53 protein-coding genes (2 of these 53 running past the window's edge) are annotated in these 56184 nt (G+C 72.8%); 29 read left to right on the top strand and 24 right to left on the bottom strand.

Annotated elements, in window-relative coordinates; all coding sequences use genetic code 11:
- The 5 genes in view from cobN to cobI are tightly spaced (each overlapping or abutting the next) and all read left to right on the top strand, a layout consistent with a single transcriptional unit that may run on beyond the window.
- Positions 1-679: the end of a cobaltochelatase subunit CobN gene (gene cobN, locus C4J65_RS06105; RefSeq protein WP_115741461.1), read on the top strand. Its footprint begins 2990 nt before the window's first position; only the last 679 of its 3669 coding nucleotides appear in the window; its start codon lies off the left edge, out of view; its stop codon occupies positions 677-679.
- Positions 676-2685, top strand: a complete 2010-nt coding sequence (locus C4J65_RS06110) for a putative cobaltochelatase (RefSeq protein ID WP_115741462.1) — start codon at positions 676-678, stop codon at positions 2683-2685. Before cobN ends, C4J65_RS06110 begins: the two co-directional genes overlap by 4 nt.
- Positions 2685-3284: a cob(I)yrinic acid a,c-diamide adenosyltransferase gene (gene cobO, locus C4J65_RS06115; protein ID WP_115741463.1), complete on the top strand. Its 600-nt coding sequence runs from the start codon at positions 2685-2687 to the stop codon at positions 3282-3284. The genes C4J65_RS06110 and cobO overlap by 1 nt, the downstream gene beginning before the upstream one ends.
- Complete coding sequence (locus C4J65_RS06120; RefSeq protein WP_162833049.1) at positions 3278-4759, top strand: cobyrinate a,c-diamide synthase; 1482 nt, start codon at positions 3278-3280, stop codon at positions 4757-4759. Before cobO ends, C4J65_RS06120 begins: the two co-directional genes overlap by 7 nt.
- A complete protein-coding gene (gene cobI / locus C4J65_RS06125) occupies positions 4756-5505 on the top strand; it encodes a precorrin-2 C(20)-methyltransferase (protein ID WP_115746319.1) in 750 nt (249 codons plus the stop codon). Before C4J65_RS06120 ends, cobI begins: the two co-directional genes overlap by 4 nt.
- Before the next feature lie 20 nt (positions 5506-5525).
- Here the strand turns inward: cobI and C4J65_RS06130 are convergent, their stop codons facing one another.
- Complete coding sequence (locus C4J65_RS06130; protein WP_115741464.1) at positions 5526-6254, bottom strand: ZIP family metal transporter; 729 nt, start codon at positions 6252-6254, stop codon at positions 5526-5528.
- A gap of 110 nt (positions 6255-6364) precedes the next feature.
- On the opposite strand from C4J65_RS06130, the gene cobM reads away from it, so the two are divergent.
- The 5 genes from cobM to cobC are packed head-to-tail and all read left to right on the top strand — an operon-like array spanning position 6365 to position 12149.
- Entirely contained in the window at positions 6365-7177 is an 813-nt protein-coding gene (gene cobM / locus C4J65_RS06135; protein WP_115741465.1) for a precorrin-4 C(11)-methyltransferase, read from the top strand.
- Positions 7174-8415: a precorrin-6y C5,15-methyltransferase (decarboxylating) subunit CbiE gene (cbiE, locus tag C4J65_RS06140; RefSeq protein WP_162833050.1), complete on the top strand. Its 1242-nt coding sequence runs from the start codon at positions 7174-7176 to the stop codon at positions 8413-8415. Before cobM ends, cbiE begins: the two co-directional genes overlap by 4 nt.
- Positions 8412-10163 (top strand): precorrin-3B C(17)-methyltransferase, encoded by a 1752-nt coding sequence (gene cobJ / locus C4J65_RS06145; protein ID WP_115741466.1) that lies wholly within the window; start codon positions 8412-8414, stop codon positions 10161-10163. Before cbiE ends, cobJ begins: the two co-directional genes overlap by 4 nt.
- Positions 10160-11077, top strand: coding sequence for a sirohydrochlorin chelatase (locus tag C4J65_RS06150; RefSeq protein ID WP_115741467.1), 918 nt, complete (start codon positions 10160-10162; stop codon positions 11075-11077). Before cobJ ends, C4J65_RS06150 begins: the two co-directional genes overlap by 4 nt.
- Positions 11049-12149, top strand: coding sequence for an Rv2231c family pyridoxal phosphate-dependent protein CobC (gene cobC / locus C4J65_RS06155; protein WP_162833051.1), 1101 nt, complete (start codon positions 11049-11051; stop codon positions 12147-12149). Before C4J65_RS06150 ends, cobC begins: the two co-directional genes overlap by 29 nt.
- 221 nt (positions 12150-12370) lie before the next feature.
- Here cobC and C4J65_RS06160 read toward each other — a convergent pair whose 3' ends face one another.
- The 3 genes from C4J65_RS06160 to C4J65_RS06170 form a co-directional block, all read right to left on the bottom strand.
- Positions 12371-13327, bottom strand: a complete 957-nt coding sequence (locus C4J65_RS06160; protein ID WP_162833052.1) for an SCO1860 family LAETG-anchored protein — start codon at positions 13325-13327, stop codon at positions 12371-12373.
- Positions 13328-13524: 197 nt separating this feature from the next.
- Complete coding sequence (locus C4J65_RS06165) at positions 13525-14616, bottom strand: amidohydrolase family protein (protein ID WP_115741470.1); 1092 nt, start codon at positions 14614-14616, stop codon at positions 13525-13527.
- Between the two features lie 43 nt (positions 14617-14659).
- On the bottom strand, positions 14660-15142 hold the full coding sequence (locus tag C4J65_RS06170) for a hypothetical protein (RefSeq protein ID WP_115741471.1): 483 nt from the start codon (positions 15140-15142) through the stop codon (positions 14660-14662).
- A 177-nt stretch (positions 15143-15319) separates the two neighbouring features.
- Here C4J65_RS06170 and C4J65_RS06175 point away from each other — a divergent pair, with 177 nt between their 5' ends.
- The 5 genes from C4J65_RS06175 (at position 15320) to thpD (ending at position 20108) form a co-directional block, all read left to right on the top strand.
- Positions 15320-16447: an aminotransferase class V-fold PLP-dependent enzyme gene (locus C4J65_RS06175; RefSeq protein ID WP_115741472.1), complete on the top strand. Its 1128-nt coding sequence runs from the start codon at positions 15320-15322 to the stop codon at positions 16445-16447.
- A 329-nt stretch (positions 16448-16776) separates the two neighbouring features.
- The gene (gene ectA / locus C4J65_RS06180; RefSeq protein ID WP_115741473.1) at positions 16777-17289 is read left to right on the top strand and encodes a diaminobutyrate acetyltransferase; all 513 of its coding nucleotides are present in this window, start codon (positions 16777-16779) and stop codon (positions 17287-17289) included.
- Positions 17290-17418: 129 nt separating this feature from the next.
- Positions 17419-18690: a diaminobutyrate--2-oxoglutarate transaminase gene (gene ectB, locus C4J65_RS06185; RefSeq protein WP_115741474.1), complete on the top strand. Its 1272-nt coding sequence runs from the start codon at positions 17419-17421 to the stop codon at positions 18688-18690.
- 116 nt (positions 18691-18806) lie between these two features.
- Positions 18807-19205, top strand: a complete 399-nt coding sequence (locus C4J65_RS06190; protein WP_003976954.1) for an ectoine synthase — start codon at positions 18807-18809, stop codon at positions 19203-19205.
- A 6-nt stretch (positions 19206-19211) separates the two neighbouring features.
- Complete coding sequence (gene thpD / locus C4J65_RS06195) at positions 19212-20108, top strand: ectoine hydroxylase (RefSeq protein WP_162833053.1); 897 nt, start codon at positions 19212-19214, stop codon at positions 20106-20108.
- 80 nt (positions 20109-20188) lie between these two features.
- Here thpD and C4J65_RS06200 read toward each other — a convergent pair whose 3' ends face one another.
- The 4 genes from C4J65_RS06200 to C4J65_RS06215 form a co-directional block, all read right to left on the bottom strand.
- Positions 20189-21283 (bottom strand): aminotransferase class V-fold PLP-dependent enzyme, encoded by a 1095-nt coding sequence (locus tag C4J65_RS06200; protein WP_115741475.1) that lies wholly within the window; start codon positions 21281-21283, stop codon positions 20189-20191.
- Between the two features lie 71 nt (positions 21284-21354).
- Positions 21355-22068, bottom strand: coding sequence for a DsbA family oxidoreductase (locus C4J65_RS06205; RefSeq protein WP_115741476.1), 714 nt, complete (start codon positions 22066-22068; stop codon positions 21355-21357).
- Between the two features lie 86 nt (positions 22069-22154).
- Entirely contained in the window at positions 22155-22763 is a 609-nt protein-coding gene (locus tag C4J65_RS06210; RefSeq protein ID WP_115741477.1) for a DUF1349 domain-containing protein, read from the bottom strand.
- A gap of 103 nt (positions 22764-22866) precedes the next feature.
- Complete coding sequence (locus C4J65_RS06215) at positions 22867-24396, bottom strand: aldehyde dehydrogenase (NADP(+)) (RefSeq protein ID WP_115741478.1); 1530 nt, start codon at positions 24394-24396, stop codon at positions 22867-22869.
- A gap of 122 nt (positions 24397-24518) precedes the next feature.
- Between C4J65_RS06215 and C4J65_RS06220 the strand changes: the two genes are divergently transcribed.
- The 5 genes from C4J65_RS06220 to C4J65_RS06245 all read left to right on the top strand — a co-directional run bounded on the left by C4J65_RS06220 (position 24519) and on the right by C4J65_RS06245 (position 29068).
- Entirely contained in the window at positions 24519-25292 is a 774-nt protein-coding gene (locus C4J65_RS06220) for an IclR family transcriptional regulator (RefSeq protein ID WP_115741479.1), read from the top strand.
- Positions 25293-25295: 3 nt separating this feature from the next.
- Complete coding sequence (locus C4J65_RS06225; protein ID WP_115741480.1) at positions 25296-25766, top strand: GNAT family N-acetyltransferase; 471 nt, start codon at positions 25296-25298, stop codon at positions 25764-25766.
- A gap of 524 nt (positions 25767-26290) precedes the next feature.
- Positions 26291-27745 carry a penicillin-binding transpeptidase domain-containing protein gene (locus tag C4J65_RS06235; protein WP_115741481.1) on the top strand — a complete coding sequence of 485 codons (1455 nt, stop codon included), beginning with the start codon at positions 26291-26293 and terminating at the stop codon, positions 27743-27745.
- Positions 27746-27821: 76 nt separating this feature from the next.
- Positions 27822-28397, top strand: a complete 576-nt coding sequence (locus C4J65_RS06240; protein ID WP_115741482.1) for a SigE family RNA polymerase sigma factor — start codon at positions 27822-27824, stop codon at positions 28395-28397.
- Complete coding sequence (locus C4J65_RS06245) at positions 28394-29068, top strand: hypothetical protein (protein WP_115741483.1); 675 nt, start codon at positions 28394-28396, stop codon at positions 29066-29068. The genes C4J65_RS06240 and C4J65_RS06245 overlap by 4 nt, the downstream gene beginning before the upstream one ends.
- A gap of 12 nt (positions 29069-29080) precedes the next feature.
- Here C4J65_RS06245 and C4J65_RS06250 read toward each other — a convergent pair whose 3' ends face one another.
- From C4J65_RS06250 to C4J65_RS06315, 14 genes are all read right to left on the bottom strand, one after another.
- Entirely contained in the window at positions 29081-29878 is a 798-nt protein-coding gene (locus C4J65_RS06250) for an HAD family acid phosphatase (RefSeq protein WP_115741484.1), read from the bottom strand.
- Positions 29879-30003: 125 nt separating this feature from the next.
- Complete coding sequence (locus C4J65_RS06255) at positions 30004-31155, bottom strand: pectinesterase family protein (RefSeq protein WP_115741485.1); 1152 nt, start codon at positions 31153-31155, stop codon at positions 30004-30006.
- Between the two features lie 70 nt (positions 31156-31225).
- The gene (locus C4J65_RS06260) at positions 31226-32560 is read right to left on the bottom strand and encodes a polysaccharide lyase family 1 protein (protein WP_115741486.1); all 1335 of its coding nucleotides are present in this window, start codon (positions 32558-32560) and stop codon (positions 31226-31228) included.
- Positions 32561-32624: 64 nt separating this feature from the next.
- Positions 32625-33428 carry a rhamnogalacturonan acetylesterase gene (locus C4J65_RS06265; RefSeq protein WP_115741487.1) on the bottom strand — a complete coding sequence of 268 codons (804 nt, stop codon included), beginning with the start codon at positions 33426-33428 and terminating at the stop codon, positions 32625-32627.
- A gap of 164 nt (positions 33429-33592) precedes the next feature.
- Complete coding sequence (locus tag C4J65_RS06270; protein WP_162833055.1) at positions 33593-34963, bottom strand: sugar ABC transporter substrate-binding protein; 1371 nt, start codon at positions 34961-34963, stop codon at positions 33593-33595.
- A gap of 64 nt (positions 34964-35027) precedes the next feature.
- Positions 35028-36602, bottom strand: coding sequence for a glycoside hydrolase 43 family protein (locus C4J65_RS06275; RefSeq protein WP_115741489.1), 1575 nt, complete (start codon positions 36600-36602; stop codon positions 35028-35030).
- The gene (locus C4J65_RS06280) at positions 36599-37444 is read right to left on the bottom strand and encodes a PmoA family protein (protein WP_115741490.1); all 846 of its coding nucleotides are present in this window, start codon (positions 37442-37444) and stop codon (positions 36599-36601) included. The genes C4J65_RS06275 and C4J65_RS06280 overlap by 4 nt, the downstream gene beginning before the upstream one ends.
- Positions 37441-38598 carry a Gfo/Idh/MocA family oxidoreductase gene (locus C4J65_RS06285; protein WP_115741491.1) on the bottom strand — a complete coding sequence of 386 codons (1158 nt, stop codon included), beginning with the start codon at positions 38596-38598 and terminating at the stop codon, positions 37441-37443. Before C4J65_RS06285 ends, C4J65_RS06280 begins: the two co-directional genes overlap by 4 nt.
- Positions 38595-39491, bottom strand: coding sequence for a carbohydrate ABC transporter permease (locus tag C4J65_RS06290; protein ID WP_115741492.1), 897 nt, complete (start codon positions 39489-39491; stop codon positions 38595-38597). Before C4J65_RS06290 ends, C4J65_RS06285 begins: the two co-directional genes overlap by 4 nt.
- Positions 39488-40423, bottom strand: a complete 936-nt coding sequence (locus tag C4J65_RS06295; RefSeq protein ID WP_115741493.1) for a sugar ABC transporter permease — start codon at positions 40421-40423, stop codon at positions 39488-39490. Before C4J65_RS06295 ends, C4J65_RS06290 begins: the two co-directional genes overlap by 4 nt.
- 115 nt (positions 40424-40538) lie before the next feature.
- The gene (araD, locus tag C4J65_RS06300; protein WP_115741494.1) at positions 40539-42269 is read right to left on the bottom strand and encodes an L-arabinonate dehydratase; all 1731 of its coding nucleotides are present in this window, start codon (positions 42267-42269) and stop codon (positions 40539-40541) included.
- Positions 42266-43174: a dihydrodipicolinate synthase family protein gene (locus C4J65_RS06305; protein WP_115741495.1), complete on the bottom strand. Its 909-nt coding sequence runs from the start codon at positions 43172-43174 to the stop codon at positions 42266-42268. The genes araD and C4J65_RS06305 overlap by 4 nt, the downstream gene beginning before the upstream one ends.
- Complete coding sequence (locus C4J65_RS06310) at positions 43171-43839, bottom strand: GntR family transcriptional regulator (protein ID WP_115741496.1); 669 nt, start codon at positions 43837-43839, stop codon at positions 43171-43173. The genes C4J65_RS06305 and C4J65_RS06310 overlap by 4 nt, the downstream gene beginning before the upstream one ends.
- A 168-nt stretch (positions 43840-44007) precedes the next feature.
- On the bottom strand, positions 44008-44607 hold the full coding sequence (locus C4J65_RS06315) for a TIGR03086 family metal-binding protein (protein ID WP_115741497.1): 600 nt from the start codon (positions 44605-44607) through the stop codon (positions 44008-44010).
- A gap of 143 nt (positions 44608-44750) precedes the next feature.
- Between C4J65_RS06315 and C4J65_RS06320 the strand changes: the two genes are divergently transcribed.
- On the top strand, positions 44751-46001 hold the full coding sequence (locus C4J65_RS06320) for an MFS transporter (RefSeq protein WP_115741498.1): 1251 nt from the start codon (positions 44751-44753) through the stop codon (positions 45999-46001).
- A 69-nt stretch (positions 46002-46070) separates the two neighbouring features.
- On the opposite strand, the gene C4J65_RS06325 is transcribed toward C4J65_RS06320, so the two are convergent.
- Together C4J65_RS06325 and C4J65_RS06330 are read right to left on the bottom strand one after the other, a co-directional pair.
- Positions 46071-47240: a hypothetical protein gene (locus C4J65_RS06325; RefSeq protein WP_115741499.1), complete on the bottom strand. Its 1170-nt coding sequence runs from the start codon at positions 47238-47240 to the stop codon at positions 46071-46073.
- The gene (locus C4J65_RS06330; RefSeq protein WP_115741500.1) at positions 47237-48187 is read right to left on the bottom strand and encodes a 5-dehydro-4-deoxyglucarate dehydratase; all 951 of its coding nucleotides are present in this window, start codon (positions 48185-48187) and stop codon (positions 47237-47239) included. Before C4J65_RS06330 ends, C4J65_RS06325 begins: the two co-directional genes overlap by 4 nt.
- Before the next feature lie 245 nt (positions 48188-48432).
- Between C4J65_RS06330 and C4J65_RS06335 the strand changes: the two genes are divergently transcribed.
- From C4J65_RS06335 to C4J65_RS06370, 8 genes are all read left to right on the top strand, one after another.
- Positions 48433-49242, top strand: a complete 810-nt coding sequence (locus tag C4J65_RS06335) for an NAD(P)-dependent oxidoreductase (protein WP_115741501.1) — start codon at positions 48433-48435, stop codon at positions 49240-49242.
- A 283-nt stretch (positions 49243-49525) separates the two neighbouring features.
- Positions 49526-50302 (top strand): DeoR/GlpR family DNA-binding transcription regulator, encoded by a 777-nt coding sequence (locus tag C4J65_RS06340; RefSeq protein ID WP_115746322.1) that lies wholly within the window; start codon positions 49526-49528, stop codon positions 50300-50302.
- 99 nt (positions 50303-50401) lie between these two features.
- Positions 50402-51772: a sugar ABC transporter substrate-binding protein gene (locus tag C4J65_RS06345; protein WP_115741502.1), complete on the top strand. Its 1371-nt coding sequence runs from the start codon at positions 50402-50404 to the stop codon at positions 51770-51772.
- A complete protein-coding gene (locus tag C4J65_RS06350; RefSeq protein WP_115741503.1) occupies positions 51769-52713 on the top strand; it encodes a sugar ABC transporter permease in 945 nt (314 codons plus the stop codon). The genes C4J65_RS06345 and C4J65_RS06350 overlap by 4 nt, the downstream gene beginning before the upstream one ends.
- Positions 52710-53588 (top strand): carbohydrate ABC transporter permease, encoded by an 879-nt coding sequence (locus C4J65_RS06355; protein WP_109031984.1) that lies wholly within the window; start codon positions 52710-52712, stop codon positions 53586-53588. The genes C4J65_RS06350 and C4J65_RS06355 overlap by 4 nt, the downstream gene beginning before the upstream one ends.
- Entirely contained in the window at positions 53585-54574 is a 990-nt protein-coding gene (locus C4J65_RS06360) for a zinc-dependent alcohol dehydrogenase family protein (RefSeq protein WP_115741504.1), read from the top strand. Before C4J65_RS06355 ends, C4J65_RS06360 begins: the two co-directional genes overlap by 4 nt.
- A 156-nt stretch (positions 54575-54730) precedes the next feature.
- Positions 54731-54952, top strand: coding sequence for a hypothetical protein (locus tag C4J65_RS06365; protein WP_115741505.1), 222 nt, complete (start codon positions 54731-54733; stop codon positions 54950-54952).
- A gap of 86 nt (positions 54953-55038) precedes the next feature.
- Positions 55039-56184 carry the 5' portion of a TerD family protein gene (locus C4J65_RS06370; protein ID WP_115741506.1) on the top strand. The gene runs 54 nt beyond the window's last position, so the window shows 1146 of its 1200 coding nt (coding positions 1-1146); it begins with the start codon at positions 55039-55041; the stop codon falls past the right edge of the window.

Raw genomic sequence — 56184 nt, forward strand, 5'->3', positions numbered from 1 at the left:
GCCGCTGATCGACGCCCGCAACTGGCGCAGCGACGCGGACCTCGCCGAGGTGTACGCGGTGTGGGGCGGCTACGCCTACGGGCGCGGGCTGGACGGGCGGGCGGCGCGCGGCGACATGGAGACGGCGTTCCGGCGGATCGCGGTGGCGGCGAAGAACGTGGACACGCGTGAGCACGATCTCGTCGACGCCGACGACTACTTCCAGTACCACGGCGGCATGGTCGCGATGGTCCGGCACCTGACGGGCGCGAGCCCGGAGGCGTACGTCGGTGACTCCGCGACCCCGGACCAGGTGAAGACGCGGACGCTGGGCGAGGAGACCCACCGCGTCTTCCGCGCCCGCGTGGTCAACCCGCGGTGGATGGCGGCGATGCGGCGGCACGGCTACAAGGGCGCCTTCGAGATGGCGGCGACCGTGGACTACCTCTTCGGGTACGACGCCACGGCCGGGGTCGTGGACGACTGGATGTACGAGCGGCTCAGCGCCGAGTACGTCTTCGACGCGGAGAACCGGGACTTCATGAAGAAGTCCAACCCCTGGGCGCTGCGCGGCATCACGGAGCGGCTGCTGGAGGCCGCGGACCGGGGGCTGTGGGCGGAGCCGGACGCGGAGACGCTGGAGCGGCTGCGTGCCACGTATCTGGAGCTCGAGGGCGATCTGGAAGGTGACGACAAGTGAGTACCCCGTTCCCGTTCACGGCCGTGGTCGGCCAGGACGACCTGCGGCTGGCGCTGCTGCTGAACGCCGTCTCCCCGGCCGTCGGCGGTGTGCTGGTCCGCGGCGAGAAGGGCACCGCGAAGTCCACGGCGGTGCGGGCGCTGTCGGCGCTGATGCCGGAGGTGGACGTCGTCTCCGGGTGCCGCTTCTCCTGCGATCCCGACTCCCCCGACCCGGCCTGCCCGGACGGCCCGCACGAGCCGGGTGCGTTCGCCTCGCGCCCGGCGCGCATGGTCGAGCTGCCCGTCGGTGCCTCCGAGGACCGGCTGGTGGGCGCCCTGGACATCGAGCGGGCGCTGGCGGAGGGCGTGAAGGCCTTCGAGCCGGGCCTGTTGGCCGACGCGCACCGCGGGATCCTGTACGTCGACGAGGTCAATCTCCTCCACGACCACTTGGTCGACCTCCTGTTGGATGCCGCCGCGATGGGCGCCTCCTACGTCGAGCGCGAGGGCGTGTCTGTGCGGCACGCCGCCCGGTTCCTGCTGGTCGGGACCATGAACCCGGAAGAGGGCGAACTGCGGCCGCAGTTGCTGGACCGCTTCGGCCTCACCGTCGAGGTCGCCGCCTCGCGCGAGCCCGACCAGCGGGTGGAGGTCGTGCGGCGCCGCCTGGCGTACGACGACGACCCGGCCGGTTTCGCCGCGCGCTGGGCCGACGAGGAGGCCGCCGTACGGGCGCGGATCGTGGGCGCGCGGGAACTGCTGCCGTCGGTGCGGCTGGGCGACGGGGCGCTGCGGCAGATCGCGGCGACCTGCGCGGCCTTCGAGGTGGACGGTATGCGGGCCGACATCGTGATGGCGCGTACGGCGACCGCGCTGGCGGCCTGGGCCGGGCGGACGGAGGTGCTGGCGGAGGACGTGCGGCAGGCGGCGCTGCTCGCGCTGCCGCACCGGCGGCGGCGCAACCCGTTCGACGCGCCGGGGCTCGACGAGGACAAGCTGGACGAGACGCTGGAGGAGTTCGGCGGGCAGGACGGGGACGGGGGCGGGGACGACGATCCCGGTCCGGGGCCCGGCGGCGGTCCCGGTGGACAGCCCGATCCCGATGACGCGCCGCAGGGCGACGGCGACACCGCCGCGCGGCCTGAGGCCGGGGAGGGCGGCGAGCCGCAGCCTTCCGGTGGTGCCGGTGAGCAGTCCCCCGCGCGGGCCGCCGAGCCGTTCCGGACCAAGGTGCTGAGCGTGCCGGGGCTGGGTGAGGGTGCCGCCGGGCGGCGTTCGCGGGCGCGGACCGAGCACGGGCGGACCACGGGCGCCCGGCGGCCGCAGGGCGCCCTGACCAAGCTGCACCTGGCCGCCACCGTGCAGGCCGCCGCCCCGCACCAGCGGGCGCGGGGCCGCAGCGGGCGGGGGCTCGTGGTGCGCCGGGACGATCTGCGGCAGGCGACGCGTGAGGGGCGCGAGGGCAACCTCGTGCTGTTCGTCGTGGACGCCTCCGGGTCGATGGCCGCGCGGCAGCGGATGAGCGCCGTCAAGGGTGCCGTGCTGTCGCTGCTGCTGGACGCGTACCAGCGGCGGGACAAGGTGGGGCTGGTGACCTTCCGGGGTTCGGCGGCCGACGTGGCACTGCCGCCGACGTCGTCGGTGGACGCGGCGGCGGTGCGGCTGGAGTCGCTGCCGACGGGCGGGCGTACGCCGTTGGCCGCCGGGCTGCTGCGTGCCCACGAGGTGCTGCGGGTGGAGCGGCTGCGGGACCCGGCGCGGCGGCCACTGATGGTCGTCGTGACGGACGGTCGGGCCACGGGCGGTCCTGAGCCGGTCGCGCTGGCCTCGCGTGCCGCGCGGCTGTTCGCCGCCGAGGGCGCCGCGTCCGTGGTCGTGGACTGCGAGTCGGGGCCGGTACGGCTCGGGCTGGCCGGGCGGCTCGCGGGTGAACTGGGCGGTACGGCGGTGACGCTGGACGAGCTGCGGGCCGACTCGATCGCCGGTCTGGTGAGGGACGTTCAGGGCAGCAGGAGGGCCGCGTAATGCCGCAGGGCAGGCCGAGTGTCGTACCGGAGGACGGACTGACGACCCGACAGCGGCGCAACCGTCCGCTGGTCGTGGTGCACACGGGGATCGGGAAGGGCAAGTCCACCGCCGCCTTCGGGCTGGCGTTGCGGGCCTGGAACCAGGGGTGGCCGATCGGGGTGTTCCAGTTCGTCAAGTCGGCGAAGTGGAAGGTCGGCGAGGAGAACGCCCTGCGGGTGCTGGGCGCCAGCGGCGAGGGCGGAACCGTCGACTGGCACAAGATGGGCGAGGGCTGGTCCTGGGTCCAGCGCGACGCCCAGCTGGACAACGAGGAGAAGGCCCGGGAGGGCTGGGAGCAGGTCAAGCGGGACCTGGCCGCCGAGACGTACAAGCTGTACGTGCTGGACGAGTTCGCCTATCCGATGCACTGGGGGTGGGTCGACACCGACGAGGTGGTGTCGGTGCTGCGCGAGCGGCCGGGGACCCAGCATGTCGTGATCACCGGGCGGAACGCGCCCGCGAAGCTGGTGGAGGTCGCCGATCTCGTCACCGACATGTCCAAGGTCAAGCATCCGATGGACGCGGGGCAGAAGGGGCAGAGGGGCATCGAGTGGTGACCTTCTCCGACTCCTACTCCTATTCCGACTCCGACTCCGCCGTTCCCCGGCTGGTCGTCGCCGCGCCCTCGTCCGGGAGCGGCAAGACCACCGTCGCCACGGGGCTGATGGCCGCGCTCGCCGGGCGCGGGCTCGCCGTGTCGCCGCACAAGGTCGGGCCCGACTACATCGACCCCGGCTACCACGCGCTCGCCACCGGGCGGGTGGGCCGCAACCTCGACGCGTACCTGTGCGGGCCGGAGCTGGTCGGGCCGCTGTTCCTGCACGGGGCGCGCGGGTGCGACATCGCCGTGGTCGAGGGGGTCATGGGGCTGTACGACGGGGCCGCCGGGGAGGGCGAGCTGGCGACCACCGCGCAGGTCGCGAAGGTGTTGCGGGCGCCGGTGGTGCTGGTCGTGGACGCGTCCTCGCAGGCGCGGTCGGTGGCGGCGCTGGTGCACGGGTTCGTGTCCTGGGACCCGGAGGTGCGGATCGGGGGCGTGATCCTGAACAAGGTCGCGTCGGACCGGCACGAGGTGGTGCTGCGGGAGGCGGTGGACTCCGTCGGGGTGCCGGTGCTTGGGGTGTTGCGGCGGGCGCCGCGGGTCGACGTGCCGTCCCGGCATCTGGGGCTGGTTCCTGTCGCCGAGCGGCGTGCGCAGGCGGTGGAGGCGGTTGCGGCGATGGCCGCGCAGGTTGCCGACGGGTGTGATCTGGAGGCGTTGGTCGGGCTGGCGCGTAGTGCCGGTGCGTTGTCCTCACCGGCTTGGGAAGCCGGTGAGGCCCTGGCTTCCTCGTCCCCGCCGCCGCTTCCCGTCCCATCCCTGGGGGCTGCGCCCCCGGACCGCCACGATCGGCCCGGACGGCCTCGTCCGCAAGCGCCGGACCGGCCGAGAGGGCGCGTCGCCGTCGCCGGCGGGGCCGCCTTCACCTTCTCCTACGCCGAGCACACCGAGCTGCTCGCCGCCGCCGGGGCGGAAGTCGTCACGTTCGATCCGCTGCGGGACGAGGAACTGCCGGAGGGCACTCAGGGGCTCGTCATCGGCGGCGGGTTCCCCGAGGTCTACGCCTCCGAGCTGTCCGCCAACGAGCCGCTGCGGAAGTCCGTCGCCGAGCTGGCGCTCAGCGGCGCTCCGGTCGCCGCCGAGTGTGCGGGGCTGCTGTATCTGTGCCGGGAGCTGGACGGGGCGCCGATGTGCGGCGTGCTGGACGCCGCCGCGCGGATGTCCGAGCGGCTGACGCTGGGTTACCGGGACGCCGTGGCCGTGTCCGACAGTGCGCTGGCCGGGGCGGGGACGCGGATGCGGGGCCACGAGTTCCACCGGACGGTGGTGGAGCCGGGGGCCGGGGCGGCGCCGGCCTGGGGGATACGGGCGCCCGAGCGGCGCGTCGAGGGATTCGTGGAGCGCGGTGTGCACGCGAGCTATCTGCACACGCACTGGGCGGCCGAGCCCGGTGTCGCCCGTCGGTTCGTGGAGAGGTGCCGGACGTCATGAGCAGCAGGCTGATCGGGGTGGGGGTCGGGCCCGGGGACCCCGAGCTGGTGACCGTGAAGGGCGTCAACGCCCTGCGGGCCGCCGATGTCGTGGTGGTGCCGGTCATGGCCGGACCCGATGGAAGAGATGGCGGAGAGCGCGGCCGGGCCGAGGCGACGGTGCTGCACTACGTGGGCGCCGGGAAGATCGTGCGGGTCGTGTTCGCGCTGAACGAGCGCACCGACCGGGCCCGGCGCGAGTCGGCCTGGGACGCGGCCGGGGCGCGGGTGGCCGGGCTGCTGCGGGAGCACTCCGCCGTCGCCTTCGCGACCATCGGTGATCCCAACGTGTACTCGACCTTCACCTATCTCGCGCAGACCGTCGGCGCGCTCGTGCCGGGGACGGTCGTGGAGACCGTGCCCGGGATCACCGCCATGCAGGACCTCGCGGCGCGGTCGGGGGCCGTGCTGACCGAGGGCACCGAGCCGTTGACGCTGGTGCCGGTCACCGCGGGGGCCGCCGTGCTCAAGGAGGCGTTGCACGGGCCGGGCACGGTCGTCGCGTACAAGTTCGGCCGGCAGGCGGCCGAGGTGGCCGAGGCGCTGCGGGACAGCGGGCGGCTGGACGACGCCGTGTGGGGGTCGGCGCTGGGGCTGCCCGAGGAGTCGGTGCGGCTCGCCGGCGAGTTGGACGGGGCGCCGTTGCCGTATCTGTCGACGCTCATCGCGCCCGCCCGGCGCGAGGGCGGGCGGGGCGGGAAACTGTGACCGCCCGTGGGTCCCGCCGCTCATTCGGCGATGCCCACCACCAGCCAGATGAACGCCGCGCCCGCGACCGTGCACAGCAGGGTCGAGCGGGCGGGGTGCTCGTGGTGGGCCTCGGGGAGGATCTCGGCCGCGGCGAGGTAGAGCAGCACGCCGCCGAACAGGCCGAGATAGGCGCCGAGCGCTTCCCCCGGGATGGTGAAGAGGAGGGTGGAGGACGCCCCGACGACCGGGGCCAGCGCGTCGGCGACCAGCATCGCGACGGCGCGGCGGCGGGCGTTGCCGTACAGGCTGGTCAGTGTGTAGGTGTTGAAGCCGTCCGCGAAGTCGTGGGCGATCACGGCCAGCGCGACCGCCGCGCCCATGCCGCCGCCGACCTGGAAGGCCGCGCCGATCGCCACGCCGTCCATGGCGCTGTGGCCGACCATCGCGGCGGCGGCCGTCAGGCCCACCTCGGGCGAACGGTGTCCGTGCTCGTCGGCGCCGTGTGCGGCGCGGCGGGCCGCCAGCAGGCGTTCCACCAGGTGCGCGAGCAGGAATCCGGCGACGAAGAGCAGCAGTGCGGCGGGCACGCCGAACACCTCGTCGCCCGCCGCCTCCAGGGCCTCCGGCAGCAGGTCGAGGCCGACCACGCCCAGCATGAGGCCGCCGGCCAGGCCCAGGACCAGGTGGCGCCGGTCGGTCACGCGCTGTGCCGTCCAGCCGCCGGCCAGCGTCATCAGGAACGCGCCGAGCGCGACGAAGACCGCCATGGGCCCTTGGTATCCGATCACCCCGCGTTCACGCGCGTACGACAGCAGCAACCGCAGTAAATATGCGCACGGCGCACAGGAACAGGACGCACAGGAGAGGACCGAAAACGATGGATTCCGAGGCCAGGGTGACCTTCGTCGGTGCCGGTCCCGGCGCCGCCGACCTGCTGACGTTCCGTGCGGCGCGGGCGATCGCCGAGGCGGACGTGGTGATCTGGGCGGCGAGCCTCGTCCAGGCGGAGGTGCTCCAGCACGCGAGGGAGGGCGCCGAGGTGCTGGACTCGGCGGCGATGTCGCTGGAGGACGTCGTCGCCGTGTACCGGCGGGCCCGGGAGGAGGGGCTGCGGGTGGCCCGCATCCACTCCGGGGACCCGGCGCTGTGGGGCGGCACTCAGGAGCAGCTCGACCGGTGTGCGGAGCTCGGCGTCGCGACCGAGGTGGTGCCCGGTGTCTCCGCGTTCTCGGCCGTGGCCGCGCTCGCCCAGCGTGAGCTGACCATCCCGGAGGTCGCGCAGTCGGTGGTCCTCACCCGGCTCGGCGGGGGCAAGACGCCGATGCCGCCCGGGGAGGAGGTCCGCGAGTTCGCGAAGCACGGCACGACGATGGCGGTCTTCCTGTCGGCGGCCCGCAGCGGCCAGTTGGTGCGGGAGCTGCTGGAGGGCGGCTATCCGACCGAGACGCCGGTCGTCGTCGCCTATCAGGCCACCTGGCCGGAGGAGCTGGTCGTGCGGTGCACGATCGGGACGCTGGAGGAGACGGTCAAGGAGCACAAGCTCTGGAAGCACACCCTGTTCCTGGTCGGCCCGGCCCTCGACGCGCACGGCACCCGCTCGCACCTCTACCACCCGGGGCACTTCCACGGCTATCGCAAGGCCGACCCCGAGGCGCGCCGGGAGCTGCGCTCGCGGGGTGCGAGCACGTGATCAGCGTGGTCGGGATGGGGGCCGCCTCCGGTACGGCTTCCGCCGGGGACGCCGCCGCGGGCGCGGAGCTGGTCGTCGGCGGACGTCGGCACCTGGACGCCGTACGGCTGCCGGCGGGGGCCCGCACGGTGGTCCTCGGGGCGCTTGCGCCCGCCCTGGACACGGTGGCGGAGTATGTCGCCGAGGGGCGGCCGGTGACCGTGCTGGCCTCCGGTGATCCGGGGTTCTTCGGGATCGTGCGGGTGCTGGCCGAGCGGTTCGGCCCGGAGCGGCTGGACGTGCGGCCGGGGGTCTCCTCCGTCGCCGCGGCCTTCGCGCGGGTGGGGCTGCCGTGGGACGACGCCGTGGTGGCGAGCGCGCACGGGCGGGACCTGCGGACTGCGGCGCACCTGTGCCGGGCGCATCCGAAGGTCGCCGTGCTGACCGGTCCCGGGGCCGGTCCGGCGGAGCTGGGTGCCGCGTTGCGGGCCGACGGGCGGGTGTTCGTCGTCGCCTCCGCGCTGGGCTCGGCCGAGGAGCGCGTGGAGCGGGTGACGCCCGCCGCGGCCGCCGCCCGGGACTGGGGGACGGCGGTGAGCGTGGTGCTGTGCCTGGACGAGGCGCGGGCGCTGGGGCCGGTGCGGGCGGTCGCCGGGCCGCGGCCGGGACCCGCGGGATGGGCGCTGGACGAGTCGGAGTTCGCCCACCGCGACTCCATGATCACCAAGTTCGAGGTGCGGGCGCTGGCGCTGGCCCGTCTCGGGCCGCGCCCCGGAGACCTGGTGTGGGACGTCGGCGCCGGTTCCGGGTCCGTGGCCGTGGAGTGCGCGCGGCTCGGTGCCGCCGTCACCGCCGTCGAGAGGACGCCGGACGGTGTCGGGCGGGTCCGCGCCAACGCCGCCGCGCACAGTGTCGACGTGCGGGTGGTGCACGGGGCCGCGCCCGCGGTGCTGTCCGACCTGGACGAGGACCCGGACGCGGTGTTCGTGGGCGGTGGGGGGCGCCAACTGCCCGCGATCGTCGCCGAGTGCGGACGGCGGGCCCGGCGCGCCGTGGTCGTCGCCGTGGCCGCGCTCGACCGGGTGCCGGCGGCCCGCGAGGCGCTGCTCGGCGCCGGTCTCGACTGCGACGGGGTGCTGCTGCAGTCCTCGCGGCTCGCGCCGCTGCCGGGGGACGTGACCCGGCTCGCGGCGACCAATCCCGTGTTCCTGCTGTGGGGCGTCAGGCCGCACGGCCGTAGTGAAGGAGTTGCCCCTTGATCGGCCTCATTTCCGCCACAGCGGCGGGAGCGGCGGCGCGGGACCGGCTGGCCGCGGCGTGGCCGGACCGCACGCGGGTGTACGAGGGTCCCGTCACGGACGCCGTGCGGGCCGCGTTCGCCGAGTGCGAGCGACTGGTGTGCTTCCTGGCCACGGGGGCCGTGGTCCGGCTGGTGGCGCCGCTGCTGGACGACAAGCGGACCGACCCCGGTGTGGTGTGCGTCGACGAGGGCGGGCGGTTCGCCGTGTCGCTGGTCGGCGGGCACGGGGGCGGAGCCAACGAACTGGCCCGCGCGGTCGGCGAGGTGCTGGGCGCGGAACCGGTGGTGACGACGGCGACCGACGCGGTCGGGCTGGCGGGTCTGGACACGCTCGGGCTGCCCGTCGAGGGCGATGTCGCCGGGGTGTCGCGGGCTCTGCTGGACGGTGAGCCGGTGGCGCTGCGCACGGAGGTGGCCTGGCCGCTGCCGCCGCTGCCGGTGGCGGCCGACGGGGCGTACACGATTCGGGTGACGGACCGTGCGGTGGAGCCGGCCGGGCGCGAGGTGGTGCTGCGGCCGCCGTCCCTGGTCGTCGGCGTCGGCGCGTCCAGGGGGGCGCCGGTGGACGAGGTGCTCGGGCTGGTGGAGACCGCCCTGCGCGAGGCGGGGCTGTCGGCCGCGTCGGTCGCCGAGCTGGCCACCGTGGACGCCAAGGCGGAGGAACCCGGGATCGTCGGGGCGGCCGGGCGGCTCGGGGTGCCTCTGGTGACGTACGCCGCCGGCGTGCTGGCGGACGTCGAAGTGCCCAACCCGTCCGACGCCCCGCTCGCGGCCGTGGGCACCCCGTCGGTCGCGGAGGCGGCGGCGCTGCTGCGCGGGGGTGAACTCCTCGTGCCCAAGCGGAAGTCGGCGGCGGTGCCCGCGACGGCGACCTGCGCGGTCGTACGGCGTCCCGGGCGCGGACGGCTCGCGGTGGTCGGGCTCGGGCCGGGCGCCCGGGACCTGGTGACGCCGCGGGCGCGGGCGGAGCTGCGGCGGGCGTCGGTGCTGGTCGGACTCGACCAGTACGTCGACCAGATCCGCGACCTGCTGCGGCCCGGCACCCGGGTGCTGGAGTCGGGGCTCGGCGCGGAGGAGGCGCGGGCCAGGACGGCGGTCGAGGAGGCGCGGCGCGGGCACGCCGTCGCGCTGATCGGCAGCGGGGACGCCGGGGTGTACGCCATGGCCTCGCCGGCGCTGGCCGAGGCGTCCGACGACATCGACGTGGTCGGGGTGCCGGGTGTGACGGCGGCGCTGGCGGCCGGGGCGGTGCTGGGCGCGCCGCTCGGCCACGACCACGTGTCGATCAGCCTCTCCGACCTGCACACGCCGTGGGAGGTCATCGAGCGGCGGGTGCGGGCGGCGGCGGAGGCGGACCTCGTGGTGACGTTCTACAACCCGCGCAGCCGGGGCCGGGACTGGCAGCTGCCCAAGGCGCTGGCGCTCCTCGCGGAGCACCGGGAGCCGACGACTCCGGTGGGTGTCGTGCGCAACGCGTCGCGCGCCGACGAGTCGAGCCGCCTGTCCACGCTCGCCGCCCTCGACCCGACGACCGTCGACATGATGACGGTCGTGACGGTGGGCAACACCGCGACCCGGGAGATCGCCGGGCGCATGGTGACGCCGCGCGGCTACCGCTGGCAGGCGCGTGACACCGCGCCGCCCGCCGAGAAGACCGACCCGTCCGCAACAGCCGAAGCATCCGCCATATCCGAGGAGACCCTGTGACGACCCCGCCCGCCCTGCTCATCGCCGGACACGGCACCCGGGACGAGGCCGGGGCCGAGGCGTTCCGCGACTTCGTGCGCGAGCTGGGCCGACGCCACCCCGAGCTGCCCGTCGCGGGCGGCTTCATCGAGCTGTCCCCGCCGCCACTGGGCGACGCGGTCGCCGAGCTGGTCGAGCGCGGTGTGCGCCGGTTCGCGGCGGTGCCGCTGATGCTGGTGTCCGCCGGGCACGCCAAGGGCGACATCCCGGCGGCCCTGTCCCGCGAGAAGGAGCGGCACCCCGGCATCACGTACACGTACGGGCGTCCGCTGGGCCCGCACCCGGCGCTGCTGCGGGTGCTGGAGCGGCGCCTGGCGGAGGCGGTCGATCCGTCCTGGGACCGCTCCGAGGTGACGGTGCTGCTGGTCGGGCGCGGTTCGACGGACCCGGATGCCAACGCCGAGGTGTTCAAGGCGGCGCGGCTGCTGTGGGAGGGGCGCGGATACGCGGCCGTGGAGACCGCGTTCGTGTCGCTGGCGGAGCCGGACGTGCCGGGCGGCCTGGACCGGTGTGTGCGGCTGGGGGCGCGGCGGGTCGTCGTGCTGCCGTACTTCCTGTTCACCGGCATCCTCCCGGACCGGGTCGGGCACCAGACCGAGGAGTGGGCGGCCGCGCACCCGGAGACCGAGGTGCGGTCGGCGGACGTCATCGGTCCGGAGCCGGAACTGCTCGACCTGGTGTGGGAACGGTACGAGGAGGCCGTCGGGGGCGACCTGCGGATGAACTGCGACAGCTGCGTGTACCGGATCGCGCTGCCGGGGTTCGAGGACAAGGTGGGGCTGCCGCAGCAGCCGCACTTCCACCCCGACGACGACGGCGATCACCCCCACGGGCACCATCACGGGCATGGACACGCACACTCCCATGCACACTGAGGCCGACGGCCTCGACCTGCGCCATCACGGGGACGCCGAGGTGCGCGACGACGGTGCGGCGCTGGTGGACCTCGCGGTGAACGTCCGCGCGGACACTCCTCCGGCCTGGCTGCGGGAACACGTCGCCGCCTCGCTCGGTTCGCTCGCCGCCTACCCGGACGGGCGGGCGGCGCGGGCAGCGGTGGCGGCGCGGCACGGGCTGCCGGTGGAACGGGTGCTGCTGACCGCGGGGGCGGCGGAGGCGTTCGTGCTGCTGGCGCGGGCGCTGAAGGTGCGCCGGCCGGTCGTGGTGCACCCCCAGTTCACCGAGCCCGAGGCGGCGCTGCGGGACGCGGGGCACACGGTCGGCCGGGTGCTGCTGCGGGAGGCGGACGGTTTCCGGCTCGACCCGGCGGCCGTCCCCGAGGACGCCGACCTGGTGGTGGTCGGCAACCCGACGAACCCGACCTCGGTGCTGCACCCGGCGGGCGTGCTCGCGTCGCTGGGCCGCCCCGGGCGGACGCTGGTCGTGGACGAGGCGTTCATGGACGCGGTGCCGGGCGAGCGGGAGGCGCTGGCCGGGCGGACCGACGTACCCGGACTCGTCGTCCTGCGCAGCCTCACCAAGACGTGGGGGCTGGCGGGGCTGCGCATCGGATACGTCCTCGCGGACCCGGAGACGGTCGCCGCGCTGGAGCGCGCCCAGCCGCTGTGGCCGGTGTCCACGCCCGCGCTGGCGGCGGCCGAGGCGTGCGTGGCGCCGCGGGCGCTGGCGGAGGCCGCCCACGCCGCCCACCGCATCGCCGCCGACCGGGACCGTCTCGTCGCCGGGCTGACGGCGTTCGCCGGTGCCGGGGTGCGGGTCGTCCAAGCGGCCGAGGGTCCCTTCGTCCTGGTCGGCGTCCCGCACGCGGCCGCCGTACGGCACCGGTTGCGCGGCCTGGGGTACGCGGTCCGGCGCGGGGACACGTTCCCGGGGCTGGGCGGCCGTTGGCTGCGCCTGGCGGTACGGGACCGGGCGACGACGGAGGGCTTCCTGAGCGCCCTGGAGCGGGCGGTGGCGGCGCCGGCGGAGGCGGCGGAACCGGCCTGAGGCGTACGGGGTGCGGGCGTACGGCCTCGGCCGGTTCCGCCCCCTGCCGCGTCAGCCGCGCCCGCGCCGGGACAAGCCCCCAGCGCGCCGCCGTCCAACAGGACCGGCACCACGCCAACGCCCATGCCGCACACGGCCCCCCGACCGCCCCCGTCCCGGCCAGGACCGCCACCACACACCGCCCTCCCCGGAACCGGCCCCGGCCCGTACCCGGCCGCGCGTCAGCCGCGCCTGCGCCGGGACAGGACGAGTGCGCCGCCGCCCGCCAGGACCAGGGCCGCGGCGCCGGCCGCGACGTACGGGGTCGCGGAGCTGCCGCCGGTCTCGGCCAGGTCGGTCTCGGTGCGGGCGCCCTGGGCCTTCACGTCGGCGGCGGGTTCGGCGTCCTGTGCCGCGTCCTGCTCGTCGGCGGGTTCGTCGGCCTTCGCCGGGGGCTGCCCGGCCTCGTCCGCGGGGGCGGTCGGGGACTCGCAGGTCGCCTTGGCCAGGCTGACGGTGCCGTCGACCTCCGCGACGTTCAGATCGCCGGGGTTGACGGAGACCTTGAGTTCGAGTGCGGTGGCGGCTGCCGTGCGGGAGGTGGTCTCCGTCTTCGAGAGGTCGAGCCGCACCTCGCCGACGCCGGGCACCTTCACGTCCGTCGGCCCGCCGGTGGTGAGCGTGACCTTCTTGCCGAGGACGGTCACCGGACCCAGCAGGTTGGCGTCGGCGACCGGCTGCTTCCCGGCCTCGCAGATCGCCGTGGAGGTGACCTCCTGGACCTCGATCACCGACAGCAGCGGCAGGCCGGGAACGTGGAGCCTGGCGCGGGCCAGCGTGGTGGAGCCCTCGCTCTTCTCGGCGGTGGCCGTCGCCCTCGCCTCGGCGACGTCGGCGCGCAGGACGCTGAACGGCTTTCCGCCGTCGACGCCGTCCAGCCGGGCGGTGAGCGCGGTCTTCTCGGCGCTCTCGGGCGCCCGCACCTCGTTGAGGGTGACCGCGAGCGGGACGTTCACGGTCTTGTTGAGCAGGGAGACGTCGAGCCCGGTGCGCAGCACGGTGGCGCTCGCGCGGCCGTGGTCGCCGGTCGCGTGGACGGCTCCCGCGCCGGCCAGGGTCGCGGGCCCCGCGGCCAGGGCCGTGGCCGCCGCGACGGTGGCGAGACGGCGTGCGGGCAGGCGGAAGGTGTTGCCGTTCAAGGTGGTGGGACCCCCAGTGAGACATGCGTGCGGGGCACGCATGAGCGACGTGCTTGGGACCCGGACAGAATGTCCCCGCGTCCGCCGAACCGTCAGTGAACCGGAGGCACTTCACCCCTTCGTGGGGTTTTGGCGGATCTATTCGAATCTTCGTCGCATCTTCCGGCACGGGTGTTCGCCCGCATCACTCGCGTCGGCTAACCGACGACCCGCCCGTTGAGCACGATCCGGCGCGGAGCGGTGAGCACGCGCACGTCCGCGCGCGGGTCCTGCTCGTACACCACCAGGTCCGCCGGCGCGCCCTCGTCCAGGCCGGGGCGGCCGAGCCAGCGCCGGGCGGCCCAGGTCGTCGCGGCGAGGGCCTCGACGGGCGGGATGCCCGCGGTGACCAGCTCGGCGACCTCGGCACCGGCCAGTCCGTGGGCGAGGGCACCGCCCGCGTCGGTGCCGACGAAGACCGGGATCCCGGCGTCGTAGGCGTTGCGGACGGTGTCGTAACGGCGTTCGTGGAGCCGGCGCATATGGGCCGACCAGCGCGGGAACCGGGACTCGCCGCCGTCCGCCAGCGCGGGGAAGGTGGCGATGTTGACGAGCGTGGGCACGATGGCGACGCCCCGCTCGGCGAAGAGCGGGATCGTGTCGTCCGTGAGCCCCGTGGCGTGCTCGACGCAGTCGATCCCGGCCTCGACCAGGTCGCGCAGGGAGTCCTCGGCGAAGCAGTGCGCGGTGACGCGGGCGCCCAGGCGGTGAGCCTCGGCGATGGCCGCCTCCACGGCGCCGCGCGGCCAGCAGGCCGACAGGTCGCCGAGGTCGCGGTCGATCCAGTCGCCGACCAGCTTCACCCAGCCGTCGCCGCGCCGGGCCTCCTGGGCGACGTGGGCGACGAGGTCCTCGGGCTCGACCTCCCAGGCGTAGTTGGGGATGTAGCGGCGGGTGCGGGCGATGTGCCGGCCGGCCCGGATGATCTTCGGGAGGTCCTCGCGGTCGTCGATCCAGCGGGTGTCGGAGGGCGAGCCCGCGTCGCGGACGAGGAGGGTGCCCGCCTCGCGGTCGGTCAGCGCCTGCTTCTCGGCGACGTCCGCGGGGACCGCTCCGTGCTGGTCCAGCCCGACGTGGCAGTGCGCGTCGACCAGGCCGGGCAGTGCCCATCCCTCCACGGTGCGGACGTCGGCGGCGCCAGTGGGGCGGTCGTACGAGATCCGGCCGTCGATCACCCACACCTCGTCCCGGACCTCCTCCGGTCCGACGAGCACCCGACCCTTGACGTGCAGCACCGCGCGATCGCTCATGCCCCGCACCCTAAAGGGTGTCCGCACACCCGTCCGGGGCCGGTCACCGCCCGCCGCCGGGCGCTGCCGCGCGGGCGCGCGGCGCCCTCGCGCACCCGGCCCCGACGGCGCCCGCGAGGGCGGTCAGGGCCAGGGCGGCGGTGGCGGGGTTGACGTAGCCGGGGACGTCGTCGCTGGTGTACTCGCCGCCGTCGGTGGTCTCGCAGACGAAGCCCAGCGGCAGGAAGGAGACCGACTGGTCGATGACGTGGAGGGCGCGCTCCTCGTTCCCGGGTGTGCGGCAGGGCGGCGCCGGTGCGGAGCCCGCGCCGCCGTTGGACTCCATGACGGCGCCGGTCACGTGCAGCAGCCCCCAGGCGTACACCGCGACGGCGGCGGCACCGGCGAAGGCGGCGAGGGCGTGCAGCGCCGGTCCGGCGCGCGTTCCCCGGGCGCGGCGGGCGGCGAGGACGCTCGCGCCGTGGCCGGTCAGGCCGACGGCGGACACCACGGCGACCACGACGACCAGCAGGAGTACGAGGAACACGGGCCCAGTCCATCAGACGGTGATCTCTTCGGCTGTGACGGAAGCCACGATTCCGGGCGTGGGGGTGTCGCAACGGAAGCACTCCGGCGCGAGTGCCGGCGGACGCCATGGTTACTCTCGACTCCGTACGCCGCGTACCCGCGCCGCACACCCGCCGTCACCGAAGAGAGCACCGCCGTGACCCATCCCTTCCTGGACCTCCCCCCGCTGAGCGCCGGACGTTTCGCCGCGATCGAGGACCGGGTCGCGCGCCTGCTCGGGACCGGCCAGGACGTGGTGGTCATGCAGGGCGAGGCGCTGCTGCCGCTGGAGGGCGCCATCCGCGCCGCCGCGGGACCGGGCACCGTCGCGCTGAACGTCGTCACGGGTCCGTACGGTCAGACCTTCGGGAACTGGCTGCGGGACTGCGGCGCGAGCGTGCACGACCTCGCCGTGCCGTTCCACACGGCCGTCTCCGCCGAGCAGATCGGCCAGGCGCTCGCCGAGCACCCGGAGATCGACTTCGTGTCCCTCGTGCACGCCGAGGCGGCGACCGGCAACACCAACCCGGTCGCGGAGATCGGCGAGGTGGTCCGGGCGCACGGCGCGCTGTTCTACCTGGACGCCGTGGCCTCCGTGGGCGCCGAGCCGGTACTGCCGGACACCTGGGGCGTGGGCCTGTGCGTCATCGGCGCGCAGAAGGCGATGGGCGGCCCTGCGGGCGTCTCGGCGGTGTCGGTGAGCGAGCGGGCCTGGGCCCGCATGGCGGCGAACCCGAACGCCCCGCGGCGGTCGTACCTGTCGCTCCTCGACTGGAAGGAGCGCTGGATCGACGGCGGGCGCAAGGCGCTGCTGCACGCGCCGGCGCAGTTGGAGATGCTCGCGCTGGAGGCCTGCGTCGAGCGCATCGAGGCGGAGGGCCCGGAGACGGTGATGGCACGGCACGCCTCGGCGGCGGCGGCCACCCGGGCCGGCGCGCTCGCGCTGGGCGGCCTGGAGCCGTACGTGTACGAGGCGAGGGACGCGGCGCCGGTCGCGACGACACTGCGCACGCCGTCGGGCGTCGACGCGTCCGCGCTGGTGGCCCGCGCCCTGGAGTCCGACCCGGCGCTGCCGCTGGCGGCGGGCGGCGGCGCGCTGGCGGGCGAGATGATCCGGGTCAACCACTACGGTCCGGACGCGACGCGCGAGACGGTGCGGGACTGCCTGGCGGCACTGGGTGCCGCGCTGGTCGAGCGGGGTGTGAAGGCCGACCCGGAGGCCGCCCGGCGGGCCGCCGAGGAGGCGTGGGAGCGCCCGGCCGGCGCCGCCCTTTCGGAAGGATGAATTCGAGGGAATTCCTGATACTCGCACAAGCAGAATTAAGGAATTCCACTCAGCGCAGCTTCCCGTATTCTTCTGCCCGCTTTCCGGGGACCTAAACACAAAGATTTCACGACACCCGATCTTCACATTTCGGACACGTCTCGCACGGGTTACGCGATTGTGACCCGATCCACATGCTGTCCGCTTTACGGCTTACGACCCCATCAAATCCCCCCATAGCGCCGCCCTCTCGCGCGGCAGCACGCGCCCGCGTGATAACACACGAGCCGCCCATTCGTAACCCCGTCCGGCGATGCAATTTCGAATTTCGCTGGGTAAATTCAATTTGCATGACTGCCGCCCAAGCAGACCTGCAAATCGATCGTCCGAGAGTGGCCGACGGCGCCGCCCTGTGGCGGATAGCGAGGGATTCCAAGGTCCTCGACCTCAACTCCTCCTACAGCTATCTGCTCTGGTGCCGGGACTTCGCCGCCACGTCGGCCGTCGCCCGCGACGAGAGCGGTGAGCCGGTCGGCTTCGTCACCGGATACGTACGACCGGACCGCCCGGACACCCTGCTCGTGTGGCAGGTGGCGGTGGACGAGGCGTACCGCGGGCGCCGGCTCGCCGCGTCCCTGCTCGACGGGCTGGCCGCGCGCACCGTCGCGGAACACGGGCTGACCACCCTGGAGACCACCATCTCCCCCGACAACACCGCCTCCCAGCGGCTGTTCACCTCCTTCGCCGAGCGCCGCGGCGCCCGGCTCGAGCGCGAGGTGCTGTTCGGCACGGAGCTGTTCCCCGACGGACCGCACGAGCCCGAGGTCCTGTACCGCATAGGCCCGCTGTCCGCCACCGGCTGACCGACGGCCTTCCGGGCGGCGCGGCACCCCGTGCCAGTCCGGTCCCACAGACTTCCCGGCGGACCGCACCGGTCCCCGGATCAGTACGACCTTCCTCTCCCACCCTCACCCCACGAGGAGCGATTCGTCGTGACCATCACCCAGCCCGACCTCAGCGTCTTCGAGACCGTCGAGTCCGAGGTGCGCAGCTACTGCCGCGGCTGGCCCACCGTCTTCGACCGTGCGGTCGGCAGCCGCATGTACGACGAGGACGGCCACGAGTACCTCGACTTCTTCGCCGGAGCGGGCTCGCTCAACTACGGGCACAACAACGCCGTCCTGAAACGCGCGCTGATCGACTACCTGGAGCGGGACGGCGTCACGCACGGGCTCGACATGTCGACGACCGCCAAGCGCCGCTTCCTGGAGACGTTCCAGAACACCATCCTGCGCAAGCGCGACCTGCCGTACAAGGTCATGTTTCCGGGCCCGACGGGTACCAACGCCGTCGAGGCCGCGCTGAAGCTGGCGCGCAAGGTCAAGGGACGCGAGTCGATCGTGTCCTTCACCAACGCCTTCCACGGCATGTCGCTGGGCTCGCTCGCCGTGACCGGCAACGCGTTCAAGCGGGCCGGCGCCGGCATCCCGCTGGTGCACGGCACGCCCATGCCGTTCGACAACTACTTCGACGGCACCGTCGAGGACTTCATCTGGTTCGAGCGGCTGCTCGAGGACCAGGGCTCCGGCCTGAACAAGCCGGCCGCCGTGATCGTCGAGACGGTGCAGGGCGAGGGCGGCATCAACGTCGCCCGGGCCGAGTGGCTGCGTGCCCTGGCCGAGCTGTGCGAGCGCCAGGACATGCTGCTCATCGTCGACGACATCCAGATGGGCTGCGGCCGTACCGGCGCCTTTTTCTCCTTCGAGGAGGCGGGCATCACGCCGGACATCGTCACCGTCTCCAAGTCCATCAGCGGCTACGGCATGCCGATGGCGCTGACCCTGTTCAAGCCGGAGCTGGACGTCTGGGAGCCGGGCGAGCACAACGGCACCTTCCGCGGCAACAACCCGGCCTTCGTCACGGCGACCGCCACGCTGGAGGCGTACTGGGCCGACGGTTCGGCGATGGAGAAGCAGACCCGCAAGCGCGGCGAGCAGGTCGAGCAGCACATGATCGCCATCACCGAGGAGAACCTCGCCGACGTCAAGGAGTACCGCGGCCGCGGCCTGGTCTGGGGCCTGGAGTTCCACGACAAGGACCGCGCGGGCCGGGTCGCCAAGCGCGCCTTCGAGCTGGGGCTGCTCATCGAGACCTCCGGCCCCGAGAGCGAGGTCGTCAAACTGCTGCCGGCGCTCACCATCACGCCCGACGAGCTGGACGAGGGCATGAAGACCCTGGCCAGGGCCGTGCGCGAGACCGCGTGACGGTCTGACGGTCCGGCCGTCGGGCACCACCCCATGACTCCCGGCGTCTTCGGCCCACGCGGCCGAGGACGCCGGGGCCCCTTGCACACCCTTCACCTAGGAGGCATCGCAAAACCGTGATCGTCCGTTCGTTCAAGGAGTTCGAAGGCACCGACCGGCACGTGAAGAGCGCGTCCGGCACCTGGGAAAGCACCCGGATCGTCCTCGCCAAGGAGAAGGTCGGCTTCTCCGTGCACGAGACGATCCTGTACGCGGGTACGGAGACGTCGATGTGGTACGCCAACCACATCGAGGCCGTCGTCTGCACCAAGGGCGACGCCGAGTTGACCGACCGCGAGACGGGGAAGACGTACCACATCACGCCGGGCACGATGTATCTCCTCGACGGCCACGAGCGGCACACGCTCAAGGTCAAGGAGGACTTCCACTGCATCTGTGTCTTCAACCCGCCCGTCACCGGACGGGAGGATCACGACGAGAACGGCGTCTACCCGCTGCTCACCGAGGAGGTGTGAGTCACCGTGACCACGACCACGAACGTCACCGACCTCTATCCCACCCGCGGCGCCACCGAGGTGGCGACTCCCCGGCAGGACCCGGTGGTCTGGGGCTCCCCGGACACGCCCGGTCCCGTGTCGGCCGGTGACCTCCAGGCGCTGGACCGCGACGGCTTCCTCGCCGTCGACCAGCTGATCGCCCCGGACGAGGTCGGCGAGTACCAGCGCGAGCTGGAGCGGCTCACCACCGACCCGGCCATCCGGGCGGACGAGCGCTCGATCGTCGAGCCGCAGTCCAAGGAGATCCGGTCGGTCTTCGAGGTGCACAGGATCAGTGAGGTCTTCGCCAAGCTGGTGCGCGACGAGCGCGTGGTCGGGCGGGCGCGGCAGATCCTCGGCTCGGACGTCTACGTCCACCAGTCGCGGATCAACGTCAAGCCGGGCTTCGGGGCCAGCGGCTTCTACTGGCACTCGGACTTCGAGACCTGGCACGCCGAGGACGGCCTGCCCAACATGCGCACGATCTCGGTCTCGATCGCGCTCACCGAGAACTACGACACCAACGGCGGTCTGATGATCATGCCGGGGTCGCACAAGACGTTCCTCGGGTGCGCGGGGGCCACGCCGAAGGACAACTACAAGAAGTCCCTGCAGATGCAGGACGCCGGGACGCCGTCCGACGAGGGCCTGACGAAGATGGCCTCGGAGTACGGCATCAAGCTGTTCACCGGCAAGGCCGGTTCGGCGACCTGGTTCGACTGCAACTGCATGCACGGTTCGGGCGACAACATCACGCCGTTCCCGCGCAGTAACGTCTTCATCGTGTTCAACAGCGTGGAGAACACGGCCGTGGAGCCCTTCGCGGCTCCGATCCGGCGGCCGGAGTTCATTGGCGCGCGGGACTTCACACCAGTGAGGTGACCCGCGTCTGATCTCGGGCAGGGGCCTCTTCGTGTGGGACGGGAGGCCCCTGCCCGGTACTTCGTCCCGGACCTGCCCGGTCAGCCCGCCAGCACGTCGAGCAGCCGGTCCACGTCGGCCGCGGTGTTGTACACGTGGAAGGCGGCCCGCAGATTGCCCGCCCGGTCGGAGACCTGGACGCCGGCCCTGCCCAGCTCGCCCTGCCGGTGGCCGAGCCCCGGCACGGAGACGATCGCGGAGCCCGGCGCGTCCACCGGCTCGTGGCCCAGCGAGCGCACCCCTTCGCGGAACCGGTCGGCGAGAGCGGTGTCGTGGGCGTGCACGGCGTCGACGCCCAGTTCCTCGATCAGGGCCAGGGAGTGCCGGGCGCCGGTGTAGGAGAACAGCGCGGGGGACTCGTCGAACCGCCGGGCGGAGTGCGCGAGTTCCTCGACGGGGCCGTAGCAGCTGTCCCAGGGGTGCTCACCGGTCGCCCACCCGGCGAACAGCGGGGTGAGCCCGGCCGCCGCTCCCAGGTCCTCCGGGACCACGAGGAAGGCGACGCCGCGCGGGCAGAGCACCCACTTGTAGCCGACGGCGGTCACGTAGTCGAAGTCGTCCGCGTCCGTCGGCAGCCAGCCGCCCGCCTGGGAGGTGTCGATCAGCGTCCGTGCCCCGTGCGCCCGGGCGGCGTCGCGCAGCGTAGCGAGGTCGGCGATCCGTCCGTCGGCGGACTGCACGGAGCTGACCGCCACGAGCGCGGTGTCCGGGCCCACGGACTCGGCGATCCGCTCCAGCGGCACGCTGCGCACCTTGAGGTCGCCGCGCGTGTGGAGCGGGTTCACGAGGGAGCTGAAGTCGCCCTCCGCGGTGAGGACCTCGGCCCCCGCCGGCAGCGACGCGGCGACGAGCCCGCTGAACGTGGCGACCGACGCGCCGGTCGCGACCCGGGTGGCGGGCACCCCCATGAGCCGGGCGCAGGCGGCCCGTGCCGCCTCGACGTCGGCGAACATGTCGAGCGGCTGCCCCTCCGCCGCGGACGCCGCGGCGTCACGCATCGCCACGAGGCTCCGGGCGGGGAGCAGGCCGGTGCTGGCGGTGTTCAGGTATGTGGTCTTCGGGGCGAACTCGGTACGGACGAGATTCTCGAAGCTCTCCATGGCACCACTGTGCGGCCCGGTGACCTCCCCGTCCATCGCGTATTTCTACGCGGTTTCTCCAAGCATCGCTTATGAACAGCCCCTCACCTGGGCTTTCACCCGCCCCGTCACTTCTGGGGCACCGCGCACCCGTCCGGACCGCAGGCCTCGGCGCCTCCGTCGTCGATCAGCTTCAACGGCGTGCGCTCGCCCCACGCCTGGGTCAGCGCCTGGGTGAAGACCTCGGCGGGCTGGGCGCCCGAGACTCCGTAGGCCCGGTCGAGCACGAAGAACGGCACCCCGGTGGCCCCGAGCTGGGCGGCCTCGCGCTCGTCGGCGCGCACCTCGTCGGCGTAGGCGGCGGGGTCGGCGAGCACCGCGCGGGCCTCGTCCGCGTCGAGCCCGGCGCCGACGGCCAGCTCCACGAGCCGCTCGTCGTCGTTGAACACGGAGCGCTCGTCGGCGAAGTTGCCCCGGTAGAAGGCGTCGAGGAGCGCCTCGTGCCGTCCCCGCTCCCTGGCGAGGTGCAGCAGGCGGTGCAGGTCGAAGGTGCTGCCGTGGTCGCGGTCCCGGGTGCGGTAGTCCAGGCCCTCGGCGGCCGCCTGCGCTCCGAGGTTGTCCTCACCGGCCTGCGCCTGCGCCTCACTCATGCCGTACTTGGCGGTGAGCATCGTCAGCACCGGCTGCACGTCGTCCTTGGCGCGCCCGGGGTCCAGTTCGAACGAACGGTGGACCACCTCGACGCCGTCACGGTGCGGGAAGGCCGCGAGCGCCTTCTCGAAGCGGGCCTTGCCCACGTAGCACCAGGGGCAGGCGATGTCGCTCCAGATCTCGACGCGCATGTCTCGGCTCTTCTCCAGGTCGTACGGCGGCGGAGGCCTTCTCCGCCGCGTACGTGAACGTTCAAGCAGCGGGTCTCATTCCCCCGTCAGCTGCCGTCCCGCAGATCCGCGGGCCAGGCGGGCCGGAACTCCAGGTGGTCGAACGTCACCGTGCACCCCTCCCCCGTCGGTGCCTGCGCCAGGAAGCCGACCAGGGCCGCCCCCGTCTCCCCCTCATCACCCAGCGTGAAGAGGCGTACGAAGGTCCAGCGCTTCCCGTCGAGCGAGGCGTGGAAGGCGAAGGCCCGTCCGCTCCGGCTCACCCGGAACCAGACGGAGTCCCCCTCCACGGTGAAGGAGTTGCAGTCGTCGGAGTGTCCCCGGGTGACCACCGTGCAGACGGTGGGCACGTCGGGCGAGTACTCCAGACAGAGCTTGGCCCAGGCCCGCTCCCCCACGTGCACGTAGAGCACCCCGGCGTCGAAGGCACCCCGGAACCCGACCGACACACGCGCGATCAGCTGGAAGTCCCCGTCGGGCGCCCCCAGCAACCGCGGCGCGTCGGACACGGACTCCAGCGCTTCCCCGGTGGGCGGCACGAACCGGTCCTGCCGGGGCCCGGCGACGCCGGTGAGCACACCGTCGGCGTAGGACCAGCGGCCGTCGGGGCCATGGGGACGGAGGGTGAAGGGCAGTTCGGGGAGTTCGAGAGTCATGGTTTGATCATCGCAGGCTCAGCGGATGCCCTTAAGGGGCGCGGGGAACTGCGCGACACGCCACGACGGCGCGTCGGACCGCACAACCCCGCGCCCAACGGCGCTACCGCTCAAGAACCCCGTTGAACCGCCTCGGCAGCCCCAGCGGATTGTCATCCCGCAACTCCACCGGCAACAACGCCTCCGGCACCCCCTGATAGGCCACCGGCCGCAACCACCGCTCGATGGCGGTACCCCCCACCGACGTGGACGTCGAAGTGGTCGCCGGGTACGGCCCCCCGTGCTGCTGAGCCGCCGCCACGGCAACCCCCGTGGGCCAGCCATTGACGAGCACCCGCCCCGCCAGCGGCGTCACCTCGGCGAGGAGCGCCGCCCCGGCGCCCTCCCCCGCCACCTCCTCGGCGGAGAGCTGCACGGTCGCCGTGAGGTTCCCCGGCAGTCGCGACAGCACCCCCCGCACCTCACCCTCGTCCTGGTAGCGGGCCACCACGGTGACCGGCCCGAAGCACTCCTCCAGGAGCAGGTCGTACTCGCCCTCCGCCGCCAGCCGCGCCGCCGGCACCGTGAGGAACCCGGCGCTGACGGTGTGCTCGCCGCCCGAGCCCGGCGTCACCGGGGAGTCGACGTCGGGCAGCGCGGCACGCTCGGCGACGCCCGCGACGAAGTTGTCCCGCATGCGGTGGTCGAGGAGCACACCGGCGTCGGTGGCGCTGACCGCGTCGGTGAGCGACTTGACCAGGCCGTCACCGGCGTCACCGGCCGGCACGAGCACCAGGCCGGGCTTGACGCAGAACTGACCGACGCCCAGGGTCATGGAACCGGCCAGCCCCGCACCGATCGCCTCCGCCCGCTCGGTGGCCGCCGCCTCCGTGACGACGACCGGGTTCAGCGAGCCCAGCTCGCCGTGGAAGGGGATCGGCACCGGACGTGCCGCCGCCGCGTCGAACAGCGCACGGCCGCCGCGGACCGAGCCCGTGAAGCCCGCCGCGGTGACCAGCGGGTGCTTGATCAGCTCGACGCCCGCCTCGAAGCCGTGCACCAGGCCGAGGACGCCGTCCGGGATGTCGTGCCGGGCGGCGGCCCGGCGCAGCACCTTGGCGACCAGCTCGGACAGGGCCGGGTGGTCGGGGTGCGCCTTGACGACGACCGGGCAGCCGGCCGCGAGGGCGCTCGCGGTGTCGCCGCCGGGGACGGAGAAGGCGAAGGGGAAGTTGGAGGCGGAGTAGACGGCGACGACGCCGAGCGGCACCTTGTAGCGGCGCAGGTCGGGGATGGGCGGGGTGGCCGTGTCGTCGGGGTGGTTGACGACCACGCCGAGGTACTCGCCCTCGTCGACGATGTCGGCGAAGGCCCGCAGCTGGTAGCAGGTGCGGGCGAGTTCGCCGGTGAGCCGGACCGGGCCGAGCGCGGTCTCCGCGTCGGCCACCTCGACGAGGGTGCCCTCGGCCGCCTTCAGCTCGTCGGCGGCGCTCCGCAGGAAGGCCGCGCGGACGGTGCGGTCGGCGAGGGCGTCCCGGGCGGCGTGCGCGGCGCGGACGGCGGCGTCCACCTCCTGGGCCGTGGCTTCCACGGCGACCTGTTCACGCTGCTTCCCGGTACGGGGGTCGACACTCCAGACTGGTGCTGCTGCCACCGCGGGTCCCTCCACGTGCTCTGCTCAGAAGTTGTTCGATATACTGAACGCTGTCTCTACTGATGAATATGCTGTTCGAGACTATATCTTCAGCTTCTCGTCGAACGAAGGGGTCAAGGGCGATGTCGGCTGTCGAGACGGGGGGCGGAGCGCAGGTCAAGTCCGCGGTGCGGACGGTTGAGCTGCTCGAGTACTTCGCCGGGCGCCCCGGTATGCACTCCCTCGCGTCGGTCCAGGAGGCCGTCGGTTATCCCAAGTCCAGTCTCTACATGCTGCTGCGCACGCTGGTGGAGCTGGGCTGGGTGGAGACGGACGCCACGGGCACGCGGTACGGCATCGGGGTGCGGGCGCTGCTGGTCGGCACCTCGTACATCGACGGCGACGAGGTGGTCGCGGCGGCCCGGCCGACGCTGGACCGGCTCTCCGACGACACGACGGAGACCATCCACCTGGCGCGCCTGGACGGCACGAACGTGGTGTACCTGGCCACCCGCCAGTCCCAGCACTACCTGCGGCCGTTCACCCGGGTCGGCCGCCGGCTGCCCGCGCACTCGACCTCGCTGGGCAAGGCGCTGCTGAGCACGTACACCGACGAGCAGGTGCGCAAGCTGCTCCCGGAGACCCTCCCGGCGCTGACGGAGCACACCATCACCGACCGGGAGAAGCTCATCGAGGAGCTGCGTCTGGTGCGGGAGCAGGGCTTCGCCGTGGACCGCGAGGAGAACACGCTGGGGCTGCGCTGCTTCGGCGTGGCGGTCCCCTACCGCACCCCCGCGCGGGACGCGATCAGCTGCTCGGTGCCGGTGGCGCGGCTGACGCCCGCGCACGAGCAGATGGTGAAGGACGCTCTGTTCGACGCGCGGGACCGGCTGACACTGGCCACGCGTAGGCTCTGATCCATGCACATCGCACTGCGCGAGGTTCACGACAGCGATCTGCCCGTCTTCTTCCGGCAGATGAACGATCCGGAGGCCCTGCGCATGGCGGCCTTCACCCCGAAGGACCCCGCCGACTGGGACGCGTTCACGGCCCACTGGACGAAGATCCGGGCCTCCCGCGACGTCGTGCGGACCATCCTCGGCGACGGTGACGTCATCGGCAGCACGGCCGTGTACGGGGAGCCGGGCGAGCGCGAGGTGACGTACTGGGTGGACCGGGCGTACTGGGGGCGGGGCGTGGCGACGGCCGCACTGCGCGCCCTGCTCACCGCGGTGCCGGACCGCCCGCTGTACGCGCGGGCGGCGGCCGACAACACGGGCTCGCGGCGCGTGCTGGAGAAGTGCGGCTTCGTGATCAGCGCGCGGGCGCGGGGGTTCGCGACCGCCCGGGGCACGGAGATCGACGAGGTCGTCCTGCACCTCGCGGAATGAGCCGCCGGCCGCACCGGTGATCCACCGGGCCGGTGCGTCCCCGCCGCGCGGCGGAGGCGGATCATCGGTGCGCAGAAGGTGCCGGGGGCGCGCGGGCGGGAGTGCGGACGCATGACGCCGACGCTCGCCACCGCCGCCCCGCCCGCCCCGACTCCGCCCACGGGTCACACCCGGCCCCGGCGGCCGTCGCGGGCGGTCGCCGTCGTGTGCGGTCGCCGTCGTGGCCTGTCTGCCGTATCCCGCGCTCAAGGCCGCCTGGACCGGCGGCAGCGGGGTCGGCATCCCGGAGGGCAGCTCGCTGCTCGTGGCGCACCGAACGCGAGGGCGAGGTGCTGCGTCTGATGGCGACCGGGCTGACCATCGCGGAGATCGCCCGGCGGCCGGGACCGCGCCCAGGCGGTGGTCCGGGCCTACGAGGCGGGGCTTCATGAACGGGCGATGAGACGGGATGAGAAAGATGAGAAAACGGGGCAGACGGGAACGATCGCCTCCGGCCCGTTCGTCCTGTCAGCGGGATGAACGGGATGAACAAGACGATCAGGCGCGCCTCGGTCCTCACGCTGCTCCTGGTGTTCGCTCTGCTGGTCAGGGCGACCTGGGTGCAGTTCTACGAGGGACAGGCGCTCGCGGACGGCAAGGACAACAGGCGGAACGCGATCGAGACGTACGCGGAGCCGCTCGGGAACATCGTGGTGGCCGGCCGGTCGGTCACCGGCTCGGCGCCGACGGAGGGCGGCGATCTCGCGTACAAACGCACGTACGAGAACGGGAAGCTGTACGCGGCGGTGACGGGCTACGCCTCGCAGGCGTACGCGCCGACCCAGCTGGAGGGCGTCTACCAGGACGTGCTCAACGGCACCGATCCGCGGCTGAAGACGGTACTGGACACGGTCACCGGCACCCGGGCCGAGCCGGGCAACGTGGTGACGACCATCGACCCGGACGTGCAGAAGGCCGGGTTCGACGCGCTGGGCGACACGAAGGGCGCCGCGGTCGCGATCGACCCGGAGACGGGCCGGATCCTCTCGGTCGTGTCGACCCCCTCGTACGACCCGACGTCGCTGACCGACGCGAACACCGCCGGTGAGGCCTGGCAGAAGCTCACCGCCGACCCGGACAAGCCGCTGACCAACCGGGCGCTGCGCCAGCCGCTGCCGCCGGGCTCGACGTTCAAGCTGGTCGTGGCGGCCGCCGCGCTGGAGAACGGGCTGTACGGCTCGGTGGACGAGAGGACCGACAGTCCCGACCCGTACACCCTGCCGGACACCACGACCGACCTGACCAACGAGAATCCGAACGCCCCCTGCGAGAACGCCACGATCCGCACCGCGCTGCAGTACTCGTGCAACAACGTCTTCGCCAAGATGGCCGTCGACCTCGGCCAGGACGAGCTGCGCGCCATGGCCGAGAAGTTCGGCTTCAACGACGAGACTCAGGACGTACCGGTACGGGCCTGGACCAGCGTCTACCCGAAGGACATGAACCGCTCGTCCACCGCTCTGACGGGCATCGGCCAGTTCGACGTGACGGCGACCCCGCTCCAGATGGCGATGGTCTCCGCGGCCCTCGCCAACGGCGGCGAGCTGGTCTCCCCGCACATGGTGTCGCAGGTCACCGACAGCGGCGGCGACGTCCTGGAGGACCACACCGACGCGGACTCGAAGCGCATCGTCAGCTCCACCACCGCCGACCAGCTGCAATCGGCCATGGAGACCGTCGTCGAGGACGGCACGGGGTCCAACGCGCAGATCTCCGGGGCGACGGTGGGCGGCAAGACGGGCACGGCCCAGCACGGCGAGAACAACAGCAAGACGCCGTACGCCTGGTTCACCTCCTACGCCAAGTCCGACTCGTCGGACAAGGAGGTCGCGGTGGCGGTCATCGTCGAGCAGTCCGACGCGGCCCGCAGCGAGGTCAGCGGCAACGGCCTGGCGGCCCCGGTGGCCAAGGCGATGATGGAGGCGGCGCTCAACGGCTGAGTCTGCGGGGGCCGTTCGGGTTCGGTCTGCCGTACGGTGTTCGGCATCCGGGAAGCCGCTGCGAGGAGGGCCCGCCGTGGGGACAGTCGTCGACGACGCCGCCTCCGCGGAGTTCCGCGCCTTCTTCGAGCGCCACTACGCCGAACTGGCCCGGCTCGCCCACCTGCTGACGGGTGAGCCGGACGCCGCCGACGACCTGGCGGCGGACGCCCTGCTGGCCCTGTGGCACCGCTGGGACCGGGTGCGCGCGGCCGACCACCCGGTGGCGTACGCGCGCGGTGTCGTCGCCAACCTCGCCCGTACCCGCGTCCGGGCCGCCGTGCGCGAGCGCAGACGCGTCGCCCTGTTCTGGTCGCAGCGCGAGGAGCGGACGGAGAATCCCGACGTCGCGGGCGTGGTGGACGTGCGGGAGGCGCTGCGCCGGCTGCCGTTCCGCAAACGGGCGTGCGTGGTGCTGCGGCACTCCTTCGATCTCTCCGAGAAGGACACGGCGCTCGCCCTGGGCATCTCGGTGGGGACGGTCAAGAGCCAGACCTCGAAGGGGGTGGCCGAACTCCAGCGGCTGCTCGGCACCCGGACCGCTCCCCGCGCTCCCGGGCAGGTGCGCGCGGCGATCGCGCACAGCGGTGAGACCGCGGGCGGGACCCGGTGACCGGGCGGCGGGAGGCGGACGAGCGGCTGCGTGCCCGGCTGCGCGAGGCGGCCGGGGCGCACGAGCCCGACCGGGCCCGGATCCTGGCCCGGGTCGAGCACGGCATGACGGCCGGTGACCGCGGGCCGGCCCGGCCGCCGCTGCCGGGCTGGGTACGGGTGGCCGGTGCGACGGCGGCCGTGGCGGGCGTCCTGGTGGCCGGTGGGCACGCGGTCGCCCCGGCGGTGCGGGGCGACGCGCCCGCGCAGCGCCCGGCCGCCACCGCACCGGCGTCGCGCGAGCCGGGCCCGCTGTGGTCGAGCGGTGCGGTGGACCCGCACAGCAACGAGTTCTGGGCGCAGAGCAACATCACCCTGAGGACGAGCGCACCGCTCACCGCGCTCACCGTCGAACTGCGGGTGGCGCAGACGGGTTCGGTGACCTCCACCGGCGCCTGGCGGTCGCTGCCGGAGGACGACTTCGCGTTCACGGCCGGCGAACGGGCGGGCTTCCTCGTCTACCGGTGGGCGCTCAAGGAGGGCCGTACCGTCCCGGCCGGCGAGTGGATGTTCGCCGGCCAGTACAACCACGAGCGCGGTGGCCGGGACGCGGGCGGCGACCGCTACGCGGCGACGGCCACCGCCGCGTCCGGACGGCTCACGGTCCGGGGCGGCTTCACGCCGGGCGGCTGAACGGGCGGCCCGCTACTCGACGAAGTACGTCGGGTTGGGCAGCTTGTACGTCCGGTCCGCGTAGCCGCCCTGGAGGTCGGAGTACTGGTCGCCGAAGTTGGCGACGAGGTCGTACCCGAGGTCCCGCTCGATGTGCCGGCGGGTGCCCGCCTTGTATTGCACGGTGGTGCAGGTCCAGGCGCCCGGGGTGGCGCAGTGGGCCAGGTAGGACGGCGGGTTCGCCTTGTCCTTGAGGAACATGTGGGAGGCGTCCAGGTTCACGTCGGCGCCGACCTTCTTCAGGTTCTCGACGGCGGCGGTGCGCTGCGCCTCGCTCAGACCGGAGTTGTAGAAGACCTCGACGCCCCTCTTGTCGGCGTAGCGGGCCAGCTCGGGGCTGCCGGGGACGGCCGGGCGGTCGGCCCGGTCGACGTAGGCGGCCCAGGTGGCGCCGTCGTAGCCGTAGCTGTTCTTCTTCTCGTAGTCGAGGCTGAGGAGCAGCGTGTCGTCGATGTCGAAGACGACCGCGGGCCTGGTGTGCTCGTGGTGCGCGGTGCGGGCGGCCCGGTCGATCTGCTTCTTCGCGGCCGCGTCGACGCGGGCCAGGTCCGCGGCGTAGGGGCTGTCCGGGGAGGCCTGGTAGACGCCGTCGGCGTCGAGCGTGGTGCCGTAGTAGGCGTCGATGTCCTTGGCCAGCACCCCGATGTTGTACGGCTCGTGGGTGGAGTTGGCCGTCGACTGGCCGGCGGTGGCGGCGCCCGTTCCGTACAGGACGGCACCGGCGACGGCACAGGCGGCGGTGACGGTCGCGATGCGCAGTGGTTTATGCATGGCACATGTTTCTACGCGCGTCACCCGGGTGAGCGCGAGACCCGTGGCCGGATCCGCGCCCCTTTACCTGGCAAAAATCGCGTCAAGCAGGTCAAGTACCGGCCGCGACGGCCCGGTCGGCCCGTTCAGTGCCGTCCGTGGTGGTGCTGCCGGTCGTAGGGCCGCCAGTCGCCGAGGTACGCCTCGCGGGTGTGCGCGGCGGCCTCGGCGCGGGTGAGCTGCGGCCGGTTGTCCGGGACGGTGACCGCGGCGCCGGGGCCGGTGTTGCGGTACTCGCGGAACCGCTGCTCCTGCCAGGGGTACGCGTCGCGCATGTTGGCGTACGGCGCCACCGCGTCGATGCCCGGGCCGAGGTGGGTCTCGCGCACGGTGAGCATCGGCCGGGCGGTGGTGTCGGAGCTGGGCACCCAGGGGCGGGCCAGCTTGTAGTAGCCGCCGGGGGCCTCGCTGCTGACGCGGCCGCCCGTCACCAGGTAGCCCCGCGGGTTGCCGCCCGCCGTGGAGGGCGCGAAGACGAAGCCGTACGGGGCGGCGTCGAGGTCGGTGCGGACCAGGGTGCGGAAGTGGCAGTGCTCGTACACGGCGGTCGCCCGGCCGAAGACGAAGTCGACGTCGCCCTCGACGTAGCAGCGCTGGTAGTACTGGCGGGCGAAGAGGGAGAGGTCGCGGCTGTCGGCGTAGAGGGTGTCCTGGTGGCCGAGGAAGCGGCAGTCGTGGAAGGCGGACCGGTCGCCCATGACCTTGATCGCGACCGCCTGGGTGCCGGTCCAGTCGGGCCGGTCGGCGCGCAGCCAGTCGTTGGCGAAGGTGAGGGCGCGGGCGGTGAAGCCGTCGGCGCGCACGGTGGTGGTGGCGGACCCGCTGGTGCCGTAGCTGCCGGAGCCGTCGGGCTTGGGGGTGCCGGCGGCGTTGTCGTAGACGATGACGACGTCGCGCGGGTCCCCGGAGGCGCCGATCCAGGTCGCCCCGGTGCGCGAGGCGTCGACGGAGACCGTCTCGCGGTAGGTGCCGGGGGCGAGGACGAGCGTCCAGCCGTCGCCCTGGGCGGCGTCGACGGCGGCCTGGACGGAGGTGAAGTCGCCGCGGCCGTGCGGGTCGACGTACCGGGTCCTGGGTGTGCGGCGGTCGGCCGGTGAGCCGTACCGGCCGAAGGGACGCGGGTGCGGGTGCGGTCGGGTTCCGGCGGCGGCGGGACCGGCTGCCGCGAGGCCGAGGGCGGCGCCCGCGCCGGCGGTCGCCAGGAGGAAGCCTCTGCGGGACGCTGCGGGTCGGTGCATGCGGGTGCTCCTTCGGGGAGGGGTGGGCCGGGGCGGTGCGGGCGCCCCGGCCCGGTTCGGGGGACGGGCGTCAGCGCAGGCGGCCGGCGCCCGCGCCGTGGTCGACGACGAAGGGGACCGCCCGGGACGGGAGGACCTTGGTGCGCAGCGAGGGCGTCCAGCCCGCGCCGGAGCGCAGGACGGCGTCGGGGTTCTCGGCGTTGTGGGCACCGATCAGGTCGACGGTGCGGCCGTTGACGCGGTTGTGCGCGGCGCTGAGCGGCGAGTCGTTCCAGCGCTTGAGCACCTTCGCGGGGCTGACGCCGGCCGGCAGGGTGAAGGCGTTGTGCTCGGCGACGAGCGCGGACTCCTTGCCGACGCCGAAGCTGTAGGCGTAGTCGTCCGAGGCCACGAAGTGGTTGTTGTAGACGTCGACCTGGCCGAAGCGGACGCGCGGCGCGCGCTCCACGAGGTTCTTGAACAGGTTGTGGTGGAAGGTCGCCCTGAGGTGGCCGCGGTCGACGGCGGCGGTGGACTCGCTGTCGCTGTTGCCGATCAGGATCGTCTTGTCGTGCTCGGTGAAGACGTTCCAGGACGCGGTGACGTGGTCCGCGCCCTTGACGATGTCCAGCTGGCCGTCGTGCTGCTGGTAGAGCATGCCGAAGTAGGTGGGCGCCGCGCTGTCGGGGTGCTCGCCGTCGGTGAAGGTGTTGTGGTCGAGCCAGACGTGCGTCGACCCGTACACCACGGCGCTGTCGTACTCGGAGTTCCAGTTGCCCTTGTCCCCGTCGGTCGGGTCCCACTGCGGGAAGCAGTCGACGGGGCTCTCGAAGGTGAGGTTGCGGACGATGACGTTGTCCACGTCCTTGATCTGGAGGCTGGCGCCCTTGAGCGCGGCACCCCGGCCGACGCCGATGATGGTGGTGTTGGAGGGCACGTTCGCCTTGATGGACCGGTCCTGCTGTGCGGCGGAGACACGGCGCAGGCCCTCGGGGCTGCCGTCGGGCTCGGCGCTCAGGTCGGTCTCCGTGCCCCAGTTCTCGGGCGAGTACTTCTCCAGGTAGGCGTCGAAGTCGTAGCCGGGCGCGGCGAATGCCTGGCAGCCCTCGGAGACGGCGTCGACGGTGCCCCTGACCTTGATGATCCTGGGCGCGGTGCCGTCGGCGGCGAGGGCCGCTCTGAACTCGGCCCAGGTGGAGACCGTGTACACGTGCTCCGCGTCGGCGGCGGCCCCGCCGGTGGTGCCGGTTCCGTGCGAGGCCCAGCCGTCGCCCGCGGGCAGCGTCTGGCGGGCGGTGTCCCGGGGGTGGTGGTGCCCGGGCCGGGCCCCGGCCGTGGCGGCGGTCAGGCTCAGCACGAGGGCGGTGCAGCCGACGAGTGCGGCGGTTCTCTTCATGGCATGCTCATGCCATCTCTGGGTGCTCATGGTGCGGCTCTCCCTTGTTCTCGGGGTGGGGTGTGGGGTGTTGCCGGCCGGCCGGTCGGCGGGGTTACGCGGTGGCCGGTGCGGGCCAGCTGATCCAGGGTCCGGTGATCTCCTCGCCCAGCCGGCGCACGTCCCGGTGCGCCAGTACGCGCCCGCGCAGCAGCTCCCGGGCGACGAGCCGGGCGACCGCGATCGCGCCCGGCGGGTTGAAGTGGGTGTTGTCCTGCTCGGTGGCGGTCCAGTTGAAGTACGCCTTGGTCCCCTCGACGCCGATCCGCTGCCACAGCGCGAGCGACAGCGCCTGCACGTCGAGCAGCGCCACGCCCTCCTGCGCCGCGAGCGCCCGCATCGCCGCCGGGTACTCCCCGTGGCTCGGCACGGCGTTCCCCGCCGCGTCGAACCGCCGTCGCTCGACGGGCGTGGCCAGCACCGGCCGCGCCCCGCGGGCCCGCGCACCGTCGACGTACATCCGCAGGTGGTCCTGGTACGTCGTCCAGGGCTCGGTGTAGCGGGCGGGGTCCTCGTCCTTCTCGTCGTTGTGCGCGAACTGGATCAGCAAGAAGTCACCGGGCCGGATCGCGCCGAGAACGGCATCGAGCCGCCCCTCTTCGACGAAGCTCTTGGAACTCCGCCCGTTCACGGCATGGTTGGCGACGCGAAGGTCGTTGCGGAGAAAGAACGGCAACGCCATGCCCCACCCGGTCTCGGGCGCGGCGTCGGAGTACTTCTGCGCGGCGGTGGAGTCCCCGGCGATGTAGAGGGTGCGGGTGCGGTGGCGTCCGCCGGCCTGGGCGGTCCGGGTGGCGGCGAGCGCCAGGGGAACGGAGGAGACGGCGGCTGCGGCGACCTGTCTTCGGCTGAGTGACATGCCGGTCTGCCTTTCAGGAAGGGGATGGGACAGTCCCCCCAGGGACGCGGGACTGTATCGATGTGCGGCTCCGCCGCGTGGGCGCGATCAACCACAGGCGGCCCGCAGCCCGCGACGAACCACGGACCACCCACGGCGAAACCCGGACCCGGAACCGGAACCGACTAACCCATCTGCTCCGTCCACTCGGCCTGCGCCTCGTTCAGCTTGTCGGCCAGCCCGTCCAGGAAATCCTTCGCACTCGTGTCGCCCAGCAGCACCTTCTGGAACCCCGGCTCACTCTCCGACTTGGACAGCGTGTTCCAGTCCGGCAGGTAGTACGGCAGCTGGACAATGGTCGTGGACCCGTCGTTCAGCGCCTGCGCCGCCAGCTTCGTCGGCTCCGCCTTCTGGATCCACGCGTCGCTCGCGGCCTCCGTGCTGGACGGCACCTGACCGGCCGCCTCGTTGAACTTCGAGTTCTGCTCCTTCGACGTGGCGAACTCGATGAACTTCCAGGCGGCCTCCTTGTTCTTCGAGCTCTTGAACATGCCGAGCCCGTCGACCGGGTTGGACACCTGGACCCGCTTGCCGGAGGCGCCGACCGGCTGCGGGATGCCGCGGAACTTGTCGACGCCGAGTGCCTTCACGTGGTCCTGGTAGGAACCGAGGTTGTGGTTGAGCATGCCGATGGTGCCGGTGTCCCACTGGGCGACCATCTTGGCGAAGTCGTTGTTGACGTCGGCGGCCGGCGTGACCTTCTTGTAGAGGGCCGCGTACTTCTCCAGCGCCTCGACGTTCTTCGGGTCGTTGACGGTGGTCTTCTTCTTGCCGGCGTCCCAGAACGAGGTGATGCCGGACTGCCCGTACATCGCGTCGAGCGCCTGGGCGATGGAGCCGGAACCGCCGCGGATGGTGTAGCCGAACTCGTTCTTGCCCGCGTCGGTCAGCTTCTCGGCGGCGGCGTAGAACTTGTCCCACGTCGTCGGCGCGTCGAGACCGGCCTTCTCGAACAGGTCGGTGCGGTAGTAGAGGACGCCGTTGTTGGCGGAGGTCGGCATCGAGTACAGGGTGCCGTCGCCGCCGCCGGCGGCCTTCAGGGACTCGACCATGTCCTTGTTGATCTTGCCGCTCAGCGGCGACTTGGTGAGCCGGTCGTCCAGCGGCTCCAGGGCGTTCTGGGCGGAGAAGCCCGCGAGCATCGACGCCGTCACGCCGCCGACGTCCGGCAGGCCGCCGCCCTGGATGGCGGTGTCGACCTTGGACTGGTACTCGGTGGCGGCGATGCCGACGTACTCCACGTCGATGTCCGGGTTCGCCTTCTCGAAGTCGGCGATGATCGTCTTCCAGACGGCCGTACGGATACCGCCGTTGTTGTCCCAGAAGGTGATCTTCCCCTTGCCGCTGCCCTCGGCCCCCTTGTCGCCGCCCGCTCCGCTGCCGTCGTCGCCGCAGGCGGTGGCGGTCAGCGCGAGCACGGCCCCCAGGGCGACGGCGGCGGACGTCCGGCGCCCGACTGTGCCTTTGTCTCTGCTGCTGAGCATGCTGATCCTCATTGGTCGGCTCTCTTCTTCCGGGTCTTCTGGATCGAACAAAGCGGTGGAACGACAACGTGGGGGTTCAGTGGGCCCCGACGCGGAACCGTGTGAAGGTGGCGGCGCCGGCGGGTCCCTGGCCGGCGGGCGCGAGGGCGAACAGTCCGAGCAGTGCGCCGACCCAGCGCCAGGGGGTGGCGGCGAACTCCCGGCCGACGGGGTGCGGGCCGTCGACAGGGCCGTCGTCGCCGAGGTCGTCGCCGAGAAGGTCGTAGGAGAAGCGGCAGCGCGCCCCGGGGACCGTCTCGATCCGCAGCCTGGCCCGTCCCCCGGGTGCGGGGCGGGGCCGGTCGGCGTCCCGCTCGGCCTCGGCCACGGACTCGGCGAAGCGGTGCACCAGGTGCACCGTCCCGTCGGTGTCCCGCTGGAGCCCGACCCAGCGGTAGGCGTCGCCGAGCACCGCGAGCCCGGCCCGCGCGCCGGGCTCCTCGCTGTCCAGGCGCAGTTCGACCTCGATCACCGAGGGTTCGCCGGGAAAGCGCTGGGTCAGGACGCTCGGCAGCAGGCGCAGATCGTGCGCGTCGGCCGAGCGGACGCAGGCGAGCCGCAGCCCGTCCCCGGCGTGCTGGGTGGCCCAGCCGGCCCGGGGGTTGGCCGTCCACGACCACTGGCGGCCGAACCGCCCGCCGGGGAAGTCGTCGTCGGTCGCGGGTGCGGCGGGCGGCTGCGGGGGCAGGGCGGGACGCCGGTGCTCAACGACCGGGGCGCCCTCGTCGCCCATGACCGGCCACCCGGCCGGGTCCCACCGCATCGGCTGAAGGTGGACCACCCTGCCGTACGCGCCGCGCTGCTGGAAGTGCAGGAACCAGTCCTCCCCGGACGCCGTGCGCACCCAGCCGCCCTGATGGGGGCCGTTGACGTCGGTGTCCCTCTGCTCCAGGACGACCTTCTCCTCGTACGGTCCGAAGAACTCGCGGGAGCGGAAGGCGCCCTGCCAGCCGGTCTCCACCGATCCGGCGGGGGCGAGGATCCAGTACCAGCCGTCGTGCCGGTAGAGCTTGGGGCCCTCCAGGGTGAACCAGCCGGGGAGCCGGTCGGCGTCCACGATCACCGTGCCCTCGTCGAGGAGCCCGGTGCCGTCAGGATGCATGCGGTGGCCGGTGAGGCGGTTCTTGATCCCGGAGCGGGAGCGGGCCCAGGCGTGCACGAGGTACGCCTCGCCGGTCTCCTCGTCCCACAGGGGGCAGGGGTCGATCAGGCCCTTGCCCGCCTTGACCAGGTGGGGCACGGTCCACGGGCCCCGGATGTCGGGGGCGTTGACCTGGAGGACGCCCTGGTCCGGGTCGCCCCAGAAGATCCAGAACCGGTTGGCGTGGTGGCGCAGGGCCGGCGCCCAAACGCCGCAGTCGTGGCGGGGCCGCGCGAACTCCCGTTCGGGCTCCAGGCGCTCCAGGGCGTGCCCGACCAGGGTCCAGTGGACGAGATCCCGTGAGTGCAGGAGGGGCAGGCCGGGGACGCGGCCGAAACTGGAGGCGGTCAGGTAGAAGTCGTCGCCGACGCGGACGACGTCCGGGTCGGACCAGTCGGCGTTCAGGACGGGGTTGGTGTACGTCCCCGCGGTCCCGGGAGCCGCGTCCCGGGTGTTCTCGGCGGCGGTCACGGGCTCACCGCCTTGCGTACGAGGGCGGCGGCCCCGTCGGCGTCGAGGCGGCCGTCGGCGACGACGGTGACGATCCGCCGGACCAGGGTGTCGCCCGGGGCGACGGTCACCCGGTCGTCGTGGGCCAGCGAGGAGCCGACGCCCGGGTACTCCTCGGTGCGCACGAACCACGGGTCGCGCCGGGTGCGTTCGGTGGCGCCGGCGAACACCAGCGACCAGGTCTCCCCGGTCAGGGCGAGCCAGTCGGCGCCGCGACCGTGCACCTCCCGTTCGCCCTCCCGGTCGGCGGTGAAGACGCCGGGCGCCGTGCTCTCCTTGCGGGCGCGCCAGAAGAAGCCGCCGTACGCGGCGCCGGGGCGCCCGTTGGTGGCGGGGCTGCCGAGGGTGAGCGGGTCCGGGGTGACGTTGGTGAGGGAGAAGGTGAAGTCCAGCGCCCAGGCGGCGCCCGTGAGTCCGGTGGCCGCGACCGTGCGGCGCTCGCGCAGCAGCTCGCTGCCGGCGGCGACCCAGCGCAGTTCCTCGACGAAGCCGTCGGGGTCGCGGAGCTGGAAGGCGGTGTGCCGCTGGGTGCCGTGGTTGTCCAGCTCGGTCGGTCCCCGGCCCCGGACGTAGGTGCGCCCGCCCCAGAAGTTGTGCCCCTCGACGTCGGGAACGGCGACACCGACGCCGAGGTGATGGAGGTGGTCGGCGGGGCTGAACTCGGTGACGGCCGTGCCGGCCAGGGTGGTGACGGGGTGCAGGCAGGGGCGCGGGGAGAGCCGTTGGGGCAGTTCCGGCCGGGTCGTGTAGCGGGCGACGGGACGGCCCGCCACGCGCAGCACCGGGGAGTCGTTGCCGGTCATCGGGTGCTCACCTCGTATCGCGGGTGCTCGGTGCGCGGCGCCCAGGGCGCGCCCAGTTCGGAGTAGAGGGAGAGGGTGTCGGCGGCGGCGGCCACGAGGCCGTCGATGCCGGGGACCACGCGGCGCCGCTCGCCGGGGACGCGCCGCCAGGCGGCGGCGGGCAGCGGCTCCGGGTCGGGCGCCCGGCGGATCGCCTCGACCACCCGCATGAAGGCGCCCGTCTCGTCCGGCGGCACCAGCAGCGGGGCGCCGGTGGTGAGGTGGTCGACCAGGTTCTCCAGCAGGTCGGTGCGGTCGTGGTGGAACTCCTCGGGGCCGTGGCCGCCGCGCTGGAGCAGGACCCGGTCCTGCTTGTACCAGAAGGTGACGCGGCCGCTGGAGCCGTGCACCAGCACGTACGGCTCGGCGGCCCGCTCCGCGCACAGGGTGGCGGCGACGGTGACGCGGTGCCCGCGCGCGGTGCCGATCCGTACGCAGGAGGTGTCGTCGGCCTCGATGTCGTTGGCGTGGCTCAGCTCGGTCTCGATGCCGGTGACGTCCTCGGCGCGGGCGGTGCCGCCGAGCGCGAGGGCGGTGGCGACGGCGTGCGCCAGCGGGTTGGTCAGCGCGCCGTCGATCACGTCGGCGCCGTTCAGCCGCCGCTTGCCCGACCAGGGCGCCCGGCGGAAGTAGGCCTCGTCGCGCACCCACGCACCGGCCCCGCCGATGCCCACGACCTCGCCGATCGCGCCCCCGGCGATCAGCTCGCGGACGGCCGGCACGGCGTGCGAGCCCAGCGACTGGAACCCGACCTGGCAGGCGACGCCCACCTCGGCGACCCCGTCCGCCATGCGCCGGAACTCGGCGTACGACGGTGCCGGGGGCTTTTCGAGGAGGAGGTGCACGCCGCGGCGGGCGGCGGTCAGGGCGAGGTCGGTGTGGGTGGGGATCGGCGTGCAGATCACGGCGATCCGGGCGCCGGTGGAGTCCAGCAGGGCGCCGAAGTCGGCGGACTGCTCGGGGAGTTCGCCCTCGGCCTCCGGTTCGGTCAGCGGGGTCAGCTCGCAGATGCCGGCCAGCCGGACCAGTCCCGCCCGCTCCAGGCGGCGGATGTTGGCGACGTGCCAGCGGCCGTGGCCGCGGGCGCCGGCGAGGACGACGGGAACCCGGCTCATCCCTTCACCGCCCCCGCGCTGAAGCCGGTGATCAGCCACTTCTGGATGAACGCGAAGACGATCACGACGGGGACGGCGGCGACGATGCCGCCGGCCGCGAGCGCGCCGAGGTCCACGCTGTCCGCGCTCATCAGGGAGTTGAGACCGACCGGGATGGTCTGCTTGCTCTGGTTGTTGAGGAACATCAGGGCGAACAGGAAGTGGTTCCAGGAGTGCACGAAGGCGAAGGAGCCCACCGCGATCAGTCCCGGCCGCAGCAGGGGCAGTACGACGATCCGGAAGGCCCGGAACCGGCCGCAGCCGTCGACCCAGGCGGCCTCCTCCAGGGAGTACGGCACGTTCTTGATGAAGTTGCTGATCAGGATGATCGACAGGGGCAGCTGGAAGACCGTCTCGGCGATGATGACGCTGCCCAGCGAGTTGATCATCTGGAGTTCGGCGAAGATCTCGAACAGCGGCACCAGCAGCAGCGCGCCGGGCACGAACTGGGAGCAGAGCAGGGCGAGCATGAAGCCCCGCTTGATCCTGAAGTCGAACCGGGCGAGGGCGTAGCCGCCGGCCAGGGCGACGAGCGTGGTCATCACCAGGGTCGCGAGCCCGACGTACACGCTGTTGGTGAAGTAGGTGCCGAAGCCTCGGTCGGTCCACACCTTCTCGAAGTGCTCGGTGGTCATCGGCCAGGGCACGAGCGAGGTCGAGCCGGTCGGGCGCAGCGCGAAGAGCAGGATCCAGTAGAACGGGATCAGGGTGAAGACCAGGTAGATCCCGAGCGGCAGGTAGATCTGCCAGCGGGGCACCTCGTCCCAGGCCGGGCGCTTCTTGCCGGGCCGCGTTGCTGCGGGGGCGACCGGCGTGGGGGCGGGGGCGGCCGCGGGGGCCTCTTTGGTGATCACTTGTTCTCGCCTCCGAACTTGCTCAGCCGCAGGTAGACGATCGAGCAGAAGAGCAGGATCACGAACGCGACCGTGGTGAGGGCCGACGCGTAGCCGAAGTCGTGGGCGTCGACGCTGGTGTTGGCGATGTACAGAGGCAACGTCGTGGTCTCGCCCGCGGGTCCGCCGCCGGTCAGGGTGTAGAGCAGGTCGACGTTGTTGAACTCCCACACCGCGCGCAGCAGCGTGGACAGGATGATGGCGTCCTTCAGGTGCGGCAGCGTGATGTGCCAGAACTGCTTGAGCCGGCTCGCCCCGTCGACCTCGGCGGCCTCGTACAGGTCCTTGGAGACGGACTGGAGGTCGGCGAGGATGAGGATCGCGAAGAAGGGCACGCCGCGCCAGAGGTCGGCGACCACCGCCGCGGAGAACACGGTCGAGGTGTCGGAGAGCCAGCTGGTGCCGTACGAGCCGATGCCCATGTCCGCGAGGTAGCGGGTGACGCCGGTCTGGGAGTTGTAGAGCAGCACCCAGATCGCGGAGGTCAGGACGCCGGAGACGGCCCACGGGGAGAAGACCATGGCCCGCCCGATGCCCCGGCCCACGAAGGTCTGGTTGACGATGAGCGCCAGCGCCAGTCCGAAGAGCAGCTGCAGTCCGACCTCGACGAAGACCCACTTGGCGCTGAAGACGAGGGTGTCCCAGAACACCGGGTCCTCGGTGAAGATCCTGACGAAGTTGTCGAAGCCCGCGAAGCCGTTCCGCCACGGCTTGGTGGGGTTGTACTCCTGCAGGCTGTAGTAGAAGACGCTGATGACCGGGTAGGCGATGAAGCCCAGCATCAGCAGGGCGGCCGGTCCGATCAGCAGGTAGGGGAGCCTGCGCGGCGTGGCCGAGGCACGGCGCCGCCGGGGTGGCGCGGGCGGTTTCGCCACGGCTGCGGCTTGGGCCATGACAGTTCTCCGTTCTGGTACGTCATCTCAGGTACGTCGTCCGGGGCGTTCGCGGAGCTGACGGGAAGCGCTTTCTCGATGGGTAGGGGTGTGCGGGGTCCCGCCACCGGCGGGCTCAGCCCGCGTAGGGGTCCCGCACCTTGCCCGGCCGGGCCAGGAACTCGAAGTCGCAGCCGGTGTCGGCCTGGGTGATCTGTTCGTTGTAGAGCGCGCCGTAGCCGCGCTCGTAGCGGGCGGGCGGCGGGGTCCAGGCGGCCCTGCGGCGCTCCAGCTCCTCGTCGTCCACGTTGAGCCGGAGGGAGCGCGCCCCGACGTCGAGGGTGATGGAGTCGCCGGTGCGCACCAGGGCGAGCGGTCCGCCGACGTACGACTCGGGGGCCACGTGCAGCACGCACGCGCCGTAACTGGTGCCGCTCATCCGGGCGTCGGAGATCCGGACCATGTCCCGCACGCCCTGCTTGAGCAGGTGGTCGGGGAGGGGCAGCATGCCGTACTCGGGCATGCCCGGGCCGCCCTTGGGCCCGGCGTTGCGGAGCACCAGCACGCTGTCGGCGGTGATGCCCAGCTCCGGGTCGTTGATGGTGCGCTGCATGGTCCGGTAGTCGTCGAAGACGACGGCGGGACCGGTGTGCTTGAGCAGGTGCGGCTCGGCGGCGATGTGCTTGATGACCGCGCCGTCCGGGCACAGGTTGCCGCGCAGTACGGCGACCCCGCCCTCGCTCGCGACCGGGTTGTCACGGGTCCTGATGACGTCGTCGTGGTGGACGAGGGCGCCCTCCAGCTGCTCGCGCAGGGTGTCGTGCGAGACGGTGGGCCGGTCGAGGTGGAGCAGGTCGGTGATGCGGGAGAGGAAGCCGGGCAGGCCGCCGGCGAAGTGGAAGTCCTCCATCAGGTAGGTCTGTCCGCCGGGGCGGACGTTGGCGAGCACCGGGACGGTGCGGGCGATCCGGTCGAAGTCGTCCAGGGTGAGGGTGACTCCGGCCCGGCCCGCCATGGCGATCAGGTGGATCACGGCGTTGGTGGAGCCGCCGAGGCCGAGGACGGTGGTGACGGCGTCCTCGAAGGCGTCGGCGGTGAGGATGTCGCTGAGTTTCCGGTCCTGGTGGACCAGTTCGACGATGCGCAGTCCGGCCGCGGCGGCCATCCGGTCGTGCCCGGAGTCGACGGCCGGGATGCTGGAGGCGCCCGGAACCGTGACGCCGAGGGCCTCGGCGGCGGCGGTCAGCGTGGAGGCGGTGCCCATCGTCATGCAGTGGCCGGGCGAGCGGGCCAGGCCGCTCTCCAGCTCCTGCATCTCGCAGTCGCCGATGAGACCGGCCCGCTTGTCGTCCCAGTACTTCCACATGTCGGTGCCGGAGCCGAGGGTCTCGCCGCGCCAGTGCCCGGGGAGCATGGGCCCGGCGGGGACGAACACCGCGGGCAGGTCCACCGTGGCGGCACCCATGAGCAGGGCGGGCGTGGACTTGTCGCAGCCGCCCATCAGCACGGCGCCGTCGACCGGGTAGGAGCGCAGCAGCTCCTCGGTCTCCATGGCGAGGAGGTTGCGGTACAGCATGGGGGTCGGCTTCTGGAAGGTCTCGCTGAGCGTGGAGACCGGGAACTCCAGCGGGAACCCGCCCGCCTGCCACACCCCGCGCTTGACCGCCTGGGCGCGGTCGCGCAGGTGGACGTGGCAGGGGTTGATGTCGGACCAGGTGTTGAGGATCGCGATGACGGGCTTGCCGAGGTGCTCCTCGGGCAGGTAGCCGAGCTGGCGGGTGCGGGCGCGGTGGCTGAAGGAGCGCAGGCCGTCCGTGCCGTACCACTGGTGGCTGCGGAGCTGTTCGGGCGACTTCCGGTCGGTCATATGGACCACCCCGCGGCGATGGCTGCGACCTCGGCACGTTCGCTCTCGGGCAGCGGCTTGCTCGGTGGGCGGACCTCCCGGCGGCACAGGCCCAGCGAGGCGAGGGCCTCCTTGACCACGGTGACGTTGTTCGCGGAGCCGTTGGCGGCCCGCAGTTCCTCGAAGCGGCGGATCTGCTCCCAGACCTTCATGGCGCCCGGGTAGTCGCCGGAGCGAAGCGCTTCGATCATGTTCAGCGAGACGGCCGGGGCGACGTTCACCAGCCCGGAGGTGAAGCCGGTGGCGCCCGCGGAGAAGTACGAGGGCGCGTACGGCTCGGCGAGCCCCGCGACCCAGACGAAGCGGTCCAGGCCGGCGTCGCGGGCGAAGGCGGCGAACCTGGCGGCGTCCGGGACGGCGTACTTCACCCCGATCACGTTGGGGCAGGCGTCGGCGAGTTCGGCGAGGCGGGCGCCGGGCAGCTGGGGGTTGCGCAGGTAGGGGACGACGCCCAGTTCGGGCACGGCCCCGGCGATGGCGCGGTGGTAGTCGACCCAGCCGCCCTGGGAGACGTAGGGGTGGACGGGCTGGTGGACCATCACCATGGAGGCGCCCAGCTCGCGGGCGTGCCGGGCGGAGGCGACCGCGGTCGGCACGTCGTGGCCGACGCCGACCAGGATGTCGGCGCGCTCGCCGGCCTCCTCGATCGTCAGCTCGGTGACGAGGCGGCGCTCGGCCGGGTCCAGGGCGTAGAACTCGCCGGTGTTGCCGCCCGGGGTGAGGGTCCTGATGCCACCGTCGAGGAGACGACGCAGCAGGGCCCGGTAGGTGGCGGGGTCGACGGTGCCGTCCTCGGCGAACGGGGTCACCGGGATCGCCACCACGTCGGCCAGGGCCGCCCGCTGGGTCTCGAACGTCGCTGTCATGCCTGACCGTCCTCTTCCTGGGCCGCGTTCCCCGCTTCGGGGAAGGCCCGCTCGACGAAGGACGCGATGTGCGCGTGCAGGGCGCGGGCCGCGCCGTCCGCGTCACCGGCGAGGGCGAGGGCGAGGATCTCCTGGTGCTCGCCGGCCTCCCGCTCCCAGGAGGGGTCGGCGGCCCAGGCGACCGCGGAGACGAGGGCCGCCTGGTCGCGGACCTCGTCGAGCATCCGGCCGAGCAGCGGGTTGCCGCAGGGCACGTACAGGGCACGGTGGAACTCGCGGTTGGCCAGCGACCGTTCGGCCGTGTCCGTGGCGCGGTCGGCCCGGGTCAGGGCCTCGCGGGCGGCCTCCAGGGAGGCCTCCCGGCGTACGGCGCGCCGGAGCGCCTCGGGCTCCAGGAGGAGCCGGACGTCGTAGACCTCGCGCGCCATGTCCGCGTCCACCATGCGCACGGTGACGCCCTTGTACTGGTTCATCACGACCAGTCCGGTACCGGCCAGCGTCTTGAGCGCCTCGCGCACCGGTGTCTTGGACACCCCGAACTGTGCGGCGAGGTCGGTCTCGACCAGGGCCTGGCCGGGCGTCAACCGGCCGGTGAGGATGCGGCGTTTGATCTCCTCCAGCACGTACTGCGTGCGGGAGGGGATCGGCGTGGGCACAGAGGTCATGCGCGCCTCTCGGAATCTCGCGTCGGATGCGCGGACAGATCTCGGATATCTGATCTCGCGTATCGCGTCTCATATATGACGTACGGAGTACGACGCGTTGAAGGTAAGAGGGGCGCGCGGCCACGTCAATGCTTCTGACAAAGGAAGTTGTGCCGGGTACCGCCTGCGTCAGACGGTGCGGGTCCAGCCCGGGTCGCGCCCGCTCAGTCCCACCGCGCGCTCCAGCAGCGGCGCGTCCGCGGGGACGGCGACGACCGGGCCGAACATGCCCTGGTCCCGGTCGGACTCCTCCGCGGCGGCGGCGAGCAGGCCGTGTGCCGCTCGCAGCGCGGCCGCGTCGGGGGCGTACTCCTGGCCGGTCGCGCGGGCCAGGTCCCAGCCGTGGATGACCAGTTCGTCGGCGACGACCGCACCGGCGACGGCGCCGGGCAGGTCGATGCCGCCGGCCCGGGTCATACCCGTCCACGCCCCGGGGTCCTGCCATGCCTCGGCGAGTTCGCCGAGCGCGGCGGCGAGCTCCTCGCGCCAGCCGGGACCGATGTCCGGCACGGACGCCTCGGGGCTGGTGTCCGTGGTGGGCCCCAGGTCCTTGCGCGCGGCGTCGCGGAAGGCGACGGCGAGACCGGTCAGGTGGCCGAGCAGGTTGCGCACCGCCAGGTCGGGACAGGGCGTCGGGTCCGTGAGCCGGTCCTCGCGGACGCCGTCGGCGAGGCGGGTGAGGATCCGCGTCTGCGGTCCCAGGTCGAGGGTGGTGGTCTCGGCGGTCATCGGCTGCTCCTCGGGATGATGTGCGGGGCGGTTCTCTCGGACGGTGGACCGGTCGCACCCGCGAAACTCATCGGCCGCCGGGGCAGGCAGTAGGGCACCTGCCCGATGTCCGCACCCGGGCCTTAGGCCCAGGCTGACCGGGTATGACGACGGCGAGAAGGAAGCATTCCGCGGGCCGGGCCGGACACCGGTCCCTCGGCCGCGTCCTGCGCGACCGCGACGCGGCCCTCTGTCTCTGCGGGGTGGTGGTGTCCGGCTTCGGCACCTCGGCGCTGTGGCTGGCGGCCGGTGTGTGGGTGAAGGACCTCACCGGCTCGGACGGGCTCGCGGCGCTGTGCATGCTCGCGATGTGGGCGCCGACGCTCGTGGGTCCGGCGCTGGGCACCCTGGCGGACCGCGTCCGCCGCAGGCCGCTGCTGGTCGCCACCGGCCCACTGATGGCCTGCCTGCTGCTCACGCTGTTCGCCGTGGACTCGCGGGACACGCTGTGGCTGCTCTTCGCGGTGCTCCTGGTGTACGGCGCGGCGGGCGTCGTCCACGACGCGGCGGAGTCGGCGCTCGTCGCCGCCGCCGTCGACCCGGGCCTGCTCGGCGACTTCAACGGGCTGCGCATGACCGCCAACGAGGGCATGAAGCTGGTGGCGCCGCCGGCCGGGGCCGGCCTGTACGCGGCGTACGGCGGACCGAGTGTGGCGCTGCTGGACGCCGCCACGTTCGTGCTGGCCACCGGCGTCTACGCCGCCCTGCGGGTCCGTGAGGCGCCACCGGAGCGCCCCACGGAGAACTGGCGGCGCCGCACGGCCGAGGGCGCCCGCCACCTGTGGGGCCGTCCCGGCCTGCGGCCGCTCGTCCTCGCGGGCGGTGTCACCATGCTGTGCGCGGGCGTCAACGGTGCCACGGCCTACGCCGTCGTCGCTCTCGGCCACTCCCCCGCGTACGCCGGGGCGCTGTACGCCGTCCAGGGCGCCGGGTCGGTGGTGGTGGGGCTGCTCGCCGGACCGGCCCTGCGACGGCTGGGCGGACGGCGGTTCGCCGTCGCGGGGATCGTCCTGCTCGCGACGGCGCTGGCGGTGCGGGCGGCGCCGTACGACGCCGTGGCCCTGGGCACCAGTGCGGCGATCGGCGCGGGGCTGCCCGCGGTGCTGGTCGCCGCCCTGACCGCCGTCCAGCACGAGACGCCGGGGCCGCTGCTGGGCCGGGTCACGGCGACGGCCAACTCCCTGCTCTTCACCCCGAACGTGCTCGGGCTGGCCGCGGGCGCGGCGCTGGTCGAGACGGTCGACCTGCGTCTGACGATGCCGGCCCTGGGTGCGGTCCTGCTGGCGACGGCGACGACACTGGCCCGGTGCCCGATGGCCGCAGCCCCCTCGGACGGGCGCACCGAACGCCCCTGAGAGGGGCGCGGGGCTCGGCGCGGCCGGCACCCGCCCGGGCCCGCACCGAGACACGGAGGCCGCGCCCCCTCACCCCACCCGCAGCCCCGCCCGCACCGCCTCCAGATCCCCGTCCGACGCCAGCCCCGCGTGGTACAGCCGCAGTTCCGTCGCGCCCAGGTCGCGGGCGCGGGCGGCGTCCGCGGGGAGGGTGCGGGGGCTGCCGCCCATGCCCGAGACCACCGTGAGGTTGGCGGCGAGGACGGTCCCGTCACCGGCCTGTTCGGCGAACGGCGTCAGCAGGGCCGGGCCGCCCGTGCAGGGCACGACCACGCCGTCCGCGACGGAGAGGATGTGCGCGGGGTCGACACCGGCGTTGGCGCCGCAGTGGTAGGACACCGGGTCGGCGTGCAGCAGGACCTGGAAGCCGTCGGGTGCGGCGGCGCGGACCGCCGAGACCGCCGCCTCCTGGAGCGTTCGGGCCCGGTCGTCCCGCCACGCGCGCGTGGCGTGCGCCGTCGCCTCGCCGAGGAGCTTCTCGACGCCCGCCCAGCCCCCGTCCGAGGGCGCCGTGCCCCGCCACACCGGCTCGAGGGCGGTGCGTACGGCGGCGGCCAGTGCGTCGGCGTCGAGACCCTGACCGCCGTACCCCGCCCGGCAGTCGGGGCAGAAGCACAGCGACATCAGGTACTGCCCGGCGTCCCCGAGGGCCACCCCGCCGGTCTTGTCGTGGGCGTGCAGGTGGGCGAGCCCGTACCAGCCCAGCGACTCCAGTTCCGTGCCGCGCGCCCCGGGCCGCACCGCCGCCTCGGCGGCCAGGTCGGTGAGGTACGCGCGGGTGGCGGGCTGCGCTATGCAGGGCGCCCAGGGGTAGCGGTCGCGGTAGGCGTTGACGACGGAGGTGTGCGGGTGTTCCGCCCCGAGGCGGGAGCTGTGGGCGAGGACGACCCACGTGTGCACCTGAAGGCCCGCCTCGGCGAGGGCGGCGGCGGCCTCGCCGTACGCGTCGCCGGGCGCCCAGTCACCGGCCTCGTACGGGCGCAGCTCGCGGCTCTCCCAGCGGGCGGCGTCCGGCGGGTAGAGGACGGCGGCGTGCTCGGCGGTGACGACGCGGTGGCGCGGGTGGCGCGGGGTGAGGGCGCGGGTGGAGTGGTAGGCGGCGGCGAGCGTCACCTGTGCCACGCCGATGTCCGCGACGCGCGCGGGGGCCTCCGGGTCGCCGTTGACGTCCCAGGGGTAGAGGAACGCCGACGCCTTCACCGGGCGGCGCCTTCCGCGAGCAGCACCTGACCCCGCTCGATGATCCGCGCGAGCTGCTTCACGTGCTCCTCGGCGGGCTCCTGCAACGGCGTCCGTACCTCCCCCACGTCCAGGCCGCGCAGCCGTACCCCCGCCTTGACCAGGGCGACGGCGTATCCGCGGCCCTTGGCGCGCAGTTCGACGAACGGCCGGTAGAAGCCGTCGAGCAGGCGGTGTGCCGTGGCCTCGTCCCCGGTGCGCAGCGCCCGGTGGAAGGCGACGGCGATCTCGGGGGCGAAGCAGAACACGGCGGAGGAGTACAGGGGGACGCCCAGCGCGCGGTAGGCGAGCTGGGTCTGTTCGGCGGTCGGGAGGCCGTTGAAGTACAGGAACTCCTCGTCGGGCAGCTCCGTGCGCACCGCGCTGACGATCCGCTGCATCAGGTCGAGGTCGCCGAGGCCGTCCTTGAGGCCGACGACGCCCTTCGTGCGGGCGAGTTCGACGACGCTCTCAGGGGTGAACACGGCGTTGTCGCGCTGGTAGACGATCACGGGCAGCGGGGTCGCGGCCGCCACCTCCCGGTAGTGCCGCACCAGTCCCTCCTGCCCGGCGAGCACCAGGTAGGGCGGCATGGCGAGCAGCCCGTCGGCCCCGGCCTCCTCGGCGAGGCGGGCGTAGCGCACGGCGAGGGCGGTGCCGTAGCCCGCGCCCGCGAGGACGGGCACCCGGCCCGCGCTCTCCTCGACGGCCGCGCGGACGCAGACGGCGAACTCCTCGGGCGTGAGGGCGTGGAACTCGCCAGTGCCGCAGCAGGCGAACACGGCGGCCGCACCGGCCTCGACCCCGCGGCGCACATGGGTGCGGTAGACGTCGAGGTCGAGTCCGCCGTCGGGTCCGTACGCCGTGACGGGGAAGAACAGGGGGCCGCTGGGCGCGGTGAGCCGGGCGGCGAGAGAGGCTGAGGTCACGGGCGCTCCCCATTCCAGGTGCAGGGTCGAATCACGGGCGTCATCATATTCATGACCAGTGTCTATATTTCTGAACGCGACCACGCTAAGCCGCCCCGCGAACACCGTCAAGCAGGCGCCCTCTTGACGCCCGACCACCTGCTCCTTAGCGTGTCCACACATCTGAACGTGAGGCACACACCGGCACGCCTGCGCGCGCCTGCGCACGCCTGCCGCTTCCACAGACCGACCTAGGAGTCCCGAGGATGCCCGCTCCCCGCACCGTCCTGCTCACCGGCGCCGCCGGCGGCCTCGGCACCCTGATGCGGGAACTGCTCCCCGGCCACGGCTACCGGCTGCGCCTGCTCGACCTGCGCCCGGTCGAGGGCGAGCCGGACGCGATCGTCGCCGACCTCGCCGACCGGGACGCCCTGCGCGAGGCGGTCCGGGGCGTCGATGCGATCATCCACCTCGCGGGCATCTCCCTGGAAGCCTCCTTCGAGAAGATCCTCGCGGCGAACATCGAGGGCACGTACAACCTGTACGAGGCCGCCCGCGAGGAGGGCATCGGCCGCATCGTCTTCGCCTCCTCCAACCACGCCGTCGGCTACACCCCCCGGCCGCAGGGCGACGACCCCCTCATCCCCATCGACACGCCGCGCCGCCCGGACACCTTCTACGGCCTGTCCAAGTGCTTCGGCGAGGACCTCGCCCAGCTCTACTGGGACAAGCACGGCATCGAGACCGTCTCCGTCCGCATCGGCTCCTGCTTCCCCGAACCGACCAGCGTGCGCATGCTCTCGGTCTGGATGAGCCCCGCGGACGGCGCCCGCCTCTTCCACGCGGCACTCACCGCCGAGAACGTGGGGCACACCGTCGTCCACGGCTCCTCCGCCAACACCCGCCTGTGGTGGGACCTGACCTCCGCGCGGGCACTCGGTTACGAGCCGCAGGACGACTCCGAGCCGTACGCCGACAAGCTCGTCGCCGAACAGGGCGAACTCGACCCCGGCGACCCGGCACACGCCCGCCTGGGCGGCCACTTCGTGACCGACCCCCCGATCTGGCCGTACTGACCGGAAGACGACCACGCGAGAGCGACCGAGGAAGCGGACGGGCACCGAACGGGCCCGTCCGCTTCCGCATGCGGGCATCCGCGCTGCCCGTTCTCACCCCGTCCCGCGCCGAACCCCAGGTCCGCGACGGGCACCCGGCACCGCAAACGGGCACACCCGGGCAGTATCGGGTCCGCAACAGGCCTGGTCAGTGCCGCACGACCGCTGTAGAACTTCCCCCAAGGGCGACACGGGCCCGAACGGGCAACCACACGGCGACGAGGCGGTGAGGCAGGTGTTCGGCATGAGCACGCGGACAAGGACGACGGAAGAACGCCGGCACGAGATCGTGCGGGTCGCCCGCGCCACCGGCTCGGTCGACGTCACCGCGCTCGCCGCCGAACTGGGCGTCGCCAAGGAGACCGTACGACGCGACCTGCGCGCCCTGGAGGACCACGGCCTGGTCCGCCGCACCCACGGCGGCGCCTACCCGGTGGAGAGCGCCGGGTTCGAGACCACGCTCGCCTTCCGCGCCACCAGCCACGTGCCCGAGAAGCGCCGGATCGCGGCCGCGGCCGTCGAACTGCTCGGCGACGCGGAGACGGTCTTCGTCGACGAGGGCTTCACCCCCCAGCTCATCGCCGAGGCCCTGCCCCGGGACCGGCCGCTGACCGTGGTCACCGCGTCCCTGCCGGTCGCGGGCGCGCTGGCCGAGGCCGGGGACACCTCCGTCCTGCTGCTCGGCGGCCGGGTCCGCTCGGGCACCCTGGCCACCGTCGACCACTGGACGACGAAGATGCTGGCCGGCTTCGTCATCGACCTGGCGTACATCGGCGCCAACGGCATCTCCCGCGAGCACGGCCTCACCACCCCCGACCCCGCGGTCAGCGAGGTCAAGGCGCAGGCCGTCCGGGCCGCCCGCCGCACGGTGTTCGCCGGCGCGCACACCAAGTTCGGGGCGGTGAGCTTCTGCCGGTTCGCGGAGGTCGGCGCCCTGGAGGCCATCGTCACCAGCACGCTGCTGCCCTCGGCCGAGGCCCACCGCTACTCCCTGCTCGGCCCCCAGATCATCCGCGTCTGAGAACCACCCGACCCTGTCCCGCACGGCACACCCACACCCTTCACCGCCCGTTACATCCGTATACCTCCCCATACCTCCCCATACGTTCAGGAGCGATCCATGCGAACCCAGAGCCGACGGAGGCCGCGAGCCACACTCGCCATGGCCGCCGCAGGGACGCTGCTCGCCCCGCTGCTCACCGGCTGCTGGGTCGGGGCGGGCGGCGCCGGATCCGGCGGCAACGCCATCAACGTCCTCATGGTCAACAACCCGCAGATGGTCGAGCTGCAGAAGCTCACCGCCGACCACTTCACCAAAGAGACCGGCATCAAGGTGAACTTCACCGTCCTGCCGGAGAACGACGTCCGGGACAAGATCAGCCAGGACTTCGCCAACCAGGCCGGCCAGTACGACGCCGCCACCCTCTCCAACTACGAGATACCGATCTACGCCCGCAACGACTGGCTGCACGAGATGGACTCCTACGTCGCCAAGGACCCGGGCTACGACGAGCAGGACGTCCTCGGCCCGATGCGCGAGTCCCTCACCGCCGACGACGGCAAGCTCTACGGCCAGCCCTTCTACGGCGAGTCCTCCTTCCTGATGTACCGCAAGGACCTCTTCGCCAAGGCGGGCCTGACCATGCCCGAGCACCCCACCTGGACCCAGGTGGCCTCCTTCGCCGAGAAGCTCGACGGGTCCGAGCCGGGCATGAAGGGCATCTGCCTGCGCGGACTGCCCGGCTGGGGCGAGCTGATGGCACCCCTGACGACGGTCGTGAACACCTTCGGCGGCACCTGGTTCGACCAGGACTGGCAGGCCCGGCTCGACTCCCCCGAGTGGGAGAAGGCGACGAAGTTCTATGTCGACCTGGTCCGCGAGCACGGCGAGTCCGGCGCCGCCCAGTCCGGCTTCGCCGAGTGCCTGAACAACATGACGCAGGGCAAGGTCGCCATGTGGTACGACGCCACCTCCGCGGCCGGCTCCCTGGACGCCGCCGACTCCCCGGTCAAGGGCAAGGTCGGCTACGCGCCCGCCCCCGTGGAGAAGACGGACTCCTCCGGCTGGCTGTACACCTGGGCCTGGGGCATCCAGAAGGCCTCCCGCAACGCCGACAAGGCGTGGAAGTTCGTCTCCTGGGCGTCCAGCAAGGAGTACGAGCAGCTGGTCGGCGACGAGTTCGGCTGGTCCAACGTCCCGGCCGGCAAGCGCGCCTCGACGTACGAGAACCCGGACTACGTCAAGGAGGCCGCCGCCTTCCAGGAGATGACCAGGAAGGCCATCGAGGGCGCGAAGCCCAAGAACCCGGGGGTGCAGCCCCGCCCGGCACCCGGCATCCAGTTCGTCGGCATCCCCGAGTTCACCGACCTCGGTACCAAGGTCTCCCAGGAGATCAGCGCGGCCATCGCCGGACGCCAGTCCGTCGAGGAGGCCCTGAAGAAGTCCCAGCAGCTCGCCGAGCAGATCTCCGAGGAGTACGAGGGACGATGACCGCCACGACCACGGCCCCCTCGGCCGCACCCGAGAACACCCGCCCCACCGTCCGGCCGCCGTCCAACCGGCTGCGCGCCTGGGCCACCCGCGCCCCGCTCCTCCCCGCCCTGATCTTCATGATCGTGGTCACCCAGCTGCCCTTCGTGGCGACCCTGGTGATCTCCTTCTTCGACTGGAACGCCCTCTACCCGGACGCCCGCAGCTTCACCGGCTTCGCCAACTACGGCGACGTCCTCAGCGACCCCGCCCTGCGCAAGTCGGTGTGGACGACGATCCTGCTGACCGTGGCGGTCGTGCTGGCCAGCCTGGTCCTCGGCCTGGCCCTGGCCCTGCTCCTCGACCGGAGGTTCAAGGGGCGCGGCGTGGTCCGCACCCTCCTGATCGCCCCGTTCCTGGTGGTCCCGGTGGCGGCGGCCCTGCTCTGGAAGCACGTCCTCTACAACCCCGAGTACGGCCTGCTGAACGGCCTGTTGCACTACGTCGGCGGACCCCAGCCGGACTGGATCTCGGGCACCCCGCTGCTCGCGGTCGAGGCCTCGCTGGTGTGGCAGTGGACGCCGTTCATGATGCTCATCCTGCTGGCCGGACTGCAGAGCCGGGACCAGCAGCAGATCGAGGCCGCCCGGGTGGACGGCGCGGGCGACTGGCAGATCTTCGTCCACCTCACCCTGCCCCACCTGCGCCGCTACCTCGAACTCGGCGCCCTGCTCGGCTCGATCTACATCGTCCAGAACTTCGACGCGGTCTTCACCATCACGTCCGGCGGCCTGGGCACGGCCAACCTGCCCTACACCGTCTACCAGAGCTTCTACCAGGCCCACGAGAACGGCCTCGCCTCGGCCGCGGGCGTCCTGGTCGTCATCGGCTCGATCATCATCGCCACCTTCGCGCTGCGCGTGGTGTCGTCCCTGTTCCGCGAGGAGGTCGGCCGCGCATGAGCGCCACCGCCGTACGCCCCGTCGTCACCGACGCCAAGCCGCCCGTACGCACCCGCCGCAGGGCCGGTGCCGGCCTCGGCCTGGTGGCCTGGCTGGTCGGCATCGTCTTCTTCCTGCCCATCGCGTGGATGGCACTGACCTCCTTCCACTCGGAGTCGGACGCCGCCACCAACCCGCCGTCCTTCGCGGCGTCGCTGACCCTGGACGGCTACCGCGAGTTCTTCGGCGCGGGCGGTGGCGCCAGCCCCTGGCCCGCCCTGATCAACTCGGCGGTGGCGTCGATCGCGTCGACCCTCTTCGTCCTGGTCCTGGCCCTGCCCGCCGCCTACGCCCTGTCCATCCGCCCGGTGAAGAAGTGGACGGACGTCCTGTTCTTCTTCCTGTCCACCAAGATGCTGCCGGTGGTGGCGGGCCTGCTGCCGATCTACCTGTTCGCCAAGAACACCGACATGCTGGACAACATCTGGCTGCTGGTCATCCTCTACACGTCGATGAACCTGCCGATCGCGGTCTGGATGATGCAGTCCTTCCTGGCCGAGGTCCCGGTCGCGATCATCGAGGCGGCCCGGGTGGACGGCGCGAAGCTGCCCACCATCCTGGTCCGGGTCGTGGCCCCCATCGCTCTCCCGGGCATCGCGGCGACGTCCCTGATCTGCTTCATCTTCAGCTGGAACGAACTGCTCTTCGCCCGGGTGCTGACCGGCGTGGTCGCCGAGACCGCCCCCGTCTTCCTGACCGGCTTCATCACCAGCCAGGGCCTCTTCCTGGCCAAGGTGTGCGCCGCGTCGCTCGTCATCTCCCTGCCGGTGCTCGCCGCGGGGTTCGCCGCCCAGGACAAACTGGTCCAGGGCCTGTCGTTGGGAGCCGTGAAATGAAGGCCGCCGTCATCGAGTCCGTGGGCCGCGCCGTCGTCACCGAGGTCCCCGACCCGACGCCAGGGCCGCGCGAGGTCGTCGTCGAGGTCGCCGCCTGTGGCCTGTGCGGCACCGACCTGCACATCCTCCAGGGCGAGTTCGCGCCCAAGCTGCCGATCGTGCCGGGCCACGAGTTCGCGGGCGCGGTGGTCGGCGTCGGCGCCCAGGTCACGGAGGTGGCGGTCGGCGACCAGGTGGCCGTCGACCCCTCCCTCTACTGCTACGAGTGCCGCTACTGCCGCACCGGCCACAACAACCTCTGCGAACGCTGGGCGGCCATCGGCGTGACGACGGCGGGCGGCGCGGCCCAGTACGCGGTGGCGCCGGTCGCGAACTGCGTGAAGCTCCCCGAGCACGTCCGCACCCAGGACGCGGCCCTGATCGAACCGCTCTCCTGCGCCGTCCGCGGCTACGACGTCCTCCAGTCCCGTCTGGGAGCCCACGTCCTGATCTACGGCTCCGGCACGATGGGCCTGATGATGCTGGAGCTGGCCAAGCGCACCGGCGCGGCCAGCGTCGACATGGTCGACCTCAACCCGGCCCGCCTGGAAACGGCCCGCGGCCTCGGCGTCTCGGCCTCGGCGGCGTCCCCGGACGAGCTGGACCGCCCCCAGGGCTGGGACCTGGTCATCGACGCCACCGGCAACGCGGCGGCGATCCAGGACGGCCTGGACCGGGTCGCCAAGGCCGGCACCTTCCTCCAGTTCGGCGTCGCCGACTACGCGACGCGCGTGCAGATCGACCCGTACCGCATCTACAACCAGGAGATCACCATCACCGGTTCGATGGCGGTCCTCCACAGCTACGAGCGCGCGGCGGAGCTGTTCGCGAACGGCGTCCTCGACCCGGACGTCTTCATCAGCGACCGCATCGAACTGGCCCGCTACCCGCAGGCGCTGGAGCAGTTCGCGGCGGGCGTGGGCCGCAAGATCGTGGTCGTGCCGTAGGTGTTGATTCTTTAGCCCGTCCGGCGCTTGAGGACGAGGCCGTCCAGGCCGAAAGGCGGGGGTCTGGGGGCGCAGCCCCCAGGGTCGGGACGGGAAGGGGCGGCGGGGGCGAAAACCCATGGGGACGCCGCCCCCACCCCCCGTACGATCCCCCGCATGCCCAAACCGAACGGCTTCGCCTACACCGCCACCGCATCCGGCACCGTCCACATCACCCACCACGACCACCCCGCCACCACCCTCAACGGCTCCCGAGCCGCCCGCTTCCTCGAAGAGGTCACCGCGGGCGACCCCCAGCTCGTCATGGCCCGCTGGACGGGCAACTACAAGCACGGCAACGAACGCACGGCCCGCAATCACCCCCGCAACCGCCGCTGAAGCGGCGTTCCCCGGCCGCTGACCCGATTGGCCGCCGGGTAAGGGAACGGTAAAACGCCCTCGCTCGTTCACCCGGCATGACAGCTATGACCCCCGGCTCGAACATCCCCCTCTCCGCCGCCCGCGTGACGGTGGACGTCGCCGCACCCGTGCGGCTCGACGTATCGGGCCTGCTGCTCACCGCCGACGGCAAGGTGCGCTCCGACGACGACTTCATCTTCTACAACCAGCCCACCGGGCAGGGCGTGACCTACCGCTCCGGCGGCGGCAGCGCCCCGGACGCGATCGTGGTCGACACCGCCGCCGTACCGCCGGGCATCGAGAAGATCGTCGTCACCGCCAGCCCGGACGCCGCCGGCCAGACCTTCCAGGGCATCGAACCGACCGCCACCATCCGCAACGCGGACGACAACTCGGTGCTCGCCACCTTCACGCCCCCGCAGCTCGGCTCCGAGACCGCGCTGGTGATCGTCGAGGTCTACCTGCGCAACGGCGCCTGGAAGGCCCGCGCGGTCGGCCAGGGCTACTCCAACGGGCTGGCCGGCATCGCCACGGACTTCGGCGTCACGGTGGAGGAACCGGCCGCCCCGGCGACGCCGCCGCAGCCCCAGGCGGTCACGCCACCGCCGCCCCCCGCGGCCGCGCCCACGATGCCCGCCGCTCCGCCCGCCGCGCCCGCCGCACCGCCGGCCCCCGCCCCGGGCACCGGCAAGATCAACCTGGACAAGGGCCGGGTCAGCCTCCAGAAGAACCAGACCGTCTCCCTGGTCAAGGGCGGCCGGCCGGTGCTCTCCCAGGTCAAGATGGGCCTCGGCTGGGAGCCGGCGTTCCGCGGCAAGGACATCGACCTGGACGCGTCCGTCATCGCCTACGGCCCGCAGCGCAACCACATCGACAGCTGCTACTTCGGCAAGCTCTCGATCGTGAACGGCGCGATCAAGCACTCCGGCGACAACCTGACCGGTGAGGGCGGCGGAGACGACGAGGTGATCGTCGTCGACCTGGGCCGGCTGCCGCAGGAGGTCAGCGGCCTGGTCTTCACGGTGAACTCGTTCTCGGGCCAGAAGTTCACCGAGGTCGCCAAGGCCTACTGCCGCCTCATCGACGCCGCGAGCGGCGAGGAGCTGGTCCGCTTCGACCTCACCGGCGCCGAGCCGCAGACCGGCGTGATGATGGCGAAGCTGATCCGCCAGTTCTCCGGCGAGTGGGAGATGACCGCCATGGGCGACTTC

The organism is Streptomyces sp. CB09001, assembly GCF_003369795.1.
Taxonomy (GTDB): domain Bacteria; phylum Actinomycetota; class Actinomycetes; order Streptomycetales; family Streptomycetaceae; genus Streptomyces.

What these genes read in the sequence shown, in the direction of transcription:
- C4J65_RS06335 (WP_115741501.1), top strand. Translation starts at nt 48,433, where the DNA reads ATGCCCGCTCCCCGCACCGTCCTGCTCACCGGCGCCGCCGGCGGCCTC.
- C4J65_RS06295 (WP_115741493.1), bottom strand. Translation starts at nt 40,423, where the DNA reads ATGGCCCAAGCCGCAGCCGTGGCGAAACCGCCCGCGCCACCCCGGCGG.
- C4J65_RS06315 (WP_115741497.1), bottom strand. Translation starts at nt 44,607, where the DNA reads ATGACCGCCGAGACCACCACCCTCGACCTGGGACCGCAGACGCGGATC.
- C4J65_RS06205 (WP_115741476.1), bottom strand. Translation starts at nt 22,068, where the DNA reads ATGCGCGTCGAGATCTGGAGCGACATCGCCTGCCCCTGGTGCTACGTG.
- C4J65_RS06270 (WP_162833055.1), bottom strand. Translation starts at nt 34,963, where the DNA reads ATGAGGATCAGCATGCTCAGCAGCAGAGACAAAGGCACAGTCGGGCGC.
- C4J65_RS06360 (WP_115741504.1), top strand. Translation starts at nt 53,585, where the DNA reads ATGAAGGCCGCCGTCATCGAGTCCGTGGGCCGCGCCGTCGTCACCGAG.
- C4J65_RS06365 (WP_115741505.1), top strand. Translation starts at nt 54,731, where the DNA reads ATGCCCAAACCGAACGGCTTCGCCTACACCGCCACCGCATCCGGCACC.
- cobO (WP_115741463.1), top strand. Translation starts at nt 2,685, where the DNA reads ATGCCGCAGGGCAGGCCGAGTGTCGTACCGGAGGACGGACTGACGACC.
- C4J65_RS06280 (WP_115741490.1), bottom strand. Translation starts at nt 37,444, where the DNA reads ATGACCGGCAACGACTCCCCGGTGCTGCGCGTGGCGGGCCGTCCCGTC.
- C4J65_RS06130 (WP_115741464.1), bottom strand. Translation starts at nt 6,254, where the DNA reads ATGGCGGTCTTCGTCGCGCTCGGCGCGTTCCTGATGACGCTGGCCGGC.
- C4J65_RS06350 (WP_115741503.1), top strand. Translation starts at nt 51,769, where the DNA reads ATGACCGCCACGACCACGGCCCCCTCGGCCGCACCCGAGAACACCCGC.
- C4J65_RS06305 (WP_115741495.1), bottom strand. Translation starts at nt 43,174, where the DNA reads ATGACAGCGACGTTCGAGACCCAGCGGGCGGCCCTGGCCGACGTGGTG.
- C4J65_RS06200 (WP_115741475.1), bottom strand. Translation starts at nt 21,283, where the DNA reads ATGGACGGGGAGGTCACCGGGCCGCACAGTGGTGCCATGGAGAGCTTC.
- C4J65_RS06210 (WP_115741477.1), bottom strand. Translation starts at nt 22,763, where the DNA reads ATGACTCTCGAACTCCCCGAACTGCCCTTCACCCTCCGTCCCCATGGC.
- C4J65_RS06310 (WP_115741496.1), bottom strand. Translation starts at nt 43,839, where the DNA reads ATGACCTCTGTGCCCACGCCGATCCCCTCCCGCACGCAGTACGTGCTG.
- ectA (WP_115741473.1), top strand. Translation starts at nt 16,777, where the DNA reads ATGACTGCCGCCCAAGCAGACCTGCAAATCGATCGTCCGAGAGTGGCC.
- cobM (WP_115741465.1), top strand. Translation starts at nt 6,365, where the DNA reads ATGGATTCCGAGGCCAGGGTGACCTTCGTCGGTGCCGGTCCCGGCGCC.
- C4J65_RS06260 (WP_115741486.1), bottom strand. Translation starts at nt 32,560, where the DNA reads ATGAGCACCCAGAGATGGCATGAGCATGCCATGAAGAGAACCGCCGCA.
- C4J65_RS06265 (WP_115741487.1), bottom strand. Translation starts at nt 33,428, where the DNA reads ATGTCACTCAGCCGAAGACAGGTCGCCGCAGCCGCCGTCTCCTCCGTT.
- C4J65_RS06165 (WP_115741470.1), bottom strand. Translation starts at nt 14,616, where the DNA reads ATGAGCGATCGCGCGGTGCTGCACGTCAAGGGTCGGGTGCTCGTCGGA.
- C4J65_RS06225 (WP_115741480.1), top strand. Translation starts at nt 25,296, where the DNA reads ATGCACATCGCACTGCGCGAGGTTCACGACAGCGATCTGCCCGTCTTC.
- C4J65_RS06285 (WP_115741491.1), bottom strand. Translation starts at nt 38,598, where the DNA reads ATGAGCCGGGTTCCCGTCGTCCTCGCCGGCGCCCGCGGCCACGGCCGC.
- C4J65_RS06320 (WP_115741498.1), top strand. Translation starts at nt 44,751, where the DNA reads ATGACGACGGCGAGAAGGAAGCATTCCGCGGGCCGGGCCGGACACCGG.
- C4J65_RS06235 (WP_115741481.1), top strand. Translation starts at nt 26,291, where the DNA reads ATGAACAAGACGATCAGGCGCGCCTCGGTCCTCACGCTGCTCCTGGTG.
- C4J65_RS06345 (WP_115741502.1), top strand. Translation starts at nt 50,402, where the DNA reads ATGCGAACCCAGAGCCGACGGAGGCCGCGAGCCACACTCGCCATGGCC.
- C4J65_RS06355 (WP_109031984.1), top strand. Translation starts at nt 52,710, where the DNA reads ATGAGCGCCACCGCCGTACGCCCCGTCGTCACCGACGCCAAGCCGCCC.
- C4J65_RS06220 (WP_115741479.1), top strand. Translation starts at nt 24,519, where the DNA reads ATGTCGGCTGTCGAGACGGGGGGCGGAGCGCAGGTCAAGTCCGCGGTG.
- C4J65_RS06340 (WP_115746322.1), top strand. Translation starts at nt 49,526, where the DNA reads ATGAGCACGCGGACAAGGACGACGGAAGAACGCCGGCACGAGATCGTG.
- C4J65_RS06255 (WP_115741485.1), bottom strand. Translation starts at nt 31,155, where the DNA reads ATGCACCGACCCGCAGCGTCCCGCAGAGGCTTCCTCCTGGCGACCGCC.
- C4J65_RS06250 (WP_115741484.1), bottom strand. Translation starts at nt 29,878, where the DNA reads ATGCATAAACCACTGCGCATCGCGACCGTCACCGCCGCCTGTGCCGTC.
- araD (WP_115741494.1), bottom strand. Translation starts at nt 42,269, where the DNA reads ATGACCGACCGGAAGTCGCCCGAACAGCTCCGCAGCCACCAGTGGTAC.
- cobI (WP_115746319.1), top strand. Translation starts at nt 4,756, where the DNA reads ATGAGCAGCAGGCTGATCGGGGTGGGGGTCGGGCCCGGGGACCCCGAG.
- cobC (WP_162833051.1), top strand. Translation starts at nt 11,049, where the DNA reads ATGGACACGCACACTCCCATGCACACTGAGGCCGACGGCCTCGACCTG.